55 protein-coding genes are annotated in these 56400 nt (G+C 64.4%); 34 read left to right on the top strand and 21 right to left on the bottom strand.

Features of this window, described 5'->3' with window-relative positions; all coding sequences use genetic code 11:
* Positions 1–48: 48 nt before the first annotated feature.
* From AC1DXS_RS16570 to AC1DXS_RS16535, 8 genes are all read right to left on the bottom strand, one after another.
* Complete coding sequence (locus AC1DXS_RS16570; protein ID WP_477738576.1) at positions 49–1023, bottom strand: Bug family tripartite tricarboxylate transporter substrate binding protein; 975 nt, start codon at positions 1021–1023, stop codon at positions 49–51.
* A 64-nt stretch (positions 1024–1087) separates the two neighbouring features.
* Positions 1088–1804: a class II aldolase/adducin family protein gene (locus tag AC1DXS_RS16565; protein ID WP_477738575.1), complete on the bottom strand. Its 717-nt coding sequence runs from the start codon at positions 1802–1804 to the stop codon at positions 1088–1090.
* Positions 1805–1942: 138 nt separating this feature from the next.
* Complete coding sequence (locus AC1DXS_RS16560) at positions 1943–2224, bottom strand: DUF427 domain-containing protein (protein WP_413326149.1); 282 nt, start codon at positions 2222–2224, stop codon at positions 1943–1945.
* A 204-nt stretch (positions 2225–2428) separates the two neighbouring features.
* Positions 2429–2860, bottom strand: a complete 432-nt coding sequence (locus AC1DXS_RS16555; protein ID WP_477738574.1) for a hypothetical protein — start codon at positions 2858–2860, stop codon at positions 2429–2431.
* 172 nt (positions 2861–3032) lie between these two features.
* Positions 3033–3695 (bottom strand): glycine zipper 2TM domain-containing protein, encoded by a 663-nt coding sequence (locus AC1DXS_RS16550; RefSeq protein WP_477738573.1) that lies wholly within the window; start codon positions 3693–3695, stop codon positions 3033–3035.
* Between the two features lie 166 nt (positions 3696–3861).
* Positions 3862–4428: a cupin domain-containing protein gene (locus AC1DXS_RS16545; protein ID WP_477738572.1), complete on the bottom strand. Its 567-nt coding sequence runs from the start codon at positions 4426–4428 to the stop codon at positions 3862–3864.
* Positions 4429–4502: 74 nt separating this feature from the next.
* Positions 4503–5546: a methionine synthase gene (locus tag AC1DXS_RS16540; protein ID WP_477738571.1), complete on the bottom strand. Its 1044-nt coding sequence runs from the start codon at positions 5544–5546 to the stop codon at positions 4503–4505.
* 47 nt (positions 5547–5593) lie between these two features.
* Entirely contained in the window at positions 5594–6592 is a 999-nt protein-coding gene (locus AC1DXS_RS16535) for an LLM class flavin-dependent oxidoreductase (RefSeq protein ID WP_477738570.1), read from the bottom strand.
* A gap of 116 nt (positions 6593–6708) precedes the next feature.
* On the opposite strand from AC1DXS_RS16535, the gene AC1DXS_RS16530 reads away from it, so the two are divergent.
* The gene (locus AC1DXS_RS16530) at positions 6709–7266 is read left to right on the top strand and encodes a YaeQ family protein (RefSeq protein ID WP_477738569.1); all 558 of its coding nucleotides are present in this window, start codon (positions 6709–6711) and stop codon (positions 7264–7266) included.
* 3 nt (positions 7267–7269) lie between these two features.
* Here AC1DXS_RS16530 and AC1DXS_RS16525 read toward each other — a convergent pair whose 3' ends face one another.
* On the bottom strand, positions 7270–8178 hold the full coding sequence (locus tag AC1DXS_RS16525; protein WP_477738568.1) for an ion transporter: 909 nt from the start codon (positions 8176–8178) through the stop codon (positions 7270–7272).
* A gap of 46 nt (positions 8179–8224) precedes the next feature.
* Positions 8225–9979: a long-chain fatty acid--CoA ligase gene (locus AC1DXS_RS16520; RefSeq protein WP_477738567.1), complete on the bottom strand. Its 1755-nt coding sequence runs from the start codon at positions 9977–9979 to the stop codon at positions 8225–8227.
* Between the two features lie 691 nt (positions 9980–10670).
* Between AC1DXS_RS16520 and AC1DXS_RS16515 the strand changes: the two genes are divergently transcribed.
* The 25 genes from AC1DXS_RS16515 to AC1DXS_RS16395 all read left to right on the top strand — a co-directional run bounded on the left by AC1DXS_RS16515 (position 10671) and on the right by AC1DXS_RS16395 (position 34408).
* Positions 10671–11462: a transporter substrate-binding domain-containing protein gene (locus AC1DXS_RS16515; protein WP_477738566.1), complete on the top strand. Its 792-nt coding sequence runs from the start codon at positions 10671–10673 to the stop codon at positions 11460–11462.
* Between the two features lie 98 nt (positions 11463–11560).
* On the top strand, positions 11561–12346 hold the full coding sequence (locus AC1DXS_RS16510) for a GntR family transcriptional regulator (RefSeq protein WP_477738565.1): 786 nt from the start codon (positions 11561–11563) through the stop codon (positions 12344–12346).
* Positions 12343–13134, top strand: a complete 792-nt coding sequence (locus AC1DXS_RS16505; protein ID WP_477738564.1) for a transporter substrate-binding domain-containing protein — start codon at positions 12343–12345, stop codon at positions 13132–13134. Before AC1DXS_RS16510 ends, AC1DXS_RS16505 begins: the two co-directional genes overlap by 4 nt.
* Positions 13135–13272: 138 nt before the next feature.
* Complete coding sequence (locus AC1DXS_RS16500; protein WP_477738563.1) at positions 13273–13935, top strand: amino acid ABC transporter permease; 663 nt, start codon at positions 13273–13275, stop codon at positions 13933–13935.
* Between the two features lie 20 nt (positions 13936–13955).
* Entirely contained in the window at positions 13956–14636 is a 681-nt protein-coding gene (locus AC1DXS_RS16495) for an amino acid ABC transporter permease (protein ID WP_477738562.1), read from the top strand.
* Positions 14626–15396, top strand: coding sequence for an amino acid ABC transporter ATP-binding protein (locus AC1DXS_RS16490; RefSeq protein ID WP_477738561.1), 771 nt, complete (start codon positions 14626–14628; stop codon positions 15394–15396). Before AC1DXS_RS16495 ends, AC1DXS_RS16490 begins: the two co-directional genes overlap by 11 nt.
* A gap of 246 nt (positions 15397–15642) precedes the next feature.
* Positions 15643–16809 (top strand): MFS transporter, encoded by a 1167-nt coding sequence (locus AC1DXS_RS16485; protein ID WP_477738560.1) that lies wholly within the window; start codon positions 15643–15645, stop codon positions 16807–16809.
* A 15-nt stretch (positions 16810–16824) separates the two neighbouring features.
* A complete protein-coding gene (locus AC1DXS_RS16480; protein ID WP_477738559.1) occupies positions 16825–17115 on the top strand; it encodes a hypothetical protein in 291 nt (96 codons plus the stop codon).
* A gap of 41 nt (positions 17116–17156) precedes the next feature.
* Complete coding sequence (locus AC1DXS_RS16475; RefSeq protein ID WP_477738558.1) at positions 17157–17567, top strand: hypothetical protein; 411 nt, start codon at positions 17157–17159, stop codon at positions 17565–17567.
* A 113-nt stretch (positions 17568–17680) separates the two neighbouring features.
* Entirely contained in the window at positions 17681–18010 is a 330-nt protein-coding gene (locus AC1DXS_RS16470) for a hypothetical protein (protein ID WP_477738557.1), read from the top strand.
* Between the two features lie 8 nt (positions 18011–18018).
* Entirely contained in the window at positions 18019–19176 is a 1158-nt protein-coding gene (locus tag AC1DXS_RS16465) for a TolC family protein (protein WP_477738556.1), read from the top strand.
* Positions 19177–19213: 37 nt separating this feature from the next.
* The gene (locus AC1DXS_RS16460) at positions 19214–20605 is read left to right on the top strand and encodes a multicopper oxidase family protein (RefSeq protein ID WP_477738555.1); all 1392 of its coding nucleotides are present in this window, start codon (positions 19214–19216) and stop codon (positions 20603–20605) included.
* Positions 20606–20688: 83 nt separating this feature from the next.
* Positions 20689–21186, top strand: coding sequence for a cupredoxin domain-containing protein (locus AC1DXS_RS16455; protein ID WP_477738554.1), 498 nt, complete (start codon positions 20689–20691; stop codon positions 21184–21186).
* Between the two features lie 34 nt (positions 21187–21220).
* Positions 21221–21697 (top strand): DUF411 domain-containing protein, encoded by a 477-nt coding sequence (locus AC1DXS_RS16450; protein WP_477738553.1) that lies wholly within the window; start codon positions 21221–21223, stop codon positions 21695–21697.
* A gap of 12 nt (positions 21698–21709) precedes the next feature.
* A complete protein-coding gene (locus tag AC1DXS_RS16445; RefSeq protein ID WP_477738552.1) occupies positions 21710–22012 on the top strand; it encodes a copper-binding protein in 303 nt (100 codons plus the stop codon).
* 33 nt (positions 22013–22045) lie between these two features.
* Positions 22046–23446: a TAXI family TRAP transporter solute-binding subunit gene (locus AC1DXS_RS16440; RefSeq protein WP_477738551.1), complete on the top strand. Its 1401-nt coding sequence runs from the start codon at positions 22046–22048 to the stop codon at positions 23444–23446.
* Positions 23447–23664: 218 nt separating this feature from the next.
* Positions 23665–24645 carry an ABC transporter permease gene (locus AC1DXS_RS16435; RefSeq protein WP_477738550.1) on the top strand — a complete coding sequence of 327 codons (981 nt, stop codon included), beginning with the start codon at positions 23665–23667 and terminating at the stop codon, positions 24643–24645.
* A 71-nt stretch (positions 24646–24716) separates the two neighbouring features.
* A complete protein-coding gene (locus tag AC1DXS_RS16430; RefSeq protein WP_477738549.1) occupies positions 24717–26300 on the top strand; it encodes an ABC transporter substrate-binding protein in 1584 nt (527 codons plus the stop codon).
* A 240-nt stretch (positions 26301–26540) separates the two neighbouring features.
* Positions 26541–27458 carry an ABC transporter permease gene (locus AC1DXS_RS16425; RefSeq protein ID WP_477738548.1) on the top strand — a complete coding sequence of 306 codons (918 nt, stop codon included), beginning with the start codon at positions 26541–26543 and terminating at the stop codon, positions 27456–27458.
* 15 nt (positions 27459–27473) lie between these two features.
* Positions 27474–28451 (top strand): ABC transporter ATP-binding protein, encoded by a 978-nt coding sequence (locus tag AC1DXS_RS16420; protein WP_477738547.1) that lies wholly within the window; start codon positions 27474–27476, stop codon positions 28449–28451.
* A complete protein-coding gene (locus AC1DXS_RS16415) occupies positions 28448–29488 on the top strand; it encodes an ABC transporter ATP-binding protein (RefSeq protein ID WP_477738546.1) in 1041 nt (346 codons plus the stop codon). The genes AC1DXS_RS16420 and AC1DXS_RS16415 overlap by 4 nt, the downstream gene beginning before the upstream one ends.
* A gap of 102 nt (positions 29489–29590) precedes the next feature.
* Positions 29591–30799: a M20 aminoacylase family protein gene (locus tag AC1DXS_RS16410; RefSeq protein WP_477738545.1), complete on the top strand. Its 1209-nt coding sequence runs from the start codon at positions 29591–29593 to the stop codon at positions 30797–30799.
* Between the two features lie 23 nt (positions 30800–30822).
* Complete coding sequence (locus AC1DXS_RS16405; RefSeq protein ID WP_477738544.1) at positions 30823–31920, top strand: M14 family metallopeptidase; 1098 nt, start codon at positions 30823–30825, stop codon at positions 31918–31920.
* Between the two features lie 136 nt (positions 31921–32056).
* Entirely contained in the window at positions 32057–33820 is a 1764-nt protein-coding gene (locus AC1DXS_RS16400; RefSeq protein ID WP_477738543.1) for a sensor histidine kinase, read from the top strand.
* 222 nt (positions 33821–34042) lie between these two features.
* A complete protein-coding gene (locus AC1DXS_RS16395; RefSeq protein WP_477738542.1) occupies positions 34043–34408 on the top strand; it encodes a response regulator transcription factor in 366 nt (121 codons plus the stop codon).
* Between the two features lie 18 nt (positions 34409–34426).
* Here AC1DXS_RS16395 and AC1DXS_RS16390 read toward each other — a convergent pair whose 3' ends face one another.
* Together AC1DXS_RS16390 and ettA are read right to left on the bottom strand one after the other, a co-directional pair.
* On the bottom strand, positions 34427–34963 hold the full coding sequence (locus tag AC1DXS_RS16390) for a DUF1415 domain-containing protein (protein ID WP_477738541.1): 537 nt from the start codon (positions 34961–34963) through the stop codon (positions 34427–34429).
* 268 nt (positions 34964–35231) lie between these two features.
* Positions 35232–36893: an energy-dependent translational throttle protein EttA gene (gene ettA / locus AC1DXS_RS16385; protein WP_477738540.1), complete on the bottom strand. Its 1662-nt coding sequence runs from the start codon at positions 36891–36893 to the stop codon at positions 35232–35234.
* A 382-nt stretch (positions 36894–37275) separates the two neighbouring features.
* Between ettA and AC1DXS_RS16380 the strand changes: the two genes are divergently transcribed.
* Positions 37276–39006, top strand: coding sequence for a DEAD/DEAH box helicase (locus tag AC1DXS_RS16380; protein WP_477738539.1), 1731 nt, complete (start codon positions 37276–37278; stop codon positions 39004–39006).
* 88 nt (positions 39007–39094) lie between these two features.
* Here AC1DXS_RS16380 and AC1DXS_RS16375 read toward each other — a convergent pair whose 3' ends face one another.
* The 9 genes from AC1DXS_RS16375 to AC1DXS_RS16335 form a co-directional block, all read right to left on the bottom strand.
* The gene (locus AC1DXS_RS16375) at positions 39095–39844 is read right to left on the bottom strand and encodes a FadR/GntR family transcriptional regulator (protein ID WP_477738538.1); all 750 of its coding nucleotides are present in this window, start codon (positions 39842–39844) and stop codon (positions 39095–39097) included.
* A 9-nt stretch (positions 39845–39853) separates the two neighbouring features.
* The gene (locus AC1DXS_RS16370; protein WP_477738537.1) at positions 39854–40237 is read right to left on the bottom strand and encodes a cupin domain-containing protein; all 384 of its coding nucleotides are present in this window, start codon (positions 40235–40237) and stop codon (positions 39854–39856) included.
* A 37-nt stretch (positions 40238–40274) separates the two neighbouring features.
* The gene (locus tag AC1DXS_RS16365) at positions 40275–41321 is read right to left on the bottom strand and encodes an L-idonate 5-dehydrogenase (RefSeq protein WP_477738536.1); all 1047 of its coding nucleotides are present in this window, start codon (positions 41319–41321) and stop codon (positions 40275–40277) included.
* 33 nt (positions 41322–41354) lie between these two features.
* Positions 41355–42122 (bottom strand): glucose 1-dehydrogenase, encoded by a 768-nt coding sequence (locus tag AC1DXS_RS16360; protein ID WP_477738535.1) that lies wholly within the window; start codon positions 42120–42122, stop codon positions 41355–41357.
* Positions 42123–42130: 8 nt separating this feature from the next.
* Positions 42131–43201, bottom strand: a complete 1071-nt coding sequence (locus AC1DXS_RS16355; protein WP_477738534.1) for an ABC transporter ATP-binding protein — start codon at positions 43199–43201, stop codon at positions 42131–42133.
* A gap of 16 nt (positions 43202–43217) precedes the next feature.
* The gene (locus tag AC1DXS_RS16350; RefSeq protein WP_074577461.1) at positions 43218–44069 is read right to left on the bottom strand and encodes a carbohydrate ABC transporter permease; all 852 of its coding nucleotides are present in this window, start codon (positions 44067–44069) and stop codon (positions 43218–43220) included.
* On the bottom strand, positions 44066–44938 hold the full coding sequence (locus AC1DXS_RS16345; protein WP_477738533.1) for a carbohydrate ABC transporter permease: 873 nt from the start codon (positions 44936–44938) through the stop codon (positions 44066–44068). The genes AC1DXS_RS16350 and AC1DXS_RS16345 overlap by 4 nt, the downstream gene beginning before the upstream one ends.
* An 84-nt stretch (positions 44939–45022) precedes the next feature.
* Positions 45023–46399, bottom strand: a complete 1377-nt coding sequence (locus AC1DXS_RS16340; RefSeq protein ID WP_477738532.1) for an ABC transporter substrate-binding protein — start codon at positions 46397–46399, stop codon at positions 45023–45025.
* 151 nt (positions 46400–46550) lie between these two features.
* Positions 46551–47513 carry a 2-hydroxyacid dehydrogenase gene (locus tag AC1DXS_RS16335; protein ID WP_477738531.1) on the bottom strand — a complete coding sequence of 321 codons (963 nt, stop codon included), beginning with the start codon at positions 47511–47513 and terminating at the stop codon, positions 46551–46553.
* 89 nt (positions 47514–47602) lie between these two features.
* Between AC1DXS_RS16335 and AC1DXS_RS16330 the strand changes: the two genes are divergently transcribed.
* The 7 genes from AC1DXS_RS16330 to AC1DXS_RS16300 all read left to right on the top strand — a co-directional run bounded on the left by AC1DXS_RS16330 (position 47603) and on the right by AC1DXS_RS16300 (position 55841).
* Positions 47603–49351, top strand: a complete 1749-nt coding sequence (locus tag AC1DXS_RS16330) for an IlvD/Edd family dehydratase (RefSeq protein WP_477738530.1) — start codon at positions 47603–47605, stop codon at positions 49349–49351.
* A 144-nt stretch (positions 49352–49495) separates the two neighbouring features.
* A complete protein-coding gene (locus AC1DXS_RS16325; protein ID WP_477738529.1) occupies positions 49496–50428 on the top strand; it encodes a sugar kinase in 933 nt (310 codons plus the stop codon).
* Entirely contained in the window at positions 50425–51306 is an 882-nt protein-coding gene (locus AC1DXS_RS16320) for a 2-dehydro-3-deoxygalactonokinase (protein WP_477738528.1), read from the top strand. Before AC1DXS_RS16325 ends, AC1DXS_RS16320 begins: the two co-directional genes overlap by 4 nt.
* A 26-nt stretch (positions 51307–51332) precedes the next feature.
* A complete protein-coding gene (locus tag AC1DXS_RS16315) occupies positions 51333–51974 on the top strand; it encodes a 2-dehydro-3-deoxy-6-phosphogalactonate aldolase (RefSeq protein ID WP_477738527.1) in 642 nt (213 codons plus the stop codon).
* Positions 51971–52765, top strand: a complete 795-nt coding sequence (locus AC1DXS_RS16310) for an SDR family NAD(P)-dependent oxidoreductase (RefSeq protein WP_477738526.1) — start codon at positions 51971–51973, stop codon at positions 52763–52765. Before AC1DXS_RS16315 ends, AC1DXS_RS16310 begins: the two co-directional genes overlap by 4 nt.
* A gap of 205 nt (positions 52766–52970) precedes the next feature.
* Positions 52971–55340 carry a heavy metal translocating P-type ATPase gene (locus AC1DXS_RS16305; RefSeq protein WP_477738525.1) on the top strand — a complete coding sequence of 790 codons (2370 nt, stop codon included), beginning with the start codon at positions 52971–52973 and terminating at the stop codon, positions 55338–55340.
* A gap of 87 nt (positions 55341–55427) precedes the next feature.
* Positions 55428–55841 (top strand): SRPBCC family protein, encoded by a 414-nt coding sequence (locus tag AC1DXS_RS16300; RefSeq protein WP_477738524.1) that lies wholly within the window; start codon positions 55428–55430, stop codon positions 55839–55841.
* Positions 55842–56400 lie beyond the last annotated feature (559 nt).

Genomic DNA, 56400 nt, shown 5'->3' with positions numbered 1-56400 from the left:
CCGTCAGACAAAGCGCCGAAAACCGGCGGCCTGGCTGATCGGCTTGGGCTATTCGGCCTTGATGTTGGCCGACTTGGCCAGCTGCGCGTAGCGCGCGAGGTCGGCCTTGATCAGCTTGGACAGCGCCGCGCCGTTGCCCGACAAGGGCTCGACACCGGCGCCCGAGAGGTTTTCCTTCACTGCGGGTTCGGCCAACACCTTCTGCACGTCCGCATAGATCTTCGCGACCACTTCCGGCTTCATCTTGGCCGGGCCCATGAGCGCATACCAGATGGAAAAATCCAGTGGCTTGAGGCCCTGCTCTTCAAACGTGGGCACCTGGGGCATCAGCGGGTAGCGCGTGGCGGTCGACACACCGATGGCATTGAGCTTGCCGGTCTTGATGTGGGGCGCAGCAAGGTTGGCGCTCAGGATGGCCAGTTGCACCTGGCCGCCCACCACGTCGGTCAGGGCCGGGGCGCAGCCCTTGTAGCCCACGTTGGTGGCGGCGACGCCGGACTTCTGCTTGACCAGCTCCATCACAAAATGCTGGGGCGTTCCGACGCCGCAGGAGCCATAGCTCAGCCCCGTCGGGTTGGCCTTGGAATAGGCTACCAGGTCCTTGAGGTTTTTGATGTTGGTGCTCTCGTGCGACACCAGCGCGATCGGCGTGAGGCCCAGCAGCATGATGGGCGTCAGGTCCTTCTCGGGGTCGTAGTTGAGCTTGCCGTTGACGGCCGGGTTGACCACCATGGTGCTGTTTTGCAGCAGCAGCGTATAGCCGTCCGGCGGCGCGTGCACCACGGCCTCGGTGCCGATGTTGCCGGAGGCGCCCGCGCGGTTGTCCACCGCGACACCCTGCCCCCACATGGCCTGCAGGCGCGCGCCTATCTGCCGCGCCAGGATGTCGGAGCCGCCGCCCGTTCCGTAGGGCACGATGACGCGCACGGCGCGCGACGGGTAGTCCTGCGCCATCGCCTGGGTCGCACCCAGGCAGCTCAGGGACATAACGGCGGCCAGTGCCAGCAATCTCGGGAATTTCATGGTGCGCCTTTTTGTTGCGGGTGTGTTTCGATGAAGAAAGGATGACTCAGCGATTGCTCACCGATTACTCGACGGCCCCAACGGCCCGGCTCCATAACTCCCAGGGCCGCATGACCTGGCCTTCGTTGGTGTTCATGGCCTTGTCGGCTTCTTCAGGGGTCAGGAATTCAATCGGGCCCAGCGCATGGGCAGTGAGCTGCAGTTTGGCGTTTTCCTCGGCGTAGACAGCACGATAGACCGCGCGCTCCAGCGAGGGGGCCACTACGGTGGAGCCGTGGCCGCGCATCAGCACGCAGGTATGCTGGCCCAGCGCCTTGGCCAGGTCCTTGCCCAGGCCCGTGTCGCGGATCAGCAGGTCGGTGTTGCCGTTGGACTCGCGGATTTCATACAGCGATGATCCGCTGCCCAGAAAACCGCTCATATGGAAGATGGGGCGCAGGCGCTGGCCGGTCACGCCGAAGGGAATCACGCTGGGCGAATGGCTGTGCACCACGGCCATCACGTCGGGCCGCGCGCGGTAGATCTCGCCGTGGATGAAGCGCTCGAGGTAGGACCGCAACGTGGACGGTACTGCCAGGTCGCCGTTGAGGTCATACGCCAGGATGTCGGCTTTTTTCACCAGTCCCGGCGCGCGGTTGCACGACAGCAGGAAGTGATCGGGCGACTTGTCGTGGCGAACGCTCACATGGCCGAAGCCATCGACCACACCCCGGTCATGAAGGATGCGGTTGGCAATCACCAGTTTTTCAACGAGCGCGGGATCGGGCGCGGCAAGCGTCATGAAGTGTCCTTATCAGCAACGGCCGGAACGCCGTTTTTAATAAGCATACATATTACATTCAGAATTTTCCGGGCGAATGATGAAACACGGAGGGTAAACCCGCCCTGCTCCGTCAATCGCCGGCTTCCCGGCTGTGCCTCAGGGCTCGATCTTCACACCCTTCCAGAAGGCGATGTGGCCCTTGATGTTCTCGGCCTCGGGCTTGGGGTCGGGGTAATACCAGGCGGCGTCGGTGTTCATTTCGCCGTTGACCAGCAGCGAGTAATAGCTGGCCTGCCCTTTCCAGGAGCACATGGTGTGGTGGTTGCTGAAGGTGACGTAGTCGCGGTTGAGCGAGCTTTCGGGGAAATAGTGGTTGCCTTCCACCACCACGGTGTCGTCGCTTTGCGCAATCACTGCGCCGTTCCAGATGGCTTTCATGGGAATGTCTTTCTGCGTGTGCGAATACGGATACGGATGCGGATCGGGGGGAAAACAGGGGCCAATGCTACGCCCCCACGGGCGGGCTTGCGGGCTCAGGGCCTATTCTCGCTGCCCCGCACGTGTCGAGGCCGAAACGCGGACAGAAAAAAGCCGGTGACGCGCACCGGCTTTTAGCGAAGCTTGAGGAAGACCGAGCAGCCGTCAGTCGTGGCCCTTGCCATGTTTCTCGCCGCGGCCCTGGTCGTCGCCATGCCCGCCCTTGTGCTTGCTCTTCTTGTGCTTGCCGCGCTCGAAGTCCTCATCACCCTGGACCTTCACAAAATACACCGGCTGGCCGCAAGCGTTGTACTTCGCGCAATGCTTGGACCACTTTTTCGCATGGCCGGGAGGCACATGCAGGTACAGGGGCGGCTGCTGCACCACCACCGCCGGGCGCTGGATGATGACGGGCTGCGCATAAATCACCGGCGGCGGCGGCGCGGTGCCGATTTCAATCCGGCCGTAAACGCCGGGCGACAGCGCTCCTTCCACCGTGGCGTTTGCATAAGGGCCTGCGGCCAGGGCCGCGCCAGTCCACAGTGCGGACAGCGCAAAGACACCAGCCGCTAGCAAAGGGATTTTGTATTTTTTCATGGTGGGAGTTTTCGTTGTTAACAAACCTAAGAGACGCCTCCCTCCAAGCCAACAGGGGCCGCGGAACCGGCCTTGGCCTGTCCTGAGCTTGTCGAAGGGCCGGGCCGCAGGCGCAGCGCCCCCTCGGGGGGCAGGGAGCTACACGCAGTGAGCGACCGTGGGGGCCTCGATGTTAGGCGGCCATACGAAGGTTTTTGCCCTCAACGATTACCTTGGAACCCACAGCGACGGCGCTGGACAGCTCCATATTGCGCACCGTGCCGTCATCCATGCGCACGCGCACTTCATACACGGTCACCTTCTTCATGTTCTTTTCGATCTGGTTGCCGGCAAAGGCGCCACCGGCCACGCCCAGCACGGTCATTGCCGTCTTGCCGTTGCCGCCGCCCACCTGGTTGCCCAGCAGGCCGCCGACCACGCCGCCGGCCACTGTGCCCAGGCCTATGGTGGTGTTGCCGACGTCCACGCCGTTGACCTTGCCCTGGCGTTGCACCGGCGTCACGGCTTCCACCGTGCCGCAAGTTGCGCAGACGTTGGCCCTTGGCGAAGCCTGGGCCACCACGGTCGGGGTGGTGTGCGGCTTGGCGGCTTGCGGCTTGGGCGTGTCGGCCGCCAACTTGGCGACTTTCGCGGGCTCATTCACAGGCGCGGCAGCCGAACCGTTCGGATACGCATCGGAGCGGTTGACGACCAGCGCGGCGGCCAGCGCCATGACGGTCACGCCGAGCACGGCAACGATGGCGACAAGCGCCTTGCTGTGCTGCAGGCGCTGGGAAAACCCCGGCTGGGCAGGCTGGATGGCGGGAGCATTGCTGACTTGGTTGTTGGTATCCATGATGGACTCCTTCTGTGTGAGTCCCAGTTGTAACCATGCCGCTTGATACATCCTGTAGGACGAGGTGACATTCGTAAGGAAAGCTTTCCGAATCGTCCTGAAAGTGTGCGTTTATGCGCACATTGGCCTGCCTTTATCTCGTCCTCACGCAGGCTTGACCGGCGCTTTACACAGCCCCGCCGGGGTGCGTGGGGTCCACCCAAAGCACGGTGTCGGGTTTCTCGACGGGTTCGATCTCCAGGTTGACGGCCACCGCCTCGCCGTCGCTGCGGCACAACACACATTCCAGAACCTCGGTCGGGCTGGCGTTGATTTCCTGGTGCGGCACATAGGGCGGCACATAAATAAAGTCGCCCGGGCCCGCTTCCGCGGTGAACTCCAGGCGCTCGCCCCAGCGCATGCGGGCCTTGCCGCGTATCACATAGATCACGCTTTCCAGGTGGCCGTGGTGATGGGCGCCGGTTTTGGCGTCGGCATGGATGGTGACGGTGCCGGCCCACAATTTCTGTGCACCCACGCGGGCGAAGTTGATGGCGGCGCGCCTGTCCATGCCCGGCGTCTGCGCCGTGTTGCTGTCAAGCTGGTTGCCCGCGATCACTCGTACGCCGTCATGCTTCCACGGCGGGTCGGCCTGGCCCTGGGCGTGCGGATGTGTGTGCCCGGGACCGTGCGAATGGTCGTGGTCGTGGGGATGGTGCGGCAGCGTAGGGTCGCCGGTGGGATCGTTGCTCATGCCGCCAGCGTACACCACCGGCGTCTCATCAGTCCAGAACCCGGTCGGCCAGAAGCCGCCCCTTGAGTAGCCCCTTACTTGTAGCGCTCGCGCGCCAACGCCGCGCCCTGCGCCAGGGCCTGCAGTTTTTTCAGTGCCACTTCGCGGTCCATGGGCGCCAAGCCGCAATTGGTGCAAGGCAGCAAGCGGTTTTTGGGCACGTACTGCAGCGCTTTGCCAATCGTGTCGGCCACCTGCTCGGGCGTTTCAATCTCGTCGCTGGCCACGTCGATCACGCCAACCATCACGTCCTTGCCTTCGAGCAGCGCCATCAGGTGCGGCGGCACATGCGAGTGGTAGCACTCCAGGCTGACCTGCTGGATACTGCTTTTGGCCAGCGCCGGGAACACGGTTTCGTACTGCCGCCATTCCTCGCCCAGCGAAGCCTTCCAGTCGGTGTTGGCCTTGATGCCGTAGCCGTAGCAGATGTGCACGGCCGTCGTGCAGGTGAGGCCCCGGGCCGCAACTTCCAGCGCCTTCACGCCCCAGTCGGCGGCGTCCTTCATGTAGACGTTGAAAGCCGGTTCGTCGAACTGGATGATGTCCACGCCGTCGGCCTGCAAGGCCAGCGCCTCCTGGTTCAGCAACTCGGCGAAAGCCATGGCCATCTTGACCTTGTCGCCGTAAAACCGGTCGGCCACGGTGTCGACAATCGTCATGGGGCCGGGCAAGGTGAATTTGATTTTTTTGCCGGTGTGCGCTCGCAGCAACTGCGCCTCGGCCGCATGCACACGGCCCTTGAGCTTCAGCGCGGCCACCACCTGCGGCACCATGGCGTCGTAGCGGTTGTCGCGTATGCCCATCTTGACCTTGTGCTCGAAGTCTATGCCTTCGACCTGCTCGAGGAAGCCGTGCACAAAGTGCTGGCGTGACTGCTCGCCGTCGCCTATCACGTCCAGGCCCGCGTCTTCCTGCGCCTTGATCCACAGCAGCGTGGCATCGGCCTTGGCCTGCTTGAGCGCCTCGCCCTCGGCCTTCCACTGCGGCCAGAGCTTGTTGGTTTCGGAGAGCCAGGCGGGTTTGGGCAGGCTGCCGGCAATGGTGGCGCTGAAAAGCGGGCTTGCGGAGGGCTTTGTCATAGGCTTGTTGTTCCTTGTCTCAATCATTGTCGTTCGCGGCCAGTGCCTCAAAAGAATTCACGGGCCAGCAGTTCATAAGAGCGGCGGCGAGCGACCGGATCATGCGCCCAGGTAATCACCACCAGCTCTTCAACCCCCAGTGTATTGGCCAGAGCCCGCAGTTTGGCGGCGACTTGCAGGCCGCTGCCGACCAGCGCATTGGCCCGGAGCTTGTCGGCCTCCACCTGCTCGGCCGGTGTGTAGGGGCGCTGCGCCACTTCCTGGGGCGAAGGCAGGGCCGCAAGCGCGCCGCGGTTGCGGTCTATCTTCCAGCGCTCCCGGCCCGAGAAGTGGTGCCAGGCCTCTGCTTCCGTATCCGCCGCGAGCGCCCACACGCAAAGCACGGCCTGCGGTGCGGGATGGCGAGGGCTGGGCCGGTAGTTGGCGCGGTAGAGTTCCAGCGCCTGCTCCGCGCCCTGGCCGTCGGTGATGAAATAGGCAAACGCATACGGCAGGCCGTAATGCGCCGCCAGTTGCGCGCCGTAGTCGGAGCTACCCAGCATCCACATCTCGGGCGTGCTTGGGCCCATGGGGTTGGCCGTCACGCCGCGGCCCGGGTGGCCTTCGGGCAGGTCGATGCCGGCCAGCCAGGCCTGCAGCTCGCGCACCTGGATCGGAAAATTGTCGGCCGATTGGCGCGGGTCGCTGCTGAGCAGCCGCGCCGTGCGCATGTCGGAACCCGGCGCGCGCCCCACGCCCAAGTCTATGCGACCCGGCGCCAGGGCCTCAAGCACGCGAAACTGCTCGGCCACCTTGAGCGCCGCGTAGTGCGGCAACATCACGCCGGCGCTGCCCACGCGTATGCGGCTGGTGGTCGCGGCGATGGCCGCCATCAGCACCTCGGGCGCGGAGCCGACGATGGTCGGGTGGCTGTGGTGCTCGCTGACCCAGAAGCGGCGGTAGCCCAGCGCTTCGCAGTGGCGGGCCAGCTGCAGGGTTTCACGGATGGACGCGTCTTCCGTGCGGCCGGTGACGGCGACGGACTGGTCGAGGACGGAGAGATGCATGGTCGGGTGACTATAGCCAGAGCGCTTAAATCCCGCTCGGCCAGGGTTACCGGCCGCCGCTCTGTTCCAATAGAGGGTTAGTTCCCGTCCAGACCCGAGATAAAGAATCAAACCCTATGGCACTCAAAGCCACCATTTACAAAGCCCAGCTGGCCCTGTCCGACATGGACCGCGGCATCTACGCCGACCACAGCGTGACGATTGCGCGCCACCCGTCGGAAGCCGATGAGCGCATGATGATTCGCCTGCTGGCCTTCGCGCTCAATGTGCCTGCCGACGACAAAAAGGGCAACCTCGAATTCGCCAAGGACTTGTGGGACGTGGACGAGGCCGCGCTCTGGCACAAGGACTACACCGAACAGATCCTGCACTGGATAGACGTGGGCCAGCCCGACGACAAACGCCTGATGAAGGCCGCGGGCCGCGCCGAGCGCGTCAGCGTCTACAGCTTTGCCAGCAGCACGCCGGTCTGGTGGAAGAACATTGCATCCAAACTCACGCGCGCCGCCAATCTCGTGGTCTGGCAAATAGACGCGACCGAAAGCCAGGCGCTGGCCAAGCTCGCGGAGCGCAGCATGCAGCTGCAAGTGACGGTGCAGGACGGCACGGTCTGGATGAGCACCGCGCTGGGCTCGGTGGAAATCACGCCGCGGCGGCTGACGGCCGGCGAATAAAAACTAAGCCGTCGCGGAAGGCCCGGCGTTGGCATCCTGGCGCTGATAAGGCGGCAGCTTGGCACCGCAATGAAAGCAAAAATCCGCCTCGGGCAGGTGGCCTTCGGTCAGGCACTCGTGGCAGGTGCGGGTGGTCGGCAACGGCAGGCGCTGCAAGCGCCGCTCCGCCGCCATCTCGGCCGTCACGATGCCGGTGGGCACCGCCAGAATGCCCCAGCCCAGCAGCATCATGAATGACGAGATCAACCGGCCCAGGTCCGTCTTGGGCGTGATGTCGCCAAAGCCCACGGTAGTGACCGTGCTGATCGCCCAGTAGACCGAGGTCGGGATGCTGGTAAAGCCATTGGACGGCCCTTCGACCACATACATCACGGTGCCCATCACCAGCACCATCATGACCACGGCGGAGAGGAACACCAGGATCTTGCGCCCGCTGGCGGCCAGCGCCCGGCCCAGGGACTGGTACTCGGCCACATAGGCCGCGAGCTTGAAAATCCGGAACACGCGCAGCAGCCGCAGCACGCGCACATCAATCAGCGCGTGCAGCTCAGGGAAGAACAACGCCAGGTAGGTCGGCAGCACCGCGATCAGATCGATGATGCCGAAAAAGCTGGTCGCGTACTGCAGCGGCTTGCGCACGCAGGCCAGGCGCGCCAGATATTCTGCGGTGAACAGCAGCGTGAAGATCCACTCGACCACCGCGAAGGCCCGCCCATGCGAGGCATGGATGGCCTGCACGCTGTCGGCCATCACCACGGCAATGCTGACCAAAATAAGAACGATCAGCGCCTTGTCGAACAGCCGCCCCGCGCGGGTGTCGGCCTCGAAGATGATGGTGTACAGGCGCAGCCGCCAGCCGGCCAGCGGCTTGTCGTCGAAGTCTTGCAGTGTGGGTGGGGCAGGTTTGGCCATTGTGTCAACAGGCTCTCCAGAAAGAGGGCGCAGCGGCCGAAAGGCACTAGCCCTGCTCGGCCTCCTGCAGCGCGCGCCACATGACTTTGCCCGAGCCGCTTTTGGGCAGCGCATCGACAAACTGCACCACGCGCGGGTATTTGTAAGCCGCCATGTTATCCCGGCACCAGCTGATGATGTCGTCCTCGCTGGTATTGCCCCTGGCGGCGGGGCGCAGCACCACCACCGCCTTGACGGTTTCGCCGCGGTAGGCGTCGCGGGTCGAGATGATGCAGGCTTCCTGGATCGCCGGGTGCTTGAACATCAGGGCCTCCACCTCGGCCGGCCAGACCTTGAAGCCCGAGGCGTTGATCATGCGCTTGAGCCGGTCGGTGATGAAGAAGTAGCCCTGCTCGTCCATGCGGCCCAGGTCGCCGGAACGAAAGAAGCGCTTGCCGTCGATTTCGATAAAAGCCTGCTCCGTTGCGTCCGGGCGTTTCCAGTAGCCCCGGAATATTTGCGGACCGCTCATGATGATTTCGCCCTGCTCGCCCTGCGGCACTTCCTGGAGCGTGATCGGGTCGACCACGCGCGCGTCGCAACTCATGAAAGGCACGCCCAGGCATTGCTGCTTGGTGGCGTCATAGGGATTGCTGTGCGAGGGCGCGGCCGTTTCCGTAAGGCCGTAGCCTTCGGCAAAGCGCAGGCCGTATTGCTCCCAGAGGCGCTGCGCCACCGCCTGCGGCATGGCCGCGCCGCCACCGCCTATATACACCAGGCTGCTCAGGTCGAACTCCGCAAAGTTGGGACTGGCCAGCAGGTCTATGACCATGGTGGGAATGTTGGTCCAGTGCGTCACACGCCAGCGCGAGATCAGGCGCCCGGCCAGTTCGCGGTCCCAGCGCGGCATGATGACCAGTGTCGCGCTGCCGTAAATGGACGCATGCATCACCGACACCATGCCGGTGATATGGAACATGGGCACCACGGACAGCGTCACGTTCTCAAAGGTGCTGCCGCCCCACAGGCAACTGGCCACCGCGTTGTGCATGATGCTGGAATGGGGGTGCATGCAGCCCTTGGGCAGGCCGGTGGTGCCGCTGGTGTAGGGCAGCACGGCCAGGTCCTGCGGCGTGGCGGTGTGCGGCGGCAGCTCGCCTGCTTCCAGCGCGGTGTTCGACGTCGCGTCGGCCCAGTCGATCACGCTGCCGCCTTCAAGCACCGGCAGCGCATGGCGCGTGCCCAGCCATTCGCGCCAGGCCGGGGGCATGGCGGCATCGCCCTCGCCTTCCGCAGCCAGGTCGAAAGCATCGCTGTAATGGGTGACCACCATATGTGACAGCCGTTCGCCGGGTGCCAGTTGCGCGTTGGCCCTGGCAAGTTCAGGCGCGAGATCGGCCGCCGTGATGGCGACTTTCGCATCGGGATCGGCGATGTAGTGCTTGAGCTCCTCCGCCCGGTTCATGGGGTTGACCGGCACCACCACCGCATTGGCGCGCAGGATGGCAAAGTGCGCGATCACCCACTGCGGGCAGTTCTGCATGTTGAGCACCACGCGGTCGCCGCTGCGCACGCCCAGGCTGTGCAGCGTGGCGGCCAGGCGCTCGGCCTGGCGCATGACTTCGGCGTAGCTGAGCACGCGGTTGAAGAACACCAGCGCGGGCTTGTCGGGAAAACGCAGCGCGCTGACCGCGAGGTTGTGCCACAGCGAAGTGGCCGGCGGCGTGATGCTGTGCGGCAGGCGCCTGGGCCACACCTGGTGGTGCAAGGTATGCGGGGTCGTGGCGGGAACGGCCTGGCCGGTATCGGATTCAAGGGTCAAGAAGGGCTCCAGGCAACTGCTGACTTGGGGGCTTCAGCCTACCCCGAGTCCGCGTCGCCCACATCCGGGAAGCTCCCGATAAAACACTGTCACTTGAGCGACCGGTGCAGATAGCCCAATACGCGCCCGACATCATCTGTGGTATCTGCCAAAGAATTCATATCCGCAGATTACGCAGATTTACACAGATAAAGGCAGTCATGATGCAACGCCGTGTGACCGGCCTGTGGAGACAGGCATGAAGTCCCGACTACAAACGCCTTCTCTTCAATCTGYATAAATCTGCGTAATCTGCGGATAAATCCAGATGACAAACGACGCGGCTGTCCGCCCCCACATTCCCCGTCCTGGTGCATCCGGCCACCCAAAAAGCCGCAAGCCGGTGCACAGGCACGCCAGCCAGGTGCACATATCTTGCATACCAAATAGTGACAAATTCAACAAAATCACCCCAGGAAGGGGTAAATGCCGGACACAAAAAATAAGAAGAAGGTATAGGCTGACAAGGTCAACGGTTCAAGCCGGATACGCCTATCTGGAAACCGTGCAGGCCTTGCCAGCCCCTTTTTTGCACCGGAAACCGGACTTCCGTTTTCCGGCCAAAGATTGGCACAAGACTTGCACTCAAGATTCCGGATTCAGGTCGCATCGGCGCAAATCGGTATGACTTTTACAACCCACGGAGCGTGCCATGACCTCAAGTAAATTCCTGCTTTCGCTGACCCTGACGGTTCTTTCACTCCTGTCGAGCTTTGGCGTCCATGCGCAAAGCGCCCTGGACACCATCCTCAAGAACAAGAAAATCACCATCGCGGTTCCGCCCGACTTTCCGCCTTATGGCTCCATGGGGGCGGACTTCAAGATTCAGGGCCTGGACGTCGACATGGCCAACTACATCGGCGCCAAACTGGGCGTGACGGTCGATGTGATTCCTGTCAGCAGCGCCAATCGCATTCCCTACCTGCAGACGAAAAAGGCATCGCTGGTGATCGCAACCCTGGGCAAAAACCCGGACCGCGAAAAGCAGATCGACTTTGCCGGCGCGTATTCGCCCTTTTTCCAGGCAGTCTTCGGCCCAAGAACGCTCAACATCAAGAGCTTCACCGACCTGGCGGGAAAAACCATTGGCGTGACGCGCGGCTCGGTCGAGGACGAGGAACTCAACAAGCTGGCCCCCTCGGGCACCGATATCCGCCGCTTTGACGACAACTTCAAGACGGTGAACGCCTTCACCGCCGGCCAGGTGCAGCTCATCGCCACGGGCGCTTCCGTTGCGGGCAACATCATGAGCAAGAGCCCACAGCTGCGCACCGAGTACAAGCTGCTGCTCAAGGAGAGCCCCAACTTTATCGGCGTACCCAAAGGAGAAGACACGCTTCGCCTGACGGTCAACGGCATCCTTGCCGAGGCCAAAAAGAACGGCGACCTGGACAAGATTTCGCTCAAATGGCTGGGACGCCCCGCGGGCGATTTGCCGCAATAAATTCACGCGACCGGTAGGACACCATCCTCCGAGAAAACCCTGATGTGATACACCAATCTTGTATACAAATATTGAGTTAACTCATCTACATTTGCACCATGGCCACCGCCCCCGACATCAGCAACCGCATCATCGAAGCCGTGATGGCGCAAAAGCTCGCTCCCGGCTCGCGCCTGGGCGAGCAGCAGCTGGCCATGCTGTTTGACTGCAGCCGCACCATCGTGCGCGAAGCGCTGACCCGTCTTGCGGTGCGCGGCATCGTCACCGTCAGCAGCCGGCGCGGCTGGTATGTGATCGAGCCCTCCCAGGAAGAAGCGCGCGAGGCCTTTGAAGCGCGCCGCGTCATCGAGATGGGCCTGATCCGCTGCACCACCGACGTCAGCAAGGCCGCCATCAAGCAGCTCAAGACGCACCTGACCCGCGAGAAAGCCGCCATCAAGGGCGACGACGTGGGCCTGCGCAGCTTTCTGCTGGGCGACTTCCATGTCTGCCTGGCCGAATGCCTGGGCAACAGCCTGCTGGCCGACACACTGCGCGACTTCACGGCGCGCACCACCCTCATCGCCATGCTTTACCAGTCTTCGCACGATGCGGAGCAGTCCTGCGAAGAGCATGTGCTCATCGTGCAGGCACTGGAAAAAGGCGACCTGGCGAAAGCCGAAAAACTCATGCAGGCCCATATCGGCAGCGTGCAGGCCGCGCTCAAGCTCCAGGCCGGCGGCGGCGACCCGCTGGCGCAGCTGCGCAGCGCGCTCAGCCCGCTCGATGCGCAGGCCGTCGCCGGCAAGCCGGCACCCACCCCATCTTCCCGTGTTCGCAAAACCGGCCGCAACGCGGCCAAACCCCCAGAAGATTCCTCAACCTACCTTGGAGCCCTGCTATGAAGTCCAGCAAACGCGTTTTTTCTTTTGCCCTCGCCGCAGCCGCGGTGCTGGCCGCCACCGGCGCCCACGCGCAAACCGCGCTGGACGACATCATGAAAGCCAAGGAAATCAAGATCGCCATCCCGACCGACTTTCCGCCCTACGGCATGGTCGGCACTGACCTGAAACCACAGGGCCTGGACGTGGAGATGGCCGGCTACATCGCGCAAAAGCTCGGCGTCAAGGTGGAACTCGTTCCCGTGACCAGCGCCAACCGCATCGCCTACCTGCAAACCAAAAAAGCCGACCTGGTGATCTCCACGCTGGGCAAAACCGCGGAGCGCGAAAAAGTCATCGACTTCACCGCCGCCTACACCCCCTTCTTCCAGGCCGTGTTTGGCCCCAAGAGCATGAGCATCAAGTCGTTTGCCGACCTCAACGGCAAAACCATCAGCGTCACGCGCGCCGCCATCGAAGACCAGGAGCTGAGCAAGGTCGCACCTGCCGGTACCGACATCAAGCGCTTTGAAGACAACAACACCACGGTATCGGCCTACACCGCCGGCCAGGTGCAACTGATCGCTACCGGCGCATCGGTCGCAGGCAACATGATTGCCAAGAACCCGCAGCTCAACACCGAGTACAAGCTGTTGCTCAAAGACTCCCCAAACTTCATCGGCGTGGCCAAGGGTGAAGACAAGCTGCGCCTGAAGGTCAATGAAATCATCGCCGAAGGCAAAAAGTCGGGTGACCTCGACAAGCTGGCCGTCAAGTGGCTGGGCCGTCCTGCTGGCGATCTTCCTCAGTAGATTTTGAACACCCCCGTTGCGGTTCGCTTCGCGTAACCGCCTCCCCCCTTGCAGGGGGCGCCGCTTGCGGCCCGGCAAAGCCGGTTCCACTGCGGCCGCTGGCCTGCAAGCCGCCCTCCTCAACAGGAAGTGAATCAGATGCGTGTCGAGCTTGATTTCATGGCCGTGCTGTCGCAATGGCCGTTGCTGGCCACCGGCGTCGTGTGGACGCTGGGCCTGACGGCGATCTCGTCGGTGGCGGGCGTCCTGGTGGGCATGGCGTTTGCCTGGGCGCGTGCCAGTGGGCCGACGTGGCTGCGCTGGGTGGTGGGCACTTATGTCGAGCTGATACGCAACACACCCTTTATCGTCCAGCTGTTTTTCATTTTTTTCGGCCTGCCGGCCCTGGGCTTCAAGCTCTCGCCGGAAGTAGCCTCGGTGCTGGCCATGGTGATCAACCTCGCGGCCTATGCCACCGAGATCATCCGCGCCGGGGTTGAAGCCACGCCGCGCGGACAGATAGAAGCAGCCGAAAGCCTGGCACTCAACCGCGTGCAGATCTACACCCGCGTGGTGCTGCCGCCCGCGCTCAAGAAAGTCTGGCCCGCCATGGTGAGCCAGATCATCATCGTGATGCTGGGCTCGGCCGTCTGCGGCCAGATCTCAACGCAGGAGCTGTCTTATGCCGCCAACCTAATCCAGGGCCGCAACTTCCGCGCCTTTGAGGCCTTCATCGTCGCCACGTTGATTTACCTGGCGCTGTCGGTCGGGGTGCGCAAGCTGCTGAACTGGGCCGGCCCGAAATTTCTCTTTGGCCGCTGACAGAAAGGCCGGGCAACACCATGATCGAATTCACCGTCTGGGATATTTTCAGAAACCTGTTGCTCGCGGCGCGCTGGACCGTCGTGCTCTCGCTGGTGGCCTTCATAGGCGGCGGCCTTGTCGGCGCGCTGCTGCTGGTGGGCCGGCTGTCGGCCACGCGCTCGGCGCCGGGCGCGCAAAAGGCCGGGCGCATTGTTCGCCGCGCGCTGGACACCTATGTGCTGCTGTTCCAGGGCACGCCGCTGCTGATGCAGCTCTTCCTGGCTTATTTCGGCCTGGCGCTTTTCGGCATCAATGTGCCGGCATGGGTGGCGGCCGCGGTGGCGCTCACGCTTTACACCAGCGCCTACCTGGCCGAAATCTGGCGCGGCTGCGTCGACGCGATTCCCAAGGGCCAGTGGGAGGCCGCGCAAAGCCTGGCGCTGAATTTCGGCGAGCAACTGCGCTACATCGTGCTGCCGCAAGCCGTGCGCATCGCCGTGCCGCCCACCGTGGGTTTCCTGGTGCAGGTCATCAAGGGCACGGCGCTGGCCTCGGTGATCGGCTTTATCGAGCTGACCAAGGCCGGCACCATGATCACCAACGCCACCTTCAAACCCTTTGTTGTCTACAGCTGCGTCGCGCTGATGTACTTCGCGCTGTGTTTCCCCGTGTCCCTGTATGCGCGCAAGCTTGAGAGGAAAGCCCGAAATGGACGTTAACGCCATCCCATCCGCCGCCACGGCCGACAAGACACTTGTCGAGATCAACCAGCTGCGCAAAAGCTTCGGCACCAACGAGGTACTCAAAGGCATAGACCTTGATGTCAAGGCAGGCGAAGTCATTGCCATCATCGGAAAAAGCGGTTCGGGCAAAAGCACGCTGCTGCGCTGCATCAACGGGCTGGAAGTCTTCCAGAGCGGCACGCTGCGCGTGGACGGTAAACACCTGCTGCACGACAACCCGCAAGTCATGCGTGAGCTGCGCCAACGCGTGGGCATGATTTTCCAGAGCTTCAACCTGTTCCCGCACCTCACCGTCGGCAAAAACATCATGCTGGCGCCCACCCTGGTCAAGAAGACCGCCGGCCCATCCGCGGCCGAGCACGCGCATGCGCTGCTGCAGCGCGTGGGCCTGGCCGAAAAATTCGACGCCTGGCCCGACCAGCTCTCGGGCGGGCAGCAACAGCGCGTGGCCATCGCCCGCGCGCTGGCCATGCAGCCTTCGGTGCTGCTGTGCGATGAAATCACCTCGGCGCTGGACCCGGAACTGGTGGGCGAGGTGCTGCAAGTGGTGGAAAGCCTGGCCGCCGAAGGCATGACGCTGCTGATGGTGACGCACGAAATGAACTTCGCCCGCAAGGTCTGCGATCGCGTGGTCTTCATGCACCAGGGCCGCGTGCACGAGATCGGCCCTCCCGACGAAGTGTTCTCCAATCCGCGAACAGCCGAGCTCAAGCAGTTCCTCGGCATGATCCAGTAAGCGCGGGCGGCAGGCGCGCCCGGCCGCTTCGATATCCGGCAAAGCGCACCAAAGCTGCGCACCAAAAGCCGCCTGGGCTGCCCGGGTCTGGCTTTTTTGGCGCCGGCTTGCCCCCCAGGCCGGCAGGGTCGCACGGCTTCCCGCACAATGGCGGGGATAGACCTACCCCGCTCTTGACGGGATGGCCGCCTGCGCCCGCCATCCCTGGGTAGGGGGCGCCGTCCCCGCCTACCCGACGACGCCTCCATGAATGCCATGCCCCCCATCCTGTATTTCTTCGCGCTGTGCAACCTGGTCATAGGCAGCGGCGCCTTTGTACTGGGCGGCATCCTGCAGCCCATGAGCGCGTCGCTGGGCATCAGCGTGGCGGCCGCCGGCCAGGCCATGACCGCCTATGCCGTGGCCACCGCCGTGCTCGCGCCGCTGCTCATCATCCTCACCGCCCGCTGGCCGCGCAAGCGCGCCGTGCAACTGGCACTGGTGCTGTTCACCGCCGGTTGCCTGGTGTGCGCCCTCGCGCCCAACCTGCCCGTGCTGCTGCTGGGCCGCGTGTTGATGGGTGCCGGTGCGATGTTCACCGCGGCGGCTTCCGCGCTGGCCGTCAGCATGGTGGTGCCCGCGCTGCGCGGCCGGGCGCTGTCCATCACCTTCCTGGGTATGAGCATCAGCTACGCCGTGGGCCTGCCCATAGGCGCCTGGCTGGGCTTTGAGTTCGGCTGGCGCGTGCCGGTGTGGCTGTCGGCGGCCGCAAGCCTTGCGGCGCTGCTTGCGGCCAGCTGGCTGATTCCGGCCAACATGGCCAGCGCCGGCACCAGCTTTGCGGGCTTTCAGGCGGCCGCGCGCCAGGGCGCGGTGCTGCGCGTCTGGGGCCGCACCCTGCTCTACTTCATTGCCATCTTCAGCGTGTTTGCCTATGTCGGGCCGGTGCTGCAGGCGCTCAATCCCATGAATTCCGCGCAGCTCTCGGCCACGCTGGCGGTTTTCGGCCTGGCCGGCGTGGGCGGCACGCTGATGGGCGGCTGGGCCACCGATCGCTTCGGCGCGTTGCGCACCCTGCGCGTGCAGCTCGCCGTGCTGGTCGCCATGATGTGCCTGCTGCCACTCACACGCGGCAGCGTGCCGGCCACCATGGCCGTGCTGGTGGCCTGGGGCATCGCCGGCTTCGGCCTGATGGCGCCGCAGCAAAGCCGGCTGGCCAGCCTTTCACCGGCGCAGGCGCCTCTGCTGCTGAGCCTCAACGGCTCCATGCTCTACGTGGGCACGGCACTGGGCGCGGTGATCAGCGGTGCGCTGCTGGACCAGGTCGGGTTTGCGCAGCTGGGCTGGGTGGGCGTGCCTTTCGGCCTGCTGGCCATGCTGACCCTGGTGTTTGACCGCAGGACCACACGCATACCGGCCTCGGCCGCCGCATAATTTTTACTTCATGCCATGACAGCACAAGACCAGTTCGATCGCCTGGAAACCGCACTGCAACAGTTGCGCGGCGACACGCTCAACGTGGCGGCGTTCTCGCAAATCGCGACGCAGCAGCAAAGCCTGGCGGTGGCCCTCCCCGAGCGATTCAACGAGGTGCTCTCGCAGTTGCTGAACCGGCTCGAATCCAGCGCGCTGTTCACCGAAGAAAGCTGCTCCTTCAGCCAACAGGATTTGCTGGACAGCCTGCAGCTGTGGCTGGACAAGGCGCGACTGCAGTTGCAAAAAACCGGGGCCAAAAGCTGAGCTCGCAGGAACTTATCCGGGTCCTGCCCTATCATTCACCCATGCGCCATTTTCTGTTCGCCATCCTGATCGCCCTGCTGCCTTTGCGCGGCTGGGTGGGTGACGCGATGGCCACGCAAATGGCGGCAGGCCAGCTTCAGCATCATCAAAAAACGCCAGCCGCAGTCCAGGCGGATCATGTGCATGAGGCCATGGACACGGCCCATGCCGACCACCATACAGAAGCCCAGGCGCTGCACGATTGCATGGACCAGGTGGCCGATGACGCCAGCCATTCAAGCGACGGCCACTGCGAAACCTGCGCCGCCTGCCAGGCCTGCCACACAGTGGCCTTGTCACCCGCGGCGCCCGACTTGATGCCGCATTTCAGCGCACCCACCCTGCCCCGTTCGGCGGCAGATCCCTTCGCCAGTGCCGACACCGCACTGCGCCAAAAACCACCCATTTCCTGATCTCCAGGCCCGTAGTGGGTCTGTACTTGCCCTCCGGCTCGGCCCCTTGCGGTCGATAAGGCCGGAGCACGCGATGCCCGCCTTCGCACCCGCTTGTATTTCAGGAGATTTTTGTGAACATCCGCGTCTTTTCGAACCCGCGCGCATGGCTGCCGGCCGTGCTGTCGCTCGCGGGGGCCGCAGCCCATGCGCAAGCCCCCACACCTTATCCCCGGCTGGATCCCCGGCCCACCGAACAGGCGGCCGACCCGGCCGCACCGGTACCGGCCGTCCTGTATTCGTCGGCCTTTGCCGGCTTGCCCAGCGGCGTGGAACCGGCCGTCGATGACTGGAGAAAAGCCAACGCCGCTGTGGGCCAGTTCCCACGAGGCCATGCCGACCTGCTGAAGTGGGAGCAGTCCCAGGAAGCCAAGCCCGCGGCGCCCGCCGCCAAAAAACCATGAGGTGCGGCATGAACACCCCCAAACGGCTGGGCACACGCACATGGGTACTGCTGGCTTTCACGCTCACGGCACTCACGGCTCGCGCGGCTGTTCCCTTTGACGGCGGCGTAAGCGGCCTCGAAGCCTTGGCCGAGGGCCAGACGGCCGGCCCCGTGAGCATTGCGCGGCCGGGCATGGACACCAGCGCGGCCATCGCGCCCTTGCTGGCGGCCGGCCCACTCAGCGCCGACACGGCGGTGCGCATCGCCCTGCTCAACAACCCCGGCCTGCAGGCCTCGCTGGCCGCGGAAGGCGTCAATGTCTCGGATGCCGCTCTGGCCGGTAGCCCGGTCAGGCGCAAGGCGGCCCAGGACATTGCGGTGCTGTCGGCCCAGGCGCGCAAGGCTTGGGTACGTGCTGTGGCGGCCGCGCAGCTCGCTCGTGCGGCGGCCGAGGCCAAAGACAGCGCCGAGGCCGGCGGCGAGCTGGCCCGCCGCATGGCGCGTGCCGGCAACTGGAGCAAGCTGCAACAGGCGCGCGAGCAAGTGCTGCTGGCCGACGCTGCGGCGCAGCTCGCACGCGCGCGGCAGGCAGCTTTCAGCGAGCGCGAAAAACTCATCGTGGTGATGGGCCTGTGGGGGCCGCAAACCGGCTTTGAACTGCCGGAGCGCCTGCCCGAGCTGCCGGCTCAACCGCAGGAATTACCCGATGTGGAAAGCCGCGTGCTGCAACAGCGGCTGGACCTCCAACTGGCAAGCACGCAATGGGCACGGCAACGCGCGATCCGGCGCGAACCCGGCGCCGAAGCGCTGTGGGACGCGATGGGCAATGCGGCCCGCGTGCGCGAACTGGCGGTAAAGGCCCGCAGCGAAGCGCGCGAGGTCTACCACGGCTACCGCACGGCCTGGGACCTGGCACAGCACTACGAGAAGCAAGTACTGCCCCTGTCGCGCTTCATCAAGGAGGAGACCCTGCTTCGCTACAACGGCATGCTGGCCAGCGTCTTTGAGCTGCTGGCCGAGTCGCGCGCGCAAACCCAGGTCGCGAGCGAAGCGGTCCAGGCCAACCGCGACTTCTGGCTCGCCGACGCCGACCTGCGCACCGTGCTGGCCGGTGCGCCTTACGACGCGGCATCCGGCGCATCCGCGGAACGCCCTTCCACCGGCGCAGCCGCGGCCGCGCACTGAGGCAAAGCCCTCATCACCGAATCTTCAAGGACATTTCATGAACCGACGACATTTTTTCAACCGCGCGGCGACGGCAGGCATGAGCGCCGTGGCCGCCGCCTCGGTCAGCAAGGTGGCCATGGCCGCGCTGCCCGAGCCGGCCACCATGGCGCATGCCAACACCGCCGCGCCCCTCATGCCGCCCAACGGCCGGCCCTACAACCCGGTAGTGACGCTCAACGGCTGGACCCTGCCCTGGCGCATGAACAACGGCACCAAGGAATTCCACCTGGTGGCCGAGCCCGTGGTGCGCGAAATGGCGCCCGGCTTCAAGGCCCATATGTGGGGCTACAACGGGCAGAGCCCCGGCCCAACCATTGAGGTGGTGGAAGGCGACCGCGTGCGCATCTTCGTGACCAACAAGCTGCCCGAACACACAAGCGTCCACTGGCACGGCCAGCGCCTTCCCAACGGCATGGACGGCGTGGCAGGGCTGAACCAGCCGGCCATCCCGGTGGGCAAGACTTTTGTCTATGAGTTCATCGCGCGGCGGCCCGGCACCTTTATGTACCACCCGCATGCCGACGAGATGACGCAGATGGCCATGGGCATGATGGGCTTCTGGGTGACGCACCCCAAGGAGAAACACCCGCTGATCGCCGAGGTGGACCGCGACTTCGTGTTCCTGCTCAACGCCTACGACATAGAACCCGGCAGCATGACGCCCAAGATCATGACCATGCTGGACTTCAACCTCTGGAGCTGGAACAGCCGCATCTTCCCCGGCATAGACCCGCTGGTGGTGCGAAGGAACGACAAGGTGCGCATACGCGTGGGCAACCTCACCATGACCAACCACCCGATCCATCTGCACGGCCACGAGTTCACGGTGACCGGCACCGACGGCGGGCCCACGCCGCCGGCATCGCGCTGGCCGGAGGTGACGGCTGATGTCGCGGTGGGCCAGATGCGGCAGCTGGAATTCATCGCCGACGAGGAAGGCGACTGGGCTTTTCACTGCCACAAAAGCCACCACACCATGAACGCCATGGGCCACAACGTACCCACCATGCTGGGTGTGGACCACCGCGGCCTGGTCCGCAAAATCCAGAAAGCGGCGCCCGACTACATGGTGATGGGCGAGCGCGGCATGGCCGACATGGGCAGTATGGAGATGCCGATTCCCGACAACACCGCGCCCATGATGACGGGCACGGGACCCTACGGCGGCGTCGAAATGGGCGGCATGTTCAGCATGCTCAAGGTGCGCAGCGGCCAGAAGCCCGGCGACTACAAGGATCCGGGCTGGTACCGCCAGCCACTCGGCACCCAGGCCTTTGAGTGGAAGGGCGCGCTGCCCGAGGCTGCGCGCGCCGGGGCCGGCAACGCAGCCGCCACACCCTCCGCCGAAGTCCAGGTGCGCAAGCCTTCGGGCCACGGCAGCCATTGAGGCTTTCCGTACTCTCTTTTTTCCTACTTTCTTTTCGTACTTTCTTTTCGCACTCTTTTACCCAACACGATTCAAGGAACATCATGAAAATTTCAAACACCCTCCCACTCATCGCCGCCTGCGCCATCAGCATGGCAACCACTGGGGCATTCGCCCACGGTACGGAAGACCACGCGGGCAAACCCGCCGTCATCCGGAAAGAACAAAAGGACTGGGGCATTGCCGGCGACGCCAAATCGGCCACGCGCACCGTGACGCTGGTCATGGACGACAACATGCGCTTCACACCGGACAAGCTGGCCTTCAAGCAGGGCGAGACCGTGCGCTTCGTGATCCGCAACCAGGGAAAACTTTTGCACGAGCTGGTGATAGGCACCAAACCAGAGCTCGAAGCGCATGCCGCCATGATGATGAAATTTCCCGGCATGGAGCATGACGAGCCCTATATGGCCCACGTGCCCACCGGCAAGTCGAGCGATCTGGTCTGGACCTTTAACCGCACCGGCGAGTTCGACTTCGCCTGCCTGATCGCCGGCCACTACCAGGCGGGCATGGTCGGCAAGATCAGCGTGACGCGCTGAATGATCAAACACTTTTGAACCCAAGGAGCACATCATGCAAAGACGACAACTGATGCAAGCCATGGCGATCATCGCCAGCCCCGCGCTGGCCACCGGCTTGCTGGCGCAAACCCGGCCCCAGGTCGAGGTCTGGAAAGATCCCGACTGCGGCTGCTGCAAGGACTGGGTAGCCCACCTGGAGGCCAACGGTTTTCAGGTTCAGGTACACGACAGCGGCAACACGGCCGCGCGCAAACGCCTGGGCATTCCCGACAAGCTGGGCTCCTGCCATACGGGGGAAGTCAGCATCAAGAGTAAGCGCTACGCACTCGAAGGCCATGTACCGGCCCGTGAGGTGCACCGCCTGCTCAAGGAGGCGCCGCAAGCCGTCGGCCTGGCCGTGCCCGGCATGCCGGTCGGCTCTCCGGGCATGGACGCGCCGCTTTACGGCGGGCGCAAAGACCCGTATGACGTGCTGCTGGTCCTGCAGGACGGCAGCAGCCGTGTTTACCAAAGCTATCACCGCAGCTGAGAAGGAATCCCCATGAAACATTTGAAACAGGCACTCACTGCCCTCTTCACCGCGCTGGCCGTCTCGGCGGCCCTGGCGCAAGCTGCGGCGCCGCTGACCGAAGGCGAAATCCGCAAGGTCGACAAGGAAGCCGGCAAGCTCACCATCAAGCACGGCGAGATCAAAAACCTGGAGATGCCGCCCATGACCATGGTGTTCCGTGTCAGCGACCCCAAGCTGCTGGAGTCGCTCAGCGCGGGGGACAAGATAGCCTTCCAGGCCGAGAAGGTGGACGGCCAGTTCACGGTGACGGTGATCGACAAAAAAGCGCCGTAGCGGAACGCCCGCGGCGCATGCTAAGGTTGGCGCATGCCCAAAGCCATACGCTACACCCTGCTGTCGCTGCGCGACCTGGCCGCCTCGGCCGGGCCTTTCATTGTGCTGGCCGTTGCCCTGCTGGCCTTGGCCTACTGGTGGCTGGACCCGAACCCGCCCAAACGCGTGACACTGGCCACCGGGCCGGCGCAAAGCGCGTATGAGGAGTTCGGCAAGCGCTACGCCAGGGCGCTGGCCGCAGAAGGCATACAGGTCGTGCTGCAGCCTTCGGAAGGCTCGGCCGCCAACCTGCAGCTGCTGCGCGAAGGCAAGGCCGACGTGGGCTTTGTGCAGGGCGGCACCAGCGACTACACCGAGCAGGACGAAGAAGACCTGGCCTCCCTGGGCAGCCTTTTTGTGGAGCCGCTGTGGCTCTTTTACCGCGAAGACGCCGCGCGCAAGGTGGCCGCGGCGGCGCGGGCGGCGAAAAACCCCGGAGGCCGCGCAGTCGGCAAAGCGGACATTGCGGAAGACGCCAGCCTGGGCTCGCTCACGCAACTGCAGGGGCTGCGCGTCAACGTGGGCACGCCCGGCAGCGGCGTTCCCAGCCTGATGGCCAAACTTCTGGAGAGCAACCACATCGACATGGCGGCACTCAAAATCTCCCGGCTGGAGCAGACACCCGCCACCGTGGCCTTTCTGGGCGGCGAGCTGGATGCGATCGTGTTCGCGTCCGCGCCCGAATCGCTGATGGTGCAGATGTTGCTGCAGACTCCGGGCGTCAAGCTGATGAACTTTGCGCAGAGCGAGGCCTATTCCAGGCGCTTCGCCTTCCTCACGCCCACGCGCCTGCCGCGCGGCGTGGTGGACCTGGCCGCCAACATCCCGCCCGACGACGTGCAACTGGTGGCGCCCACCACCTCGCTGATCACCCGCACCGCCACCCATCCCGCATTGCAGCAATTGCTGGCCCAGGCCGGCAACGACATCCACGGTGGGGCCGGCTGGTTCAAGAGTGCGCGCGAATACCCCAACCGCGACAACAGCGAACTGCCCATCGCCAAGGAAGCCGAGCGCGCCATCAAGAACGGCACGCCGGTGCTGCAGCGCTACCTGCGCTTCTGGGTGGCCAACCTGGTCGAACGCATGTGGCTGGTCATGGGCATCATCATCGCCATCATGCTGCCGCTGTCGCGCATCATCCCGCCGCTTTACGCGTTTCGCGTGCGTTCGCGCATCTTTCGCTGGTACGGCCGGCTGCGCGACATCGAGAACCGCGTGGACAGCAGCGAAGGCAACGACCGCGACAGCGGCAAGAACAAGGCCCTGCTGGAAGAGCTCGACGACCTGGAGCGCCGGGCCGAGAAGATCACGGTGCCGCTGTCGTACACCGACGAGCTGTACGCGCTGCGCGGCAATATTCACCTGGTGCGTAAAAAGCTGCTGCGGCTCTAGGCTTGCACGCCCCCCGGGCGGTGCCCGGCGGCACCCCGGCACCCTGCAGGAGCATCCGGGGCACTCATCGGCGCGGCAAACAAGCTGACGGAAACCTTTTTCCGGGCCTTCGCCAGGCCCCTCTCAGGGCCTCCTTGTTTCTTTAACCCTGAAGTAAAACCCTGTGTCGGCATATCATTTGCTCTGCTAGTATCGCCCGATACTTTTTTCTTTGGCCGATGCTTGCTTTTATTCTGCGCCGCCTGATCCAGGCCGTGATCGTGATGGTCGTGGTCGCCCTGATTGCCTTCATGCTGTTCCAGTATGTCGGCGACCCGGTGGTGTTCCTCCTGGGGCAGGATGCCTCACCCGCGCAGATCACCCAGTTGCGCACCGACCTGGGCCTGGACCGTCCCTTCATCGTGCAGTTCTGGCACTTTCTGGTGAATGCCGCGCAAGGCGAGTTCGGCCTGAGCCTGCGCCAGGGCGCCAAAGTCTCGCGCCTGATCTCCGAGCGTTTTCCGGCCACGCTGGAACTGGCGCTGGTGGCGGCCGTCATGGCGCTGCTGATCGGCATCCCCATGGGCGTGTATTCGGCGCTGCGCCGCGGCACTTTCCTGAGCCAGGTGTTCATGACGGTCTCGCTGCTGGGCGTGTCGTTGCCGACCTTCCTGATAGGTATCTTGTTGATCCTGGTGTTCGCCGTGGGCCTGGGCTGGTTCCCGAGCTTCGGCCGCGGCGAGACCGTGCAGATCGGCTGGTGGAGCAGCGGCCTGTTCAAGGCCGACGGCTGGCACCACATTGTGCTGCCGGCCGTGACGCTGGCGGTGTTCCAGCTAACGCTGATCATGCGGCTGGTGCGCGCTGAAATGCTGGAGGTGCTGCGCACCGACTACATCAAGTTCGCGCGCGCCCGCGGCCTGCCCGACCGCGCCATCCACTTCGGGCACGCCCTGAAGAACACGCTGGTGCCGGTGATGACGATTACCGGCCTGCAGCTGGGCGGGCTGATCGCCTTCGCCATCATCACCGAGACCGTTTTCCAATGGCCCGGCATGGGCCTGCTGTTCATCCAGGCGGTGACATTCGCCGACATCCCGGTGATGGCGGCTTACCTGTGCCTGATTGCGTTGATTTTTGTGGTGATCAACCTGGTTGTCGACCTGCTGTATTTCGCGGTGGACCCCAGGCTGCGTGTAGGCAACGCGGCAGGCCACTGACACCGCAGCAACCATCCCCTTTTTTCTGTTTTTACCCAGCCAGTCCTCATCCCTTCCACAAGGAGTTCCTGATGAAATTCAAGTCAACCCTGCTCTCGGCCGCTGTCCTGTGTGCCTTCGCAGCCACCCCTTTTGTCGCGTCCGCGCAGACCCTCAGGGTCGCCAACCAGGGCGATTCGCTGTCGATGGACCCGCACTCGCTCAACGAGTCGCTGCAGCTCAGCGTGACCGGCAATGCCTATGAGGGCCTGGTCATCCGCAACAAGGACCTGAGCCTGGCGCCCGGGCTGGCCACATCGTGGAAGCAGACCTCGCCGACCGTGTGGCGGTTCGAGCTGCGCAAGGGCGTGCAGTTCCATGACGGTACGCCGTTCACCGCCGACGACGTGGTCTTCAGCTTCCAGCGCACGCAGGCCGAGGGCTCGGACATGAAGAGCTACACCAACGACTTCAAGGAAGTGCGCAAGATCAACGACCACGTGGTCGAAATCGAAACCAAGACGCCCTTCCCCATCCTGCCCGACGTGATTTCGCTGGTCTACATGATGAGCAAGAAGTGGTGCGAAACCAACCAGGCGACCCGGCCGGTGGACCGCCGCAAAGGCATTGAAAACGCGGCTTCCTTCCGCGCCAACGGCACCGGCCCTTATCGCGTGCGCGAGCGCCAGCCCAATGTGCGCACCACCTTTGTGCGCAACGGCAACTACTGGGGCAAGATCGACGGCAACGTCCAGGAAGTGGTTTTCACCCCCATCGGCAATGACGCGACGCGCGTGGCGGCCCTGCTGTCGGGCGAAGTCGATGTGATGGAACCCGTGCCGGTGCAGGACATCGAACGCGTGAATGCCAACGCGGCCACCAAGGTGCTGGTCGGCCCCGAAATGCGCACCGTGTTCCTGGGCATGGACCAGAAGCGCGACGAACTGCTGTATTCCAACGTCAAGGGCAAGAACCCGTTCAAAGACAAGCGCGTGCGCCAGGCTTTCTACCAGGCCATCGACATCGACGGGATCAAGAAAACCGTGATGCGCGGCGCCTCCAGCCCGACGGCGCTGCTGATCGGCCCCGGCATCAACGGCTTCCAGCCGGAGCAGAACAAGCGCCTGCCCTATGACCCGGAAGCCGCGAAGAAATTGATGGCCGAAGCCGGCTACCCGAACGGCTTTGAAGTGTCGATGAACTGCCCGAATGACCGTTACGTGAACGACGGCCGCATCTGCCAGGCCGTGGCGGCCAACCTGTCGCGCATCAACGTCAAGATCAACCTGCAGGCCGAAACCAAGGGCACCTACTTTCCCAAGGTGCTGCGCCGCGACACCAGCTTCTACCTGCTGGGCTGGACGCCGGCCACCTATGACGCCCACAACGCGCTCAATGCGCTGGTCGCCTGCGTGGACGACAAGGGCGCCGGCCAGTTCAACCTGGGCGCGTACTGCAATCCCAAGGTCGACGAGCTGACCAAGAAGATCCAGTCCGAAACCGACAAGACCAAGCGCAACGCGATGATCAAGGAGGCCTTTGACATCCACAACGCCGACGTCGGCCACCTGCCGCTGCACCAGCAGTCGCTGGCCTGGGGTACGAACAAGAAGGTCGAGCTGGTCCAACTGGCGGACAACTTCATGTTCTTCAAGTGGATGACTATAAAGAAGTAACCCCCTGTTGCCTTCTCGCTTCGCGTAGCGGCCTCCCCTCCAGGGGGACAACAGCTGCGGCCCGGCAAAGCCGGTTCCGCGCTGAGGAGTAACCTCCCCCCTGTTGCCTTTTCGCTTCGCGTAACGGCCTCTCCCCTGCAGGGGACAACAGCTGCGGCCCGGCAAAGCCGGTTCCGCGCTGTTGCTGGCACAGGACTCGCTTTACTCGCCTCTAGTTACTACGGATTGCGCCTTCTTTTGATGAAAAAAACCTTTGCGCGCTGGCTTGACAGTGATGTGGGCCACAGCTTTCGCACCTCGCCGGTGGCGATGGTGGCGGCTGCGATTGCGCTGGTCTGCATTTTTTGCTCGGTGTTCGCCGGCTGGGTGGCGCCGCACGACCCTTTCAACCTGAGCACGCTGGAGCTGGGCGACGCGCGCCTTCCGCCGGCCTGGAGCGCGCAGGGCAGCAGCAAATACCTGCTGGGCACTGACGACCAGGGGCGCGACATTTTGTCGGCGCTGATGTACGGCGCGCGCATTTCGCTGGTCGTTGGCGCGGCCTCGGTTTTCCTGTCGATGTTTGCGGGGGTTTCGTTGGGCCTGCTCGCGGGATTCAAGGGCGGCTGGATTGACTCGGCCCTGATGCGGGTCTGCGACGTGATGTCTTCGTTTCCACCCATCCTGGTTGCGCTGCTGATCGCGGGCGTGGGCCGAGCGGTGTTTCCCAATGCCAGCCACCTGCTGGCCATGGGCGTGCTGATTCTGTCGATCTCCATGGGACAAGCGGGCTGGGTGCAGTATGCGCGCACGGTGCGCGGCTCGACCATGGTGGAGCGCGGCAAGGAGTACGTGCAGGCAGCCCGCGTCACCGGCGTGGCGCCGCTGCGCATCATGCGCCGCCACGTGTTGCCCAACGTGATGGGGCCGGTGCTGGTGCTGGCGACGATCCAGGTGGYGACGGCCATCATCACCGAGGCCACGCTGTCCTTTCTGGGCGTGGGTGTACCGCCGACCTCTCCTTCGCTGGGCACGCTGATACGCGTGGGCAACGACTATTTGTTCTCCGGCGAATGGTGGATTACCGTGTTCCCGGGCCTGATGCTGGTGCTGATCGCGCTGAGCGTGAACCTGCTGGGCGACTGGCTGCGTGATGCGCTCAACCCGCGCCTCAGGTAAGGGACGAGTCAGAAAATGAGTCTTCTGCAAATCAAGAACCTGGTGGTCGAGTTCCCCGGCCGGCGCGGCACGCTGCGCGCGCTGGACGACATCTCGTTTGACATCGCGCCCGGTGAAATTCTCGGCGTGGTGGGCGAATCGGGTGCGGGCAAGTCGCTGACCGGCGCGGCCATCATCGGCCTGCTGGAGCCGCCCGGGCGCGTGGCCGGCGGCCAGATCCTGCTCGAAGGCGAGCGCATCGACAACCTGCCTCACGAGCGCATGCGCCACATCCGCGGGCGCAAGATAGGCGCGATCTTCCAGGACCCGCTGACCTCGCTGAACCCGCTCTACACCATAGGCCGGCAACTGGTGGAAACCATCCAGGCCCACCTGCCGGTGACGGCGCGCGAGGCCAGGGCGCGCGCCATCGAGCTGCTCAACGACACCGGCATCCCGGCCGCCGCGCAGCGCATAGACCACTACCCCCACCAGTTTTCGGGCGGCATGCGCCAGCGCGTGGTGATCGCCCTGGCGCTGGCGGCCGAGCCCAAGCTGATCGTGGCCGACGAGCCGACAACCGCGCTCGACGTGTCCATCCAGGCGCAAATCATCACGCTGCTCAAAAACATCTGCAAACAGCGCGGTGCGGCCGTGATGCTGATCACCCACGACATGGGCGTTATCGCCGAGACCTGCGACCGTGTGGCGGTGATGTATGCGGGGCGCATTGCCGAGATCGGCCCGGTGCACCAGGTGATCAACCACCCCTCGCACCCCTATACCGCCGGCCTGATGGCCGCGATCCCCGACATCACGGTGGAGCGCGAGCGCCTCTACCAGATCGACGGCGCCATGCCGCGCCTGAACGCCATCCCACAAGGCTGCGCCTTCAACCCGCGTTGCCCCAAGGCTTTTGACCGTTGCCGCCAGGACAGGCCGGATCTGATGCCGGCCGGTGCCACGCGGGCTGCCTGCTGGCTGCATGATTCCGCAGCGAAGGTGGCTGCATGAGCGAAATTCTGAAGACAGAGGAAGCGCAAAGCGTAACGTCCATAGAGGCGCCACTGGTCCAGGCTCACGACCTTGCGAAAACCTTCGATGTGTCGCCTCCCTGGCTTAACCGCGTGCTCGAACGCAAGCCCCGGCTACTGCTCAAAGCCGTCGACGGCGTGAGCTTCGAGATTGAAAAAGGCAAGACACTGGCGTTGGTCGGCGAATCGGGTTGCGGCAAAAGCACCGTGGCGCGCCTGCTGGTGGGCCTGTACGAGCCCACACGCGGCGGCCTGAACTTCGATGGCCAGAACGCGCATGCGGTGTTCAAGACACCGGCCGGGCAGCAATTGCGCAGCCGCATCCAGATGATCTTTCAGGATCCCTACGCCAGCTTGAACCCGCGCTGGACGATTGAGGACATCATCGCCGAGCCGCTGCGCGAACACGGCATCCTTGAAGGCGGTGCCGCACTCAAAGAGCGCGTGGGCGAGCTGCTCAAGTCAGTGGGCCTCTCGCCGCTGGACATGCCCAAGTACCCGCACCAGTTCTCGGGCGGGCAGCGCCAGCGCATTTCCATCGCGCGCGCGCTGGCCACCGAGCCCGAGTTCCTGGTCTGCGACGAGCCCACTTCGGCGCTCGACGTGAGCGTGCAGGCGCAGGTGCTCAACATCATGAAGGACCTGCAGCGCACGCGGGGCCTGACCTACCTCTTCATCTCGCACAACCTCGCGGTGGTGCGCCACGTCAGCGACCAGGTCGGCGTGATGTACCTGGGCCGCCTGGTGGAGCTGGCCGACAAGCACAGCCTGTTCGACAGGCCGCGCCACCCTTACACGCGCATGCTGCTGGACGCCATCCCGAAAATGCATGACACCGGCCGCGCCCGCACGCCGGTTTCGGGCGAGGTGCCCAATCCGCTGAACCCGCCCGGCGGCTGCACCTTCAACCCGCGCTGCCCGCACGCCAATGAACGCTGCCGGACCGAGCGGCCGGAATTCCTGCAGCTTCAAGGCGTTCGCGTGGCCTGCCATGCGGTCGAAGAAGGCCGGATCTAGGAACCTGTTTCCGGGATTGTGAATATTTGGAAATTTGAAGATCACGCGGCGCCTGCAAATCGGGGCGAGCTTGGTTACCATGAACCTTTAACGGAGAACGCCGTGAAAATCATTGACTCCATCCTGGCCGGGGCGGCCGACATCGCGGCTGTGCGACGCGACATCCATGCCCATCCCGAACTGTGTTTCCATGAAGTGCGCACCGCGGACGTGGTCGCGAAAAAGCTCGAGTCCTGGGGCATTCCCATTCACCGCGGCATGGGCACCACCGGCGTGGTGGGCATCGTGCACGGGCGCGACGGCGGCGCCTGCAGCCGGGCGGTGGGTCTGCGCGCCGACATGGACGCGCTGCCCATGCAGGAGTTCAACACCTTCGCCCACGCCAGCACCCAGCCGGGAAAGATGCATGCCTGCGGCCATGACGGCCACACCGCCATGCTGCTGGCCGCGGCGCGCCATTTCTCGCAGAACCGGGACTTTGACGGCACGGTCTACCTGATCTTCCAGCCGGCAGAAGAAGGCGGCGGGGGCGCACGCGAGATGATCAAGGACGGCCTGTTCGAGAAGTTTCCGATGGAAGCCGTGTTCGGCATGCACAACTGGCCGGGTGCGCCTGTGGGCACCTTCGCGGTCAGTGCGGGGCCGGTGATGGCATCGAGCAATGAGTTCAAGATCACCATACGCGGCAAGGGCAGCCACGCGGCCATGCCGCACAACGGCATAGACCCGGTGCCGGTGGCCTGCCAGATGGTGCAGGGCTTCCAGAACATCATCAGCCGCAACAAAAAACCCGTGGATGCGGGCGTCATCTCGGTGACCATGATCCACGCCGGCGAGGCCACCAATGTGGTGCCGGACTCCTGCGAACTGCAGGGCACGGTGCGCACCTTCAGCATCGAGGTGCTGGACATGATCGAAAAGCGCATGCAGGAAGTCGCCGAGCACACCTGCGCCGCCTTCGAGGCGCGCTGCGAGTTCAGTTTCCATCGCAACTACCCGCCCACCGTCAACAGCGCTGCCGAGGCCGAGTTCGCGCGCAAGGTCATGAACGACATCGTCGGCCCTGCCAATGTGCTGGCGCAGGAGCCCACCATGGGCGCCGAAGATTTCGCCTACATGCTGCAAGCCAAACCCGGCGCCTACTGCTTTATCTCCAACGGCGACGGCGCGCACCGCGACATGGGGCACGGCGAGGGGCCCTGCACGCTGCACAACCCGAGCTACGACTTCAACGACGACCTGATCCCCCTGGGCGGTACCTACTGGGTCCAGCTGGCCACGCGCTGGCTGGGCACCCCCGCCAAAGCCTGAATCCCGACCTCGCGAACAACAACATGAATACACACGCGGCTTTTTCGGCCAGCTACGCGGCTGCCCGCGCCAAATTCCTGGAAGCGGCCCGCACCGCGGGCATGGCGCTTCACTCCTATGAACACCCGCTCAAGGGCCGCGACGGCGAAACCCTGGCCATGGACGTGGCCCTGGACGGCTCGCCCGATGCCGAACGCCTGTTCGTGGTCAGCAGCGCCTGCCACGGCGTGGAAGGCTATTGCGGCTCGGGCGTGCAGGTGCACGCCGCGCATGACGCCGAATGGCGCGCCAAGGTCCGCGCCGGCGGCGTGGCGGTGCTTTACATCCATGCGCTCAATCCGCACGGTTTCTCCTACGCGCGGCGCACCACGCAGGAGAACGTGGACCTGAACCGCAACTTTCACGATTTCAGCCAGCCGCTGCCCGTCAATGAGGCCTACCGTGAAGTTCACGACCTGCTGCTGCCCACGCAGTGGCCGCCCGCCGAAGAAAACGAAGCCGCCATCGCGGCCTACATCGACACCCACGGTGTGACCCGCTACCAGGCGGCGGTGTCGCAAGGGCAGCACGAATACGCCGACGGCATGTTCTTCGGCGGCACCGCGCCGACCTGGAGCAACCGCACCTTGCGCGAGGTGCTGCGGACCTTCGGGCGGCAGGCCAAACGCATCGCCTGGATGGACCTGCACACGGGCCTGGGCCCCAGCGGGGTGGGTGAGCGCATTTTTGCCTGCGATGACGACGCCAACGCCCTGGCGCGCGCGCGCGCCTGGTGGGACGGCGGCGGCGCCACACCCGTGACTTCGATCTACGACGGGTCGTCCAGTTCGGCGCACCTGACAGGACTGCTGTGGACCGCGGTGTATGACGAATGCCCGCAGGCCGAATACACCGGCATGGCCATGGAATACGGCACGCTGCCGATTCTGGACATCATCGCCGCCCTGCGCGCCGACCACTGGCTGCACAAGCACCCCGAGACACCGCCCGAGATCCACGGGGCGATCAAGCGCCAGATGATGAACGCCTTTTATGTCGATACCGACGAATGGCGTACGCAGATCGTGGCGCAGGCGCGCGAGGCCATGTTCCAGACCGTGGACGGCCTGAACACCCCCTGACCGCCGAAAAGTACGCCCTGCACCAAGGGAAAACCGCCACGTTCCAGGCGCCCCGCAGCTTGGCCAAGGCCGCATAATCAACTCGGGCAACGCCATTGCGGCGGCCATCTCCCTACCCGAGCACGAAAGCTGCGCCATGCCGTCTGACGCCGACCTGCAACTCCAGCTCCAGCAGCTGCAACAGCAATACCAGGCGCTGCAGGCCCGCTACCAGGAGCTGCAGCTCGAAAAACAGAAACAGGAAACCTCGGCCGCCCAGTGGCTGGAGCAGCGCACGCGCGAACTGCAGGCCGAAGCACGCGAGCAGAAAAAAGCCGAAACCCTGCAGCGGGTTTTTTATCGCATCGCCGAGCGGGCGGCGGCCGACCTCTCCTTCTACGACTTCCTGCAGTCCGTACACGGCCTGCTGGGCGAGCTGCTGTACGCGAAGAACTGCTATGTGTGCCTTTACGACGCGCAAAAGCAGCGCAAGGATTTCCCCTATTACGTCGACGAGCGCGACGGCGACGCCCTGCAGCGCAGCAATGTGCCCTACCGCCGCGGCCTGACCGAATTCGTGCTGAGCACCGGCCGGCCGCAGATCATCGACGCCGCGCGGCTCAAGCTGCTGGAAGCCAGCGGCGAGGTCACCGAAGGCAGCGGCGACATGACCTTCAGTTCCTGGCTGGGCGTGCCCATGCACATACGCGGCGCCATAGGCGGCGTGCTGGCGGTGCAGGGCTATGAACCGGGTGTGGCCTACAGCGACTCGGACGCCGGCATCCTGTCGTTTGTCGCCAACCACGTCAGCAGCGCCATCGAGCGCTACCAGGCGCTGGACGAGCTGCGCAAATCGGAAGAGCGCTACCGTACGGTGATTGAAAACGTCGGTGTTGGCGTGGTGGTGGTTCAGGACGGCCGCATGGTCTTTGCCAACCCCAGCCTGGAGCGTATCGTGGGCCATCCGCGGGAGTACCTGCTGTCCCAGCACTACACCGCAACCGTCCACCCCGAGGATCTTCCGGTGATGCGCGAGCGCCACGAGCGCCGCCTGCGCGGCGAGGACGTGGACTCGATGTACGGCTTTCGCGTAATCACCCAGTCCGGGGAAGTGCGCTCGCTGGAGCTTTCCGCCGTGCGGATCGAATGGGGAAAACGCGAGGCAACACTGATCTTCGTGGTGGACGCCACGGCCCGCCTGCAGGCCGAACTCACCCAGCGCCAGACCCTGCAGCGTCAGACCGAGCTCAACGACATGAAGTCGCGTTTCATCTCGGTGGCCTCGCATGAATTCCGCACGCCGCTGGCTTTTATCCTGTCGTCGGCCGAGCTGCTCAAGCACTACGGCGACCGCCTGCCCGAGACCGAAAAAGCCGAGGTCATCACCACCATTGAAACCGGTGTGCAGCGCATGACCCAGATGCTGGACCGCGTGCTGTTGCTGGGCAAGGTAGAGGCGCAGATGCTGGAGTTCCAGCCGTCAGAAGTCGATCTGCAAATGCTTTGCCAGAACCTGGTGGAGGATGCACGCATCCAGCACTCGGAAGCAGCTTGTGAGTTGGCCCTGGAATTCGAGGCCCGGCCGGCGACCGGACTTTTTGATGAAAAGCTGCTGCGCCATATTTTCGGCAACCTGCTGTCCAACGCCATCAAATACTCGCCGCAGGGCGGGAAAGTCCTGTTCCGCGTCTCCTCTTCACAAGGGCGCGTGGCGTTCGAGGTATCCGACCAGGGCATAGGCATTCCGGCCGAGGAACTTCCCCACCTGTTCGAATGGTTTCACCGTGCCAGCAATGTGGGCGAGATCCAGGGCACGGGCCTGGGGCTGGCCATCGTGAAAAACTCCGTCGACCTGCACGGGGGCCGGATTGAAGTCGACAGCGTCGTGGGCCAGGGCACGCGCTTCACTGTCACGATTTGACCCACGGGAGCCTGCCCGCAAGCGGCCGGAGCACCGGGTGAATCAAGGAAACAACGTCGGCAGGAACCTTTTCACGGCCCCGATGAGGTCATCCTCATTCAGCAGTAAAAAAGTTCTAAGATGGGCCTCAAGCCAGCGCGGCGGCACAAAGCTGCGGCCTGGCGTCTCAGGGAATTCCGCCCCCTCCAACAATGACAGCCGGGGCCTTTGATGCGAAAAACCATGGCGCGCATTCTGGTGATTGAGGATGAGTCCCATATCCGGGACAACCTGCTGCGCTTCATCCGGCTCGAAGGCCATGAAGGGCTGGCGGCGGCGGACGGCAGCGCCGGCCTGCAACTGGCCCGGGAGCAACGGCCGGACCTGATTTTCTGCGACGTGATGATGCCGCAGATGAGCGGCATTGAGGTGTTGGCCGCGCTGCAGGCGGAACCCGCGCTCAGCCAGGTGCCTCTGGTGTTCCTGTCGGCCAGCGCCGAGTCAGAGCGGCTCGAGGAAGCCCTGCGCCTGGGCGCCAGCGCCTATGTGACCAAGCCCTTTAATTTCGCCCAGTTGCAGGCGGTGCTCAAGCAGTACCTGCCCAAATAGCCAGCTGCGACCGGAAGACTACAGGCCCAGCGCCTTCCAGCCCTGGTGGCCCAGTTTTTCGAGCACCTGGATGTTCTGCTCGAAAATCGCTTCGGCCTCGGGAAAGGCCTCCACGGCCCGCTCCACGCTCTCCTCGCGCAGCAAATGCAGGATGGCAAAAGGCGCGCGGTTGGTGTAGTTGCCGATGTCGTCAGGCTCGGTGCCCTCAAACTGGAATCGCGGATGAAAGCTGGCCAGCTGGATCACCCCCTCCAGGCCATGCTCGTCCACCACGCCTTCGGCAACTTCCAGGAAGTCGTTGAAGTCCAGGAAGTCCTCGAACAGCGTGGGATGGATCAGCAGCGTGGTATCGATCTCTTCGGCCGGCGTCGCCACCAGCAGGTCCAGCTCGCGATCCAGTTCTTCCAGCAGGTCATCCGCATGCCGGGCCTGGCTGACCACCAGGCGCACCTGGTTCTTGACGTAGACCGCCTTGGCGAACGGGCACAGGTTGAGCCCGATCACGGCTTTTTCGAGCCATAAGCGGGTTTTGGTCAGGACTTCGTCGTCGGTCATAAGCATCTCCAGAGAGCTGCACACAATGGCTGCTGCGGCTCTTCAATCAATCGCAATGCAGCATCACATGCCGCTAGCCCCCATCCCAACCTTCCCCCAGCGGGGGAAGGAGCGCCGGAGTGGTGAGCTGCTTCGGTTTTTTCCCCCTCTCCCTCTGGGAGAGGGTGGGGGTGAGGGCTGGCGGCCTTCAGTCAAGCACGGTGCGGCATCACACGCCGCCGGCCCCCATCCCTGCCTTCCCCCAGAGAGGGAAGGAGTTACTGGAAACTTAGTGCAAAGCTTTGAAACGGACCCGCTTCGGCTTGGCACCCTCTTCACCCAGGCGCTTCTTCTTGTCGGCTTCGTATTCCTGGTAGTTGCCGTTGAAGAAAGTCCACTGGCTGTCGCCTTCGGCGGCCAGGATGTGGGTCGCGATGCGGTCCAGGAACCAGCGGTCATGGCTGATCACCAGCACCGAGCCGGCGAATTCCAGCAGCGCGTCTTCGAGCGCGCGCAGGGTTTCCACGTCGAGGTCGTTTGAAGGTTCGTCAAGCATCAGGACGTTGCCGCCCGCGATCAGGGTCTTGGCCAGGTGCAGACGCCCGCGCTCGCCGCCCGACAGCATGCCGACGCGTTTTTGCTGGTCGGCGCCGTTGAAGTTGAAGCGGCCGGCATAGGCGCGGCTGGGCATGGTGAACTTGCCCACGGTCAGCATGTCCAGGCCGCCGGAAATGTCTTCCCAGACGGTTTTGTCATTGGCCAGGTCGTCGCGGTGCTGGTCGACAAAGGCCATACGCGCGGTCTTGCCGATGGCGACTTCGCCGCTGTCCGGCGTTTCCTTGCCGGCGATCAGCTTGAACAGCGTGGATTTACCCGCGCCGTTGGGGCCGATGATGCCGACGATGGCGCCCGCGGGCACCTGGAAGCTCAGGTTGTCGATCAGCAGGCGGTCGCCGAAGGACTTGCTGACGTTCTTGAATTCAATGACCTCATTGCCCAGGCGCTCGGCCACGGGAATGAAAATTTCCTGGGTTTCGTTGCGCTGCTGGTATTCGTAGTCGGAGAGTTCCTCGAAACGGGCCAGGCGCGACTTGCTCTTGGCCTGGCGCGCTTTAGGGTTCTGGCGCGACCATTCGAGTTCTTTCTTCAGGGCCTTGGCGCGGGCTTCCTCGCCCTTTTGCTCCTGCGCCAGGCGCTCGCCCTTCTGGTCAAGCCAGCTGCTGTAGTTGCCCTTCCAGGGGATGCCGTGGCCGCGGTCCAGTTCCAGGATCCACTCTGCGGCGTTGTCGAGGAAGTAGCGGTCGTGGGTGATGGCCACCACGGTGCCGGAGAAACGCTGCAGGAACTGCTCCAGCCAGTCCACCGATTCGGCGTCCAGGTGATTGGTGGGCTCGTCGAGCAGCAGCATGTCGGGCTTGGACAGCAGCAGGCTGCACAGGGCCACACGGCGTTTTTCGCCGCCCGAGAGCACGCCGATCTTGGCGTCCCAGGGCGGCAGGCGCAGCGCGTCGGCGGCGATTTCAAGCTGGTGCTCGGAATCGGTGCCGGCGGTGGCGATGATGGCTTCCAGGCGGGCCTGCTCGGCCGCCAGCGCATCGAAATCGGCATCAGGCTCGCCGTAGGCGGTGTACACGGCTTCCAGCTGGGCCTTGGCGGCGAACACCGCGCCCATGCCGGCTTCCACGCTTTCACGCACCGTGTGCTCGGGGTCCAGCTTGGGCTCCTGCGGCAGGTAGCCGATGTTCAGGCCCGGCATGGGGGTGGCTTCACCCTCGATTTCCGTGTCCAGGCCGGCCATGATCTTGAGCAGCGTGGACTTGCCGGAGCCGTTGGTGCCCAGCACGCCGATCTTGGCGCCGGGGAAGAAACTGAGCGACACCTCCTTGAGGATATGGCGCTTGGGCGGCACGATTTTGCCGACCTTGTTCATGGTAAAGACGTACTGGGCCATCGGGATTTACTTTGGTAAAGATGAAAAAAACAATGCCAGAAAACGGGCTGCCGGCGGTCCGTGAATGCTGTTTTTACGGGCTGTCGGCAGGCATTTTTGCGGGCTGGAACGACACGCTGCGCCGGGGGCGCAAACGCCTTTTGGCAAAGCGTGTTTTATGCGTGAATCCCCCATTATCGTTGCTGTGCGACAATACAGGCGTTGCTGGCTCCAGTTGCCTTCAACATTTGGGCACATCCGGGCACCGCTTCAAGTGGCTCTTGCGATGTAAAACGTAATGTTTAGGGCCCGACTTTTCTGACCCCATCTGCCTTTGACTGGCGGGTTGCCTTCACACAAGGCGCCCACAGGCCGATCTAAAGCGCCCGAACGGCGCCACATCATGACATTTGAAGAATTGAACCTGGCCCCGGCCATTTTGAAGGCCGTGCTCGAACAGGGCTACGACACCCCCACCCCCATCCAGGCCCAGGCCATCCCCGCCGTGCTCAAAGGCGTGGACTTGCTGGGCGGCGCCCAGACCGGCACCGGCAAGACCGCGGCCTTCACGCTGCCCCTGCTGCAGCGCCTGTCCACCGAAGCACGCCTGACCAACCGCCGCGGCGTCAACGCCGTGCGCGCCCTGATCATGACCCCCACCCGCGAACTCGCGGCCCAGGTCGAGGAAAGCGTGCGCACCTACGGCAAATACACCGACCTCACCTCCATGGTGATGTTCGGCGGCGTCGGCATGGGCGCCCAGATTGAAAAACTGCGCCGCGGCGTGGACATCCTGGTCGCCACCCCCGGCCGCCTGCTGGACCACGCCAGCCAGGGCACGCTGGACCTGAGCCAGGTGCAGATCCTGGTGCTCGACGAAGCCGACCGCATGCTCGACATGGGCTTCATCCACGACATCAAGAAGGTGCTGGCCCTGGTGCCCAAGCAAAAGCAGTCGCTGCTGTTCAGCGCGACCTTCAGCGACGAGATCCGCGAACTGGCCAACGGCCTGCTCAAAAATCCCGAATCCATCCAGGTCACGCCGCGCAACACCACGGTGCAGCGCATCACGCAGACCATCCACCCCGTGGGCCGCAGCAAAAAGAAAGCGCTGCTGACCCACATCATCAACGAGCACAACTGGAGCCAGGTGCTGGTGTTCACCCGCACCAAGTTCGGCGCCAACAACGTGGCCGAGCACCTGACCAAAAACGGCATTCCCGCGATGGCGCTGCACGGCAACAAGAGCCAGACCGCCCGCACCCAGGCGCTGGCCGACTTCAAGAGCGGCACGATCCGTGCGCTGGTGGCCACCGACATCGCCGCCCGCGGCATCGACATCGACGAGCTGCCGCACGTGGTCAACTACGAAATCCCCAACGTCAGCGAAGACTATGTGCACCGCATCGGCCGCACCGGCCGCGCGGGCAACAGCGGTGAAGCCGTCAGCCTGGTCTGCCTCGATGAGGAAGGCTTCATGCAGGACATCGAGCGCTTCACCAAGCAGAACATCGAGAAAATCATCGTCCCCGGTTTTGAAGCCGAGCCTGGCGAGCGCGCCGAGCCGCTGGCCATGGGCCGCCAGACCATCTGGGGCGGCCTGGGCAAGCCGCCCAGCCGCGAAGTCATGCAGGCTGCCGCCAAGGCCGCCCGCAGCGAAATGATGCAGCGCATCCGCGACACCAAGGGCGCACAGCCCGCGCGTGGCGCGGGTGGTGGCAATGGCGCTGCGCGCGGACGCGGCCCCGCCGGCGGTGGCAACGGTGGCGGCAATGGCGGTGGCGGCGGACGCGGCCCCCGCACGCCCAATCCAGGCCAGCCACGCCAGGCCTCGGGTTATTCGCAAAACGGCCAGCCTCCCCGCCAGCAGGCACAGCGCCCACCGCGCGACGACCAGCACCAGCAGCCACGCGCACCCCGCAATGAAGCCAGGGAGCCGCGCAACGACTTCGACGAACGCCAACCCGCAAGCCACGCCTCCTCGGGCTTTCCGTCCTCCGGCCAGCCCACGGGCGGCAACCGCGGCAACTACCGGGGCAATCGCTCCGGTGGCGGCGGCGGCGGTGGTGGTGGTGGCGGCCGGGGCAACGGCCCGCGCCGTCCGGGCGGTTCGGGCTCGTTTACCGGCCGGTAAACCCGTCTGGCGGCCCAAAGGCTGGGCTGCCGCGCACCGCCGTATCAGCGCGGTGCGCCCGCAACCAGGCTGAACCCGGGCTTCGGGTTCAGGCAACCTTGATCTGCTTGGCCGGATTGCTCAGTTTGGGCAAGCGGCGGCGCGAGCCGAGGACTAGCTCAATATCCTCGTGCGCGCCGTCAATCAGCACCAGGATCGCTTTTTCAGCCTTGGCCGGATTGCGGGCGATCACCGCATCCAGCACGGCCCGGTGCAGCGGCAAGGAGCGCCTGGGGCCGTCCTTGCGAATGGTGGAAATTTCAAAACTGGTGCGCAGCAAGGCGCTCAGCGCCTTGCTCATCTGGATCAACATGCGGTTGTGCGCGGCGCGCAGCAGGCCCTGGTGAAAGCGCAGGTCGTAGGTGACATAGTCGCCCCCGCCCTCCACGGCGCGCTTCATGCCGGCATAGGCATCCTCGATTTCAGCGATCTCCTGCGCGGTGGCGCGCTCCGCGGCCATGCGCACGGCGGCGGGCTCCACCAGGCGCCGCAGCTCCAGCAGGTCGCGCAAAAATTCGGGTGTGATGCCGGCCTTGGCTTTCCATGCAATCACGTCCGGATCGAACCAGTTCCAGTGCTCCTCGGTCAGCACGCGGGTACCCACCTTGGGGCCCGTGGTGACCAGCCCCTTGGCGATCAGCGACTTGATGGCTTCGCGCACCACCGTGCGGCTCACGCCCAGCTCTTCGCAAAGCACCGGCTCCGGCGGCATGGACATGCCGGCGGCATAACGGCCCGCGACAATGGCTTCCCCGATGTGGTCAACCGTGTTGCCGTGGACGTTTTTCATGGTGGCCATGGCGTGCTTTCAGCCCCGCACAAACAGCGTGACCAGCGGGTCCGGCCCCACCTGCGCACTCCAGTGGCCGTGCAGGGCCGGGTCGAAGGTGGCGCCGGCCGGCAACACGTCGGCCGAGTAGAAATGCTGGCCAGGCTTGAAGATGCGCGAGACCCCGCCCTGCAGGCCGATTTCCATCTGGCCGCCCAGGATGAACACCCACTGCGGGTTCGGCGTGCAATGGAACTGGCTGCGAAACCCCACGGGGCTGTGGCGCAGCTGGTAGCCGCCCGAAGCGAACACTTCCGACAGCATGGCCTGCGGCGAGCCTTCGCCGAGGGGGATGGCCTCTTCCCGAAATTTGGCGCGGCCGTCGGTATCGGTGTAAAGAATGACTTTGGAGAAAACGGTCACAAAGGACTCCGGTGAATGGCGATGAAAAGCAGGCGCTTCATGAAGCTTCGCCGCCAAAGGCGATCTGCACCTTCATGGATTGGCGCTTGTCGCCGGCGAGTGTAAAGGCATGCGTGGCCTGGTCGAACGCAACGATGTCGGTGATAACAGGCCGGCCGTCGATGAGCCGCTGGTTCAGGAAGGCCACCGCCACGGCGAACTCAGGATGAAAGCGGAAGGTGCCGCGCAGTTCCAGCTCCTTGGCGACCAGGGTGTTGAGCGGCAGCGACACATTGCCGCCCAGGCCCACCGTCACAATGACGCCGCGCGGCGCCACCACGTCCAGGCCGGCGACCAGGGCTTTTTCATTGCCCGAGGCTTCGAACATCACATCGAACTGCCCCTTGCCGGCGGCGAAGGCCGCCAGGCCGTCCGGCTCCTGGGCCAGGTTGATGGTCTGGTCCGCGCCCATCTTTTTGGCGCAGGCCAGGGGAAGCTCGGCGATATCGGCCGCGACGATGCAGGCCGCGCCCGCGCGGCGCAGGCCGGCGATCAGCAAAGCGCCAATGGGGCCGCAGCCGGTGACCAGCACCTGCTTGCCGAACACCGAGCCTGCGCGCGAAATGGCGTGCAGGCCCACCGACAAGGGCTCGGCCAGCGCGGCTTCAGACAAAGGCAGGTCGTCGGCCACCGGATGCGCCTGGGCGGCCTCAATCACCAGGGTTTCGCGGAAAGCGCCCTGGATGTGCGGAAAACGCATGGCGCTGCCGTAAAAGCGCATGTCCATGCAGTGGTTGTGCAGGCCCTGCTGGCAGAAGCGGCAAGCGCCGCAAGGCCGCGAAGGCGAAATCGCGATGCGCTGGCCGGCGCGCAGGCCGCTGACCTCGCTGCCCACGGCCTCGACGACACCCGACACCTCGTGGCCCAGCACCATGGGCTCCTTGATGCGCACCGTGCCGAAGCCGCCGTGCTGGAAGTAATGCAGGTCCGAGCCGCAGATACCGCCGTAGGCCACCCGCACACGCAGCTGCTGCGGGCCCAGGATTTCGGTGTCCAGCGGGTCAAGGCGCAGGTCTAGGGGCGCATGACAGACAAGTCCACGCATGATGTTTCTCCCTGGTTGCGCGGGAAGGCGGCGTCACAAAGTCGCCGTCACCCCGCCGTCGACATACAAAACATGGCCGTTGACAAAGCTGGAGGCATCGCTGGCCAGGAACACGGCCGCGCCGGCCAGCTCAGCCACTTCGCCCCAGCGCCTGCTGGGCGTGCGCCCCGTGAGCCAGGCGCTGAACTGTTCATCGGCCACGAGCTTTTCCGTGAGTTCGGTCTTGAAGTAGCCGGGCCCGAGGCCGTTGACCTGGATGCCGTGGGGACCCCAGTCGATCGCCATGCCCTTGGTCAGCATCTTGACTGCGCCCTTGCTGGCCATATAGGGTGCGATGTTGGGACGCCCCAACTCGCTCTGCACCGAGCAGATGTTGATGATCTTGCCCCTGCCGCGCGTGATCATTTTCCGGGCGACCGCCTGCCCGACAAAAAAGACGCTGTCGACATTGGTGCGCATCAGCTCATGCCAGTCCTGTTCGGGGAAATCCTGCAGGGCCATGCGCCTTTGCATGCCGGCGTTGTTGACGAGGATGTCTATGCCGCCCAGCGTGCCTTCAATGTCCTCCACCGCCGCCTGCACCGAAGCGGCATCGGTGACGTCAAAACCGCGTGTGTGAACGGTGAGGCCCTCCTCGCGCAGCACACCGGCCGCGCGCTCCAGCTTGGCACTGTCGCGGCCGTTGAGCACCAGGGTGGCTCCCGCCTGCCCCAGGCCGCGCGCCAACGCAAAACCGATGCCGCCCGAAGAGCCGGTCACCAGCGCAAGGCGCCCGTCAAGCCTGAAAGAGTTCACAACCATGGATGGACTCAATCCAGGCGAACGCCGCTGGCATCGTCAAACACATGGGTCTTGCCGGCCGCGATGTCCAGGTGCACGATGTCGTCCGGGCGCACCGCCGTGCGGCCGTGCATCACCACGATGATCTTCGCGCCGCCCACCTCGAGCAGCAACTCGGTCTCGGCGCCGGTGGGCTCGACCACAATGACCTTGGCCGGAATGCCCTGCCCCGTGGCGGACAGCGACAGGTCGCCGGGCCGCACGCCGTAGTGCACGGGCTGGCCGTCCTGCGCCTGGGCAATCTGGCCTATGGGCCACTGGTGGCCCTCGGCCTCAACCCAGGCCCGGCCGCCCTCCTTGCGCAAAACGCCCTTGAGGACGTTCATGGCGGGCGAGCCTATGAATTGCGCGACAAACAGGTTGCCGGGGCGGTCAAACAGCTCCAGCGGCGTGCCTATCTGCTCGATGATGCCGTCGTGCATGACCACGATGCGGTCGGCCATGGTCATGGCCTCGATCTGGTCGTGCGTGACGTAGACCGTGGTGGTTTTCAGGCGCTGGTGCAGGGCCTTGATTTCGGCGCGCATGGCCACGCGCAGCTTGGCATCCAGGTTGGACAGCGGCTCGTCGAACAGGAAGACCTTGGGGTCGCGCACGATGGCCCGCCCCATGGCCACGCGCTGGCGCTGCCCGCCCGAAAGCTCGCGCGGAAAGCGATCCAGCAGCGGGTCCAGGTTCAGTATGCGGGCGGCATCGCCCACGCGCTTGTTGGTGAGTTCGGCATCGGCCTTGCGCAGCTTCAGGCTGAAAGCCATGTTGTCGCGCACCGTCATGTGCGGATAGAGCGCGTAGCTCTGGAACACCATCGCGATGTCGCGGTCCTTGGAGTCGAGTTCGTTGATGACCTTGCCGTCGATCGACATCTCGCCGCCGCTGATTTCCTCCAACCCGGCCAGCATGCGCAGCAGCGTGGACTTGCCGCAGCCCGAGGGCCCCACCAGCACGACAAATTCGCCGTCGGAGATGTCGAAGCTGATGCCGTGGATGATCTTGACCTTGCCGAAGGCCTTTTCAATATTGCGAAACGATACAGAAGCCATGTGGTATTTCCCGAGATCAGCTCTTCACAGCGCCGGCTGTGAGGCCCGACACCATATAGCGTTTGAAAGCGTAATAAATTGCCGCCGGAGGCAGCGCGTAGATCAGGCCGGTGGCCATCAGCAGTTCCCACGGCGAGTCGTCGGCGGCGAGGAAGTTGCCCAGGGCCACCGCCAGCGTCACGCTGGTGTCCCTGGACAGCAGCAGGAAGGCGTAGAGGTATTCGTTCCAGGCCAGCAGCAGCGCATAGGTGCCGACCGCCACCAGCGAGGGCACCATCAGCGGCAGGTAGACCAGCCGAAACAGCTGCATGGCCGTGGCGCCGTCCATGCGGGCTGCTTCATCAAGCTCGTAAGGCAGCTTGTCGGAGGCCTGCTTGAGCACCCAGATGCAATAAGGCGAAGCAATGGTCACCATGGCCAGGATCAACGACCACTGGTGGTTCAGCATGCCGTAGTTGCCCATGGTCTTGTACATGGGAACGGCCAGGAAAGCGGCGGGAATGAAGTAGGTGAACAGCGCCATGTTCATCACCGTGCGGCCGCCGCGCACCTTGAGCCGGCTGATGGCAAAGGCCGCGGTGGTGGAGACCACCAGCGTCAGCACCCCCACCGACAGCGCGATCACCAGCGAGTTGCCCAGCTGCACCCAGAAGTGGTCGAGGTAAAAATGCTTTTGCCAGAACACCGTCTCGAAATTGTCCAGCGTGGGCTTTTTGGGCCAGAGCCGCCCTGTCGTGGCTTCGTTGCGCGGGGAGATCGCGAACAGCACCATGTGGTAGATCGGGATCAACGTCCACAGCAGGACCGGGATGCCGACCAGCAGCAGCCTGGCCTCCCGGGTGACTGAACGCAGTGTGACGCGGCTCATTTGGACAACCTTTTCATCATGAAATACACCAGCGGCAGCACCAGCGGCAGCGCCACGACGATGGAGGCCAGGGACAGGTCAACCTGGTCCAGGCGCAGGTAGCGGATGCCCAGCGTGGCCAGCACATGCGTGAGGTCGGCCGGCCCGCCGCCCGTGAGCAGGTACACGCTGTTGAAGTCGCCCAGTGTCCAGATCATGGACAGGATGGTCGAGGTCAGGTACAGCGAGCGCATGGACGGCCAGGTGATGAAGCGGAACTTCTGCCAGACCGTGGCGCCGTCCACCGAGGCCGCTTCATACTGCTCGGCGGGAATCGCCATGCGCCCGGCCAGCAGGATCAGCGTCCAGAAGGGCAGGGATTTCCAGATGTGCGCCAGCATGGAAAACGACAGGGCCAGCGTCGGGTCATTGAGCCAGTTGGGGCCGTCTATGCCCGTGGCCTTGAAAATCAGGGTGTTGATGACGCCCCACTCGGGGTTGAGCATGAAGCGCATCGACAGAATGGTCGGGATCGAGGGCACGGCCCAGGGCAGGATAAAAATCACCGACAACGCCTTGATCCACCAGCGCGTGTTCAGGAAAAATCCCGACAGAAACAGCGCCACCACCATCTTGAGGTTCACCGCCACGACGATGAACACCACCGTGTTGACAAGCGAGCGGAAAAAAATCGGGTCCGCAAACAGCCTGACATAGCTGTCCGGATGGCGAGCCAGCCACAGGCCGTAGCCCACGGGATAGATCACAAAGACCAGGAAGATCAGCAGGTAGGGAATGACCAGCACGAGCCCCCACTTCTCCCACGAAGTCATGGCGGCGCGCTCGGCACGCACGGAAGGGGCGGCCTGTTGAAGGGTTGCAGTGCTCATGCTTTGCTCTGTTGACGCGCGCCGCCTGCCTGGGATGCCTGGAAGCTTCAGGCAGGCGGCGCGGTTTTTTCAGTCAGTAGGTGCTCAGTTCGCCACGGTCTTGATGCGGGCGATCATTTCATCAACAGCCTTGTCCACGGGCATCTTTTCATTGATCACGCGGTTGGCCGCCTTGGCCCACACGTTCTCGTTGTTCAGGATGGTGAACTTGTAGTTCTTGGTGAACTCGAAGTTGACGGTGCCGTTCATGAACTGGTTGTAGACCGACTGCCTGTGGGCATCAGCCTTCCAGAACGGACGCTGCTGCGCGGCCTTGGTCACCGGGAACCACCGGCCCAGCGAGCCTTCCACGTAAGGCGTGAGGTTTTCTTCCTGCATCAGGAATGACACAAACTCCTTGGCGCGGGCCTTGTTCTTGGCCTGGTTGAACACCACACCCACCTTGACGGCAGCACGGTACACCATCTTGCCGCCGTCAGGCTTGTTCGGGAAGCCCGCCGTGCGGATGCGCTCGGTGTAGTTCTTCTTCGCGGTCTCGCGCTCTTCGGGCTTGAGTGACGCGTTGTTCATGTCGTCCAGCCATTTCGCGGCGATGGAGATCGTGGCGTTGTGGGTCAGGATGGTGGTCTTGTTGTGGAAGGCGACGTTGTTGTCCGGGTCTTTCCAGCTGGTGGACGAAGGCGGCGTGCAGCCCTTGGCGTAAGGCTGGGTGTAGTCCGTCAGTGCGCCAATCAGGCCTGCACGCACCTGCGGATCGTCGACCAGCAGCTTGCCGCTGTCGTTCACCAGCTTGACGTTGTAGGCGTCCATAAAGGTCAGGAAGGAGTAAAAGGAGTCGCTCGAATCCACGCCCAGCGGCTGGCCAATGCCGAAAGTGCGGTTGCCGGTTTTCTGGCGGTGGGCGGGCTGCACCTTGTCGCACCAGAAGGACCAGTAATCCTTCCAGGCCGTGGGAATGTCGGATTCCTTGAAGCCGGCTTCGTTGAGCATGTCCACCCAGTACTCGATGTGCATGGTCTGCTGCTTCATCGGGAAGGCGTAATAAGCCCGCGTCTTGGTGACGTCGTTGTAGAGGAAGGCGGTTTCCGCCGTATTGGGCGCGAAGCGCGCGCGCATGGGGCTGATCACGCTGCTGATGTCTTCGAGCTTGCCGTCGAAGGCCCACTTGCCCGCGACCTGGAAGTCATAGACGTCGGCATAAGCCACGTCAGGCGGGCTGCCGGAATCGAGCGCCGCAACGGTCTTGGGGATCATGTCCTGCACGGGGTACTGCGAGAGCTCGACCTTCACGCCCTTGTGCTTTTCCTCGTACTTCTTGATCGCGGCGAAGAGCGCATCGTCTTCGGCTTTGTAAAAGCCCTTGACCCACCAGACGGTGAGCTTTTCCTGGGCGGAGGCCTGCCCCGCCGATATGAGGCCTGCCGCGACCATCGCGGCGGCCAGGATTGTCTTGAGTCTCATGTGTCTTGTCTCCTCTGCGGGTGGGTTGTTGAACTGCAAAAACTCGGCGCCTTGCGCTCTTGGACGCATTGTTATCATATGATGATTAACCCCCTGATCTTTTATGGAAAACCCGGAGCATCCCGACCTCGGAACCAAGTCCAGGATGGATTCAATGCCATTCCGGCACCGGGGTAAAGAGGGCTTGCCCGGCAAAATGCGCGCGCAGGTTGTCGACAGCCAGTTTGGCCATGGCGTGGCGCGTCTGCACCGTGCCGCTGGCCATGTGCGGCGTCAGCACCACGTTGTCCATGGACCAGAGCGCTTCGGCGGGATGTGGCTCCTTCTCGAACACATCAAGCGCCGCGCCGGCGATGACGCCTTGCTGCAGCGCATCAACCAATGCCGCTTCATCGACCACGGAGCCGCGCGCAACGTTGATCAGGTAGCCTTCAGGCCCCAGGGCCTTGAGCACCTCGGCGTTGATCAGGTGGCGCGTGCCGGCGCCTCCCGGTGTGATGACGATGAGGAAGTCCACCTGCGCAGCCAGCGCCTGTGCCGTGGGATAAAAGGTGTAAGCGAGTTCCGCCTTGGCGCTGCGGCCGGTGTAGGCAATCGACATGCCGAAGGCCTCGGCCCGGCTCGCGATGGCCTGGCCTATGCGGCCCAGGCCGACGATGCCCAGGCGCGCGCCCGAGACCTTGCGCGCCAGCGGCATGGGCCCTTCCTTGGCCCATCGCCCGGCGCGCACATAACGGTCCGCCAGCGGAATGCGACGCGCCACCGACAGCATGAGCCCTATGGCCAGGTCCGCCACCTCGTCGTTGAGCACGCCCGGCGTATGGGTGACCGGAATGCGCCGCTCCAGCGCGGCGGCGACGTCCACGCCGTCATAACCCACACCCATGATGGAAACAAGCTCGAGCGCGGGGAGCTGGTCCATCAGGGAACGCGGCACCTTGGACTCCCCGCCCCCGGCGATGCCGCGCACCAGCGGAGCGATTTTGGCGAAGGCCGCCGGATCGGTTTCGTGCAGCCGGTCATGGACTTCATAAGCTGCCTGCAGCGGCTCCATCAGGAAGGGCGGGAGCTTGGCGACGGTGAGGATGTGCGGGCGGTTGGACGGGGCGGACAAGGGCGGACTCCTGCGGTCATGGTTTTCACTAAGATAGTCACTTCAATGGTATGACGATAATATGTTTGACGACTTAAGGACTTTCCCGCATGAGCACACCACCCAACACCCCGAAAAAGAAACCCGCCCACGAACTCCGCAGCCAGCAGTGGTTCGGCCGACAGGACCGAGACGGCTTTGCCTACCGCAGCTGGGTCAAGGGCAAAGGCGTTCCGCATGACCAGTTTGACGGCCGGCCCGTCATCGGCATCTGCAACACCTTCAGCGAACTGACGCCCTGCAACTCGCACTTCCGCACGATTGCCGAGCAGGTCAAGATTGGTGTCTACGAAGCCGGCGGCTTCCCGCTTGAATTCCCCGTGATGTCGCTGGGCGAGACCCTGCTGCGCCCCACCGCCATGCTGTACCGCAACCTGGCCAGCATGGACGTCGAAGAAAGCATTCGCGGCAACCCCATCGACGGCGTGGTGCTGCTGATGGGCTGCGACAAGACCACGCCTTCGCTGGTGATGGGCGCTTCGAGCGTTGACCTGCCCACGGTGGGCGTCAGCGGCGGCCCCATGCTGAGCGGCAAATGGCGCGGCCAGGAGCTGGGCTCAGGCACCGGCGTCTGGAGCATGAGCGAGCAGGTGCGTGCAGGCACGCTGAAGCTGCAGGAATTTTTCGAGGCCGAAAGCTGCATGCACCGCAGCCACGGCCACTGCATGACCATGGGCACGGCCTCGACCATGGCCAGCATGGTCGAAGCGCTGGGCATTGGCCTGCCGGGCAATGCCGCCTACCCCGCGGTGGACGGCCGGCGCAATGTGCTGGCCCGCATGGCCGGCCGCCGCGCCGTTGACATGGTGCATGAAGACCTCACACTGTCCAAAATCCTCACGCGCCAGGCATTTGAAAACGCCATCAAGACCTTGGCTGCGATAGGCGGCTCGACCAACGCAGTGATCCACCTGATCGCGATCGCCAGGCGCATAGGCGTTGAGCTCACGGTGGACGACTTCGACCGGCTGGCCAGCGAACTGCCCTGCCTGGTCAACCTGCAGCCTTCGGGCAAATACCTGATGGAAGACTTCTGCTACGCCGGCGGCCTGCCGGTGGTCATGAAGGAAATCGCGCAGCACCTGCACACCGGCGCCATCACCGCCAACGGCAAGACCATTGGTGAAAACATCGCCGATGCGGAAAACTTCAACACCGACGTGATCAAGCCGCTGTCCGCACCCTTCAAGGACAAGGCCGGCATCGCCGTGCTGCGCGGCAACCTGTCGCCGCGCGGCGCGGTCATCAAGCCCAGCGCGGCCACGCCCGCACTCATGGTGCACAAGGGCCGGGCCGTGGTGTTTGAAACCATTGAAGACTTCCACGCGCGCATTGACGACGAAAATCTGGACATCGACGAAAACTGCGTCATGGTGCTCAAGAACTGCGGCCCCAAGGGCTACCCCGGCATGGCCGAAGTCGGCAACATGCCGCTGCCGCCCAAGGTGCTGCGCAAGGGCATCACCGACATGGTGCGCATCAGCGACGCGCGCATGAGCGGCACGGCCTACGGCACCGTGGTGCTGCACACCGCGCCCGAAGCCGCCGCCGGCGGCCCGTTGGGCCTGGTGCAGAACGGGGACATCATCGAGCTCGACGTACCGAATCGCCGCCTGCACCTGCATGTGAGCGACGAGGAACTGGCAAAACGCATGGCCAGCTGGAAGGCGCCCGAGCCGCCGCTGAATTCGGGTTACTGGAAGCTTTACATCGACCACGTGCTGCAGGCCGATGAAGGCGTGGACCTGGATTTCCTGGTCGGCAAGCGCGGGGCTTTTGTGCCGCGCGATAACCACTAAGCCGGGTACAGGGCGGGTACCGGGCCGCGCGCAGGCGGCGGGTACCATAGTGGTTTGAGGCGCGGCGTGCTTTTCCCGGTTTTTCTTCCCTGAAAAGGCCCGCGCCGGGATGCCCGAAGAAGGCGGAAGAAGCCAGGAAACCCAATGCAAGCCAGAAAATTCGATGTCGTCGCGCTCGGCGAAGCCATGGTGGAGTTCAACCAGACCACCGCCGGCCAGCCCAACTACCTGCAGGGCTTTGGCGGCGACACCAGCAATGCCGTGATCGCCGCCGCGCGCGCCGGCGCCAGCACCGCCTACTTGACCCGCCTGGGCGGTGACACCTTCGGCCAGTCGCTGATGGCCTTGTGGGCTGCCGAAAACGTCTCCACCGCCGCCGTCCAGCAGGACAGCGAGGCCAGCACCGGCCTTTACTTCGTCACCCACGGCCCCAAGGGCCATGAATTCAGCTACCTGCGCGCGGGCTCCGCGGCCAGCCGCATGACGCCGGCCTGGCTGCAGCAGGCCGGCGCGGCAGAAGCCGTGCGCCAGGCCAAGGTGCTGCACGTCTCTGGCATTTCACTGGCGATTTCCGCGAGCGCCTGCGACACGGCCTTTGCCGCGATGAAGCTGGCCAAAGAGGCCGGCACGCTTGTCTCGTTTGATTCCAACCTGCGGCTCAAGCTCTGGCCGCTGGACCGCGCGCTGGCCTGCACCCGCCACGCGGTGTCGCTGTGCGACATCTTCCTGCCCAGCCTCGAAGACATCACCACGCTCAACGGCATGACGGACCCCGACCAGGTGGTGGACTGGGGTCATGGCCTGGGCGCCAAAACCGTGGTGCTCAAGCTGGGCGGCGAGGGCGCGCTGGTCAGCGACGGAAAGCGGCGCGAGCGCGTGCCCGTGCACCGCGTGAAGCTGGTGGATGCCACCGGCGCGGGCGACTGCTTCTGCGGCAACCTGCTGGCGCGCATCGCCCAGGGAGACACGGTGTTCGACGCCACACGCTACGCCAATGCGGCGGCCGCCCTCACGGTGCAAGGCTATGGCGCCGTGGCGCCGCTGCCGCGCCCCGAACAGGTCAGGGCCTTGCTGTGAGCCGCCTGCTGGCCGTCGACTGGGGCAGCTCGTCGCTGCGCGGCGCGCTGCTCAGCGCCGAGGGCATCGCACTTGAAGAACGCGCCTTTCCGCGCGGCATCCTCACGGTGGAGGCCGGCGGCTTTCCCGAGGTTTTTCAAAGCTGCTTTGGCGACTGGATGACGCCCGGCACGCTGTGCCTGATCTCCGGCATGGCCGGCAGCAAACAAGGCTGGCGTGAAGCGCCCTACTGCGCATGCCCCGCGGGCTTTGACGCGATTGCCGCCGCGCTTGAATGGGTGGAGCCCGGCCGCATCGCCATCGTGCCGGGCCTGAGCATTGACAAGGCCGGCGTGCCCGACGTCATGCGCGGCGAGGAAACGCAGATCTTCGGCGCCCTGCAGTTGCTGGGCCTCAACCATGCCCGGCTGGTACTGCCCGGCACGCACAGCAAATGGGTGGGCGTGACGGATCGCAAGGTAATGGATTTCTCGACCTGGATGACCGGCGAGCTGTATGCGCTGCTGCGCCGGCATTCCATCCTCGCGCGCATGCTGCCGGAGGACGAACCCGCGCTGGACAGCGCCGCCTTCGACCGGGGCGTGGCCCATGCGCTGGCCGGCCCCGGCCTGCTGAATACGGCCTTCAGCACGCGCACGCTGTCGCTGTTCAACCGCATGGGCACCGAGGCCCTGCCCAGCTACCTCTCGGGCCTGGTCATAGGCGAAGAACTCAAAGCGCAGACGCTGCCGCGCGGCGAACCCGTGGTGGTCATGGGCGCCGAAGCGCTCACGGTCCGCTACGAACAGGCATTGGCCCAGCTCGGCGTGCCCGTCCAGCGCGTGGGCGCGGGCGCCACCTGGCGCGGCTTGCGCGCGATTGCAGACACGCTCGGCTGATCCCGCAAATCCACTCACAGAACACCATGAACGCCGCACACTCCAAATTCTCCCAAGCCCTGGCCACCCTCCCCCTGGTCGCCATCCTGCGCGGGCTCACGCCGGCCGAGGCCCTGCCCGTCGGCCAGGCGCTGGTCTCCACGGGCTGGACGCTGATCGAGATCCCGCTCAATTCACCGCAGCCGCTGGAGAGCATCGCCGCCATGGCGAGCGCCTATCCCGACGCCTTGATAGGCGCGGGCACGGTGCTGACCCCCGAGGACGTGCGCAATGTGCAGGCCGCGGGCGGCCAGCTCATCGTCTCGCCCAACTTCAACCCGGCCGTGGTGCGCGAAGCCGCGCGCCTGGGCATGGTCTGCCTGCCCGGCGTGATCACCCCCAGCGAGGCCTTTGGCGCGCTTGAAGCGGGTGCCACGGGCCTCAAGCTTTTCCCGGCCGAGATGATCACACCCGCCGTGGTGAAAGCCTTGCGCGCCGTGTTGCCGGCGCCACTCCCGGTCATGCCGGTGGGCGGCGTCACGCCGGCCAATATGGGCGCCTACCTCGCGGCCGGCGCCAGCGGCTTCGGCATAGGCTCGGCGCTGTACAAGCCCGGCATGACGGCCGCCCAGGTGGCCGACAGCGCGAAAAACTTCATCGCCGCCTACACGGGTAGCATGCGGGCATGAGCACCCCCATTTCCGCGTCCGCATCCACCATTTCCTTCGGCCTGGCCGGCCGCGTCTGCATCGTCACCGGCGGGGCGCAAGGCATAGGCGAGGCCTGCGCGCGCCGCTTTGCGCGTGAGGCAGCCCATGTGGTGATTGCCGACATCGACGACGCGCGCGGCGCGGCGCTGGCCCAGGAGTTGGGCGGCCTGTACGTGCATTGCGACGTCGGAGACAAGGCCCAGGTCGATGCGCTGGTCGCACAAGCCGTGGCCGCGCACGGCCGCATCGACGTGCTGGTCAACAACGCCGGCATCTTCAAGGCGGCTGAATTCCTCGAGGTGACGGAAGCCGACTTTGACGCCGTGCTGCGCATCAACCTCAAGGGGTCCTTCCTGGTGGGCCAGGCCGTGGCGCGCGTGATGGCCGCCGCCGGCAAGGGCAGCATCGTCAACATGAGCTCGGTCAACGGCGTGCTCGCCATCCCCACGATCGCCAGCTACAACGTCAGCAAGGGCGGCATCAACCAGCTCACGCGCGTGATGGCGCTGTCGCTGGCCGGCCAGGGCGTGCGCGTCAATGCCGTGGCGCCCGGCACCATCTCGACTGAGCTGGCTGCCAAAGCCGTGCTGACCAGCGACGAGGCCAAGGCCAAGATCATGAGCCGCACACCCATGAAGCGCCTGGGCGAGCCCTCAGAGATCGCCGACACCGTGGCCTACCTGGCCAGCGATGCGGCCAGCTACATCACCGGCGAGATTGTGGTGGTGGATGGCGGGCGCATGACACTGAACTACACCGTACCCGTGTAGCCCGGCCTGCACGCGCAGGCGTGCCGGTTTCGCGCCTTTGGTTGACATGGATCAGGTCGCCCACCGCGGAAGGCCCTGAAGATGCTTTTGGCCGCCCATGCCAAATACCCCTCACATCCATGAGGCTTGACCTTCCCACGGGGGGAAGGTCTACCCTTGTCCATGGTCCCGGTCCGGGTCCGCGGAACACCAAAGGAAGCCCACCATGAATCACACACATCACGCCGCCCCGGGAAACGCACACGGCACAGGCCACATGCCGCTCGCAGCACCGGCCGGGCTGAAGGACCCCGTCTGCGGCATGGACGTCAGCACGGCATCCGCGCACCACCTTGAGCACGAGGGAAAGCCTTACTACTTCTGCAGCGCCGGCTGCCTGGCCAAATTCTCCGCCGATCCGGCGGCCTATGCCGGTGCATCCAAGTCGGCGCCCGCGCCCGCTGCGGCTCACGGACCTGATACGGGCCAGGGCGGCGAAACCCTTTACACCTGCCCCATGCACCCGGAAATCCGGCAGGACCATCCGGGCAACTGCCCGATCTGCGGCATGACGCTGGAGCCCGTCATGCCCAGCCTCGATGAGGATGAGAACCCGGAGCTCAAATCCTTCACGCGCCGTTTCTGGTGGACCTTGCCGCTCAGCGTGGTGGTCACGGTGCTCGCCATGTTCGGCCACCGGCTCGGCTGGTTCAACATGGCCGTGCAAAGCTGGATAGAGCTGGTGCTGAGCCTGCCGGTCGTGCTGTGGGCAGGCTGGCCTTTCTTCGTGCGCGGCGCGCAATCGGTGGCCCACCGCAGCCCCAACATGTGGACCCTCATCAGCCTGGGCACGGGCGCGGCCTTCGCCTACAGCGTGGTCGCCACCCTGGCGCCCGGGGTGTTTCCGGACTCGTTTATTTCCATGGGCCGTGTGGCGGTGTATTTTGAAGCGGCGGCCGTGATCATCTCGTTGACGCTGCTCGGCCAGATGCTGGAGCTGAAGGCGCGTTCGCAAACCTCCGCCGCGATCAAATCGCTGCTGGGCCTGGCACCCAAAACCGCGCGGCGCATCAAGGCCGACGGCACCGAGGAAGACGTGCCGCTGACCCATGTCCACGTCGGCGACAGCCTGCGCGTGCGCCCCGGCGAAAAAGTGCCGGTCGACGGCATCGTCACCGAAGGCGGCAGCGCCGTCGACGAATCCATGCTGACCGGGGAGCCCTTGCCCGTGAGCAAACGCCCCGGCGACAGGCTGATAGGCGCCACACTCAACACCAGCGGCGCCCTGGTGATGCGCTCCGAGCGCGTCAGCGCGCAAACCATGCTCTCGCAAATCGTGCAGATGGTGGCACAGGCCCAGCGCTCCAAGGCGCCGCTGCAGCGCATGGCCGACCAGGTGGCCGGCTGGTTTGTGCTGGCCGTGGTGGCCGTGGCCGTGCTGACCTTTTTTGGCTGGGGCTTTTTCGGCCCGCAGCCGAGCTGGGTCTACGGCCTGATCAACGCGGTAGCGGTGCTCATCATCGCCTGCCCCTGCGCACTGGGCCTGGCCACGCCAATGTCCATCATGGTCGCCACCGGCAAGGCGGCCGGCCAGGGCATTCTTTTCCGCGACGCGGCGGCGATTGAGCATTTGCGCACCGTCGACGTGCTGATCGTCGACAAGACCGGCACGCTGACGGCCGGCAAGCCGGCCTTCGACCGCGCGGTCCCCGCCGCCGGATTCAGCGCCGACGAGGTGTTGCGGCTGGCCGCCAGCCTGGACCAGGGCAGCGAACACCCGCTGGCCGACGCCATTGTGGCGGCGGCGCGCGAACGCGGCCTGGCACTGGACCCGACCGAGAACTTCGAGTCGGCCAGCGGCATAGGCGTCAGCGGGCGTGTGGCCGGCCGGCTGCTCGCGCTCGGCAATACCGCGTTGATGGCACAGGCCGGTGTGGCTGTGGATGCGCTGCTGGCCCAAGCGGAAGCCTTGCGTGCCGAGGGTGCCAGCGTGATGCACCTCGCGGTCGACGGCCGGCTTGCCGGCCTGCTTGCCGTGGCCGACCCGGTCAAAGCCAGCACACCCGAGGCCCTGGCGGCGCTCAAAGCCGCCGGTCTGCGCGTGATCATGGCCACCGGCGACGGCCTGACCACCGCCAAAGCCATCGCCGCCCGCCTGGGCATTGACGAGGTTCATGGCGGCGTGCAGCCGGCCGACAAGCTGACGCTGGTCAAGCGACTGCAGGATGAAGGCCATACCGTCGCCATGGCCGGCGACGGCATCAACGACGCCCCGGCCCTGGCGCAGGCCAACGTGGGCATCGCCATGGGCACGGGCACCGACGTGGCCATGAACAGCGCCCAGATCACGCTGGTCAAGGGTGATTTGCGCGGCATCGCGCAAGCCCGGAAAATCTCGGAGGCGACGATCGCCAACATGAAGCAGAACCTCGGCTTTGCCTTCGTCTACAACTCGCTCGGGGTGCCGCTGGCCGCGGGCTTGCTCTTCCCCTTCACCGGCTGGCTGCTGTCGCCCATGATCGCAGCCCTGGCGATGAGCCTGAGTTCGGTGTCGGTGATCAGCAATGCGTTGAGGCTGCGCGGAAAGCGTTTGTAAGTTGCGTTGAATCAGGGCTGACTCCGCCCGGTTTGATTGCTATGCTGCGATGACAAGGCGCCACCCACGCGCCTGGCGGAGAACACCATGGCCACGATCTACAAGGAATTCATCGTCGACGCCGGCATGGACAGTGTCTGGGACGCGCTGCGCGATTTCAATGCCGTGCATCAGCGCCTGGCGCCCGGCTTTGTCGTCGATTGCCAGCCCGGCGAAGGCAGCCGCACCGTGACCTTTGCCAACGGCGCGGTGGCGCACGAAGTGCTGGTGGGCATCCATGAAGCTACTCGTCGCCTCAGCTACACCGTAGTCGGCGGCAAGGCCAGCCATCACATGGCTTCGGCCCAGCTGTTTGCCGAAGGCGACAAGCGCACACGCTTTGTGTGGATCACCGACGTGCTGCCCGATGCGCTGGAGGGCTACATCGATGCAATGATGACCCAGGGTGGAGCGGTGATGCAGCGGACGCTCAGCGGGTCTTTGCAAAAACCCGCGGGCTAGGCTTTTTGCTGTTTCGTATGCCGATGTTGGTTTGGGTTCTGCTGGCCGGGGGTTGCCCGGCGGCAACTTGCTTTTATCGAAACCCGCAAAGCGGGTTTTCTTTTGTTCGCCAAAAGGCGCGCTACGCGCGCGGGGTTTGCTCACTTCGCGCAGCGAAGTTACGCAAACACCAAAAGTAAGCAAAAGGTCATGCAATGGGGATTCGCTCACTTCGCGAAGCGAAGTTACGCGAATACCAAAAGGCGACCCTGGTGTCTGCGACCCTTCGCTTCGCTACGGGCAACCTGCGGTGCTCGGTCCGGACGGGGTCAAAAACAACTCGCTTCGCTCAAACACGTTTTTGCCCTTATCCGTCTGAACCTGCGCTCCTCGGCGCATACACAAGGGGTGGGGACAGGAATACAAAATCCGAACACCTGAAGAAACAAGGACTCGCCGTGGCGAGTCCTTGTTTGTATTTGTCTTCTTGGTATTTCGGTTCCCGTTCCCGATTGCCCCGTTCTGGCTTATTTGTCTTCTTGGTATTTCGGTTCCCGTTCCCGATTGCCCCGTTCTGGCT

It is taken from the genome of Polaromonas sp. P3_B1 (assembly GCF_056402935.1).
This window is presented reverse-complemented; position numbering and strand designations above follow the sequence as displayed.

Bases quoted from the DNA above. Each gene is read 5' to 3' on its own strand.
- AC1DXS_RS16365 (WP_477738536.1), bottom strand. From the start codon at position 41,321: ATGCGTGGACTTGTCTGTCATGCGCCCCTAGACCTGCGCCTTGACCCG.
- AC1DXS_RS16360 (WP_477738535.1), bottom strand. From the start codon at position 42,122: ATGGTTGTGAACTCTTTCAGGCTTGACGGGCGCCTTGCGCTGGTGACC.
- AC1DXS_RS16305 (WP_477738525.1), top strand. From the start codon at position 52,971: ATGAATCACACACATCACGCCGCCCCGGGAAACGCACACGGCACAGGC.
- AC1DXS_RS16460 (WP_477738555.1), top strand. From the start codon at position 19,214: ATGAACCGACGACATTTTTTCAACCGCGCGGCGACGGCAGGCATGAGC.
- AC1DXS_RS16480 (WP_477738559.1), top strand. From the start codon at position 16,825: ATGACAGCACAAGACCAGTTCGATCGCCTGGAAACCGCACTGCAACAG.
- AC1DXS_RS16435 (WP_477738550.1), top strand. From the start codon at position 23,665: ATGCTTGCTTTTATTCTGCGCCGCCTGATCCAGGCCGTGATCGTGATG.
- AC1DXS_RS16355 (WP_477738534.1), bottom strand. From the start codon at position 43,201: ATGGCTTCTGTATCGTTTCGCAATATTGAAAAGGCCTTCGGCAAGGTC.
- AC1DXS_RS16390 (WP_477738541.1), bottom strand. From the start codon at position 34,963: ATGACCGACGACGAAGTCCTGACCAAAACCCGCTTATGGCTCGAAAAA.
- AC1DXS_RS16555 (WP_477738574.1), bottom strand. From the start codon at position 2,860: ATGAAAAAATACAAAATCCCTTTGCTAGCGGCTGGTGTCTTTGCGCTG.
- AC1DXS_RS16440 (WP_477738551.1), top strand. From the start codon at position 22,046: ATGCCCAAAGCCATACGCTACACCCTGCTGTCGCTGCGCGACCTGGCC.
- AC1DXS_RS16510 (WP_477738565.1), top strand. From the start codon at position 11,561: ATGGCCACCGCCCCCGACATCAGCAACCGCATCATCGAAGCCGTGATG.
- AC1DXS_RS16315 (WP_477738527.1), top strand. From the start codon at position 51,333: ATGAACGCCGCACACTCCAAATTCTCCCAAGCCCTGGCCACCCTCCCC.
- AC1DXS_RS16380 (WP_477738539.1), top strand. From the start codon at position 37,276: ATGACATTTGAAGAATTGAACCTGGCCCCGGCCATTTTGAAGGCCGTG.
- AC1DXS_RS16455 (WP_477738554.1), top strand. From the start codon at position 20,689: ATGAAAATTTCAAACACCCTCCCACTCATCGCCGCCTGCGCCATCAGC.
- AC1DXS_RS16325 (WP_477738529.1), top strand. From the start codon at position 49,496: ATGCAAGCCAGAAAATTCGATGTCGTCGCGCTCGGCGAAGCCATGGTG.
- AC1DXS_RS16565 (WP_477738575.1), bottom strand. From the start codon at position 1,804: ATGACGCTTGCCGCGCCCGATCCCGCGCTCGTTGAAAAACTGGTGATT.
- AC1DXS_RS16350 (WP_074577461.1), bottom strand. From the start codon at position 44,069: ATGAGCCGCGTCACACTGCGTTCAGTCACCCGGGAGGCCAGGCTGCTG.
- AC1DXS_RS16300 (WP_477738524.1), top strand. From the start codon at position 55,428: ATGGCCACGATCTACAAGGAATTCATCGTCGACGCCGGCATGGACAGT.
- AC1DXS_RS16415 (WP_477738546.1), top strand. From the start codon at position 28,448: ATGAGCGAAATTCTGAAGACAGAGGAAGCGCAAAGCGTAACGTCCATA.
- AC1DXS_RS16530 (WP_477738569.1), top strand. From the start codon at position 6,709: ATGGCACTCAAAGCCACCATTTACAAAGCCCAGCTGGCCCTGTCCGAC.
- AC1DXS_RS16485 (WP_477738560.1), top strand. From the start codon at position 15,643: ATGAATGCCATGCCCCCCATCCTGTATTTCTTCGCGCTGTGCAACCTG.
- AC1DXS_RS16515 (WP_477738566.1), top strand. From the start codon at position 10,671: ATGACCTCAAGTAAATTCCTGCTTTCGCTGACCCTGACGGTTCTTTCA.
- AC1DXS_RS16400 (WP_477738543.1), top strand. From the start codon at position 32,057: ATGCCGTCTGACGCCGACCTGCAACTCCAGCTCCAGCAGCTGCAACAG.
- AC1DXS_RS16310 (WP_477738526.1), top strand. From the start codon at position 51,971: ATGAGCACCCCCATTTCCGCGTCCGCATCCACCATTTCCTTCGGCCTG.
- AC1DXS_RS16405 (WP_477738544.1), top strand. From the start codon at position 30,823: ATGAATACACACGCGGCTTTTTCGGCCAGCTACGCGGCTGCCCGCGCC.
- AC1DXS_RS16445 (WP_477738552.1), top strand. From the start codon at position 21,710: ATGAAACATTTGAAACAGGCACTCACTGCCCTCTTCACCGCGCTGGCC.
- AC1DXS_RS16430 (WP_477738549.1), top strand. From the start codon at position 24,717: ATGAAATTCAAGTCAACCCTGCTCTCGGCCGCTGTCCTGTGTGCCTTC.
- AC1DXS_RS16475 (WP_477738558.1), top strand. From the start codon at position 17,157: ATGCGCCATTTTCTGTTCGCCATCCTGATCGCCCTGCTGCCTTTGCGC.
- AC1DXS_RS16545 (WP_477738572.1), bottom strand. From the start codon at position 4,428: ATGAGCAACGATCCCACCGGCGACCCTACGCTGCCGCACCATCCCCAC.
- AC1DXS_RS16525 (WP_477738568.1), bottom strand. From the start codon at position 8,178: ATGGCCAAACCTGCCCCACCCACACTGCAAGACTTCGACGACAAGCCG.
- AC1DXS_RS16505 (WP_477738564.1), top strand. From the start codon at position 12,343: ATGAAGTCCAGCAAACGCGTTTTTTCTTTTGCCCTCGCCGCAGCCGCG.
- AC1DXS_RS16345 (WP_477738533.1), bottom strand. From the start codon at position 44,938: ATGAGCACTGCAACCCTTCAACAGGCCGCCCCTTCCGTGCGTGCCGAG.
- AC1DXS_RS16465 (WP_477738556.1), top strand. From the start codon at position 18,019: ATGAACACCCCCAAACGGCTGGGCACACGCACATGGGTACTGCTGGCT.
- AC1DXS_RS16330 (WP_477738530.1), top strand. From the start codon at position 47,603: ATGAGCACACCACCCAACACCCCGAAAAAGAAACCCGCCCACGAACTC.
- AC1DXS_RS16495 (WP_477738562.1), top strand. From the start codon at position 13,956: ATGATCGAATTCACCGTCTGGGATATTTTCAGAAACCTGTTGCTCGCG.
- AC1DXS_RS16490 (WP_477738561.1), top strand. From the start codon at position 14,626: ATGGACGTTAACGCCATCCCATCCGCCGCCACGGCCGACAAGACACTT.
- AC1DXS_RS16570 (WP_477738576.1), bottom strand. From the start codon at position 1,023: ATGAAATTCCCGAGATTGCTGGCACTGGCCGCCGTTATGTCCCTGAGC.
- AC1DXS_RS16450 (WP_477738553.1), top strand. From the start codon at position 21,221: ATGCAAAGACGACAACTGATGCAAGCCATGGCGATCATCGCCAGCCCC.
- AC1DXS_RS16550 (WP_477738573.1), bottom strand. From the start codon at position 3,695: ATGGATACCAACAACCAAGTCAGCAATGCTCCCGCCATCCAGCCTGCC.
- AC1DXS_RS16420 (WP_477738547.1), top strand. From the start codon at position 27,474: ATGAGTCTTCTGCAAATCAAGAACCTGGTGGTCGAGTTCCCCGGCCGG.
- AC1DXS_RS16560 (WP_413326149.1), bottom strand. From the start codon at position 2,224: ATGAAAGCCATCTGGAACGGCGCAGTGATTGCGCAAAGCGACGACACC.
- AC1DXS_RS16535 (WP_477738570.1), bottom strand. From the start codon at position 6,592: ATGCATCTCTCCGTCCTCGACCAGTCCGTCGCCGTCACCGGCCGCACG.
- AC1DXS_RS16340 (WP_477738532.1), bottom strand. From the start codon at position 46,399: ATGAGACTCAAGACAATCCTGGCCGCCGCGATGGTCGCGGCAGGCCTC.
- AC1DXS_RS16395 (WP_477738542.1), top strand. From the start codon at position 34,043: ATGGCGCGCATTCTGGTGATTGAGGATGAGTCCCATATCCGGGACAAC.
- AC1DXS_RS16540 (WP_477738571.1), bottom strand. From the start codon at position 5,546: ATGACAAAGCCCTCCGCAAGCCCGCTTTTCAGCGCCACCATTGCCGGC.
- AC1DXS_RS16500 (WP_477738563.1), top strand. From the start codon at position 13,273: ATGCGTGTCGAGCTTGATTTCATGGCCGTGCTGTCGCAATGGCCGTTG.
- AC1DXS_RS16375 (WP_477738538.1), bottom strand. From the start codon at position 39,844: ATGGCCACCATGAAAAACGTCCACGGCAACACGGTTGACCACATCGGG.
- ettA (WP_477738540.1), bottom strand. From the start codon at position 36,893: ATGGCCCAGTACGTCTTTACCATGAACAAGGTCGGCAAAATCGTGCCG.